Annotated in this window: 45 protein-coding genes, 1 tRNA gene, 1 rRNA gene and 1 pseudogene (1 of these 48 running past the window's edge); 34 read left to right on the top strand and 14 right to left on the bottom strand. The window is 60.1% G+C overall.

Annotation, left to right across the window (positions count from 1 at the left end; translation table 11 throughout):
- The 5 genes from MRBLMR1_RS00240 to MRBLMR1_RS00220 all read left to right on the top strand — a co-directional run.
- Positions 1–586: the 3' portion of a carbohydrate ABC transporter permease gene (locus MRBLMR1_RS00240; protein ID WP_183685292.1), read on the top strand. The gene continues 320 nt to the left of window position 1, outside the view; only the last 586 of its 906 coding nucleotides appear in the window; the start codon falls outside the window, past its left edge; it ends in the stop codon at positions 584–586.
- 1 nt (position 587) lies between these two features.
- On the top strand, positions 588–1,703 hold the full coding sequence (locus MRBLMR1_RS00235) for a sn-glycerol-3-phosphate ABC transporter ATP-binding protein UgpC (protein WP_148145214.1): 1,116 nt from the start codon (positions 588–590) through the stop codon (positions 1,701–1,703).
- A 29-nt stretch (positions 1,704–1,732) separates the two neighbouring features.
- A complete protein-coding gene (locus MRBLMR1_RS00230; RefSeq protein ID WP_148145215.1) occupies positions 1,733–3,001 on the top strand; it encodes an ABC transporter substrate-binding protein in 1,269 nt (422 codons plus the stop codon).
- Positions 3,002–3,067: 66 nt separating this feature from the next.
- Positions 3,068–4,633 carry a polygalacturonase PglA gene (pglA, locus tag MRBLMR1_RS00225; protein WP_148145216.1) on the top strand — a complete coding sequence of 522 codons (1,566 nt, stop codon included), beginning with the start codon at positions 3,068–3,070 and terminating at the stop codon, positions 4,631–4,633.
- Entirely contained in the window at positions 4,630–5,736 is a 1,107-nt protein-coding gene (locus MRBLMR1_RS00220; RefSeq protein ID WP_148145217.1) for a glycoside hydrolase family 88 protein, read from the top strand. The genes pglA and MRBLMR1_RS00220 overlap by 4 nt, the downstream gene beginning before the upstream one ends.
- Before the next feature lie 53 nt (positions 5,737–5,789).
- Here MRBLMR1_RS00220 and MRBLMR1_RS00215 read toward each other — a convergent pair whose 3' ends face one another.
- Entirely contained in the window at positions 5,790–6,827 is a 1,038-nt protein-coding gene (locus MRBLMR1_RS00215; protein ID WP_148145218.1) for a dipeptidase, read from the bottom strand.
- Between the two features lie 208 nt (positions 6,828–7,035).
- Between MRBLMR1_RS00215 and MRBLMR1_RS00210 the strand changes: the two genes are divergently transcribed.
- The 7 genes from MRBLMR1_RS00210 to MRBLMR1_RS00180 all read left to right on the top strand — a co-directional run bounded on the left by MRBLMR1_RS00210 (position 7,036) and on the right by MRBLMR1_RS00180 (position 14,749).
- Positions 7,036–8,634 (top strand): ABC transporter substrate-binding protein, encoded by a 1,599-nt coding sequence (locus MRBLMR1_RS00210; RefSeq protein WP_148145219.1) that lies wholly within the window; start codon positions 7,036–7,038, stop codon positions 8,632–8,634.
- Entirely contained in the window at positions 8,631–9,644 is a 1,014-nt protein-coding gene (locus MRBLMR1_RS00205; protein WP_148145220.1) for an ABC transporter permease, read from the top strand. The genes MRBLMR1_RS00210 and MRBLMR1_RS00205 overlap by 4 nt, the downstream gene beginning before the upstream one ends.
- Positions 9,641–10,543: an ABC transporter permease gene (locus MRBLMR1_RS00200; protein WP_148145261.1), complete on the top strand. Its 903-nt coding sequence runs from the start codon at positions 9,641–9,643 to the stop codon at positions 10,541–10,543. The genes MRBLMR1_RS00205 and MRBLMR1_RS00200 overlap by 4 nt, the downstream gene beginning before the upstream one ends.
- 3 nt (positions 10,544–10,546) lie before the next feature.
- Positions 10,547–11,374 (top strand): ABC transporter ATP-binding protein, encoded by an 828-nt coding sequence (locus MRBLMR1_RS00195; RefSeq protein WP_148145221.1) that lies wholly within the window; start codon positions 10,547–10,549, stop codon positions 11,372–11,374.
- Positions 11,371–12,114, top strand: coding sequence for an ABC transporter ATP-binding protein (locus tag MRBLMR1_RS00190; RefSeq protein WP_148145222.1), 744 nt, complete (start codon positions 11,371–11,373; stop codon positions 12,112–12,114). Before MRBLMR1_RS00195 ends, MRBLMR1_RS00190 begins: the two co-directional genes overlap by 4 nt.
- Positions 12,115–12,250: 136 nt before the next feature.
- Complete coding sequence (locus MRBLMR1_RS00185) at positions 12,251–13,756, top strand: serine hydrolase domain-containing protein (protein WP_148145223.1); 1,506 nt, start codon at positions 12,251–12,253, stop codon at positions 13,754–13,756.
- Positions 13,757–13,864: 108 nt separating this feature from the next.
- The gene (locus MRBLMR1_RS00180) at positions 13,865–14,749 is read left to right on the top strand and encodes a LysR substrate-binding domain-containing protein (protein ID WP_148145224.1); all 885 of its coding nucleotides are present in this window, start codon (positions 13,865–13,867) and stop codon (positions 14,747–14,749) included.
- A gap of 48 nt (positions 14,750–14,797) precedes the next feature.
- On the opposite strand, the gene MRBLMR1_RS00175 is transcribed toward MRBLMR1_RS00180, so the two are convergent.
- Both MRBLMR1_RS00175 and MRBLMR1_RS00170 read right to left on the bottom strand, forming a co-directional pair.
- Positions 14,798–15,664, bottom strand: coding sequence for a D-amino-acid transaminase (locus MRBLMR1_RS00175; RefSeq protein ID WP_148145225.1), 867 nt, complete (start codon positions 15,662–15,664; stop codon positions 14,798–14,800).
- Positions 15,665–15,694: 30 nt separating this feature from the next.
- Positions 15,695–16,744 (bottom strand): P1 family peptidase, encoded by a 1,050-nt coding sequence (locus tag MRBLMR1_RS00170; RefSeq protein WP_148145226.1) that lies wholly within the window; start codon positions 16,742–16,744, stop codon positions 15,695–15,697.
- 402 nt (positions 16,745–17,146) lie between these two features.
- On the opposite strand from MRBLMR1_RS00170, the gene MRBLMR1_RS00165 reads away from it, so the two are divergent.
- The 7 genes and pseudogenes from MRBLMR1_RS00165 to MRBLMR1_RS00135 all read left to right on the top strand — a co-directional run bounded on the left by MRBLMR1_RS00165 (position 17,147) and on the right by MRBLMR1_RS00135 (position 24,390).
- On the top strand, positions 17,147–18,502 hold the full coding sequence (locus MRBLMR1_RS00165; RefSeq protein ID WP_148145227.1) for an extracellular solute-binding protein: 1,356 nt from the start codon (positions 17,147–17,149) through the stop codon (positions 18,500–18,502).
- A 62-nt stretch (positions 18,503–18,564) separates the two neighbouring features.
- Positions 18,565–19,887, top strand: a complete 1,323-nt coding sequence (locus tag MRBLMR1_RS00160; RefSeq protein WP_148145228.1) for a carbohydrate ABC transporter permease — start codon at positions 18,565–18,567, stop codon at positions 19,885–19,887.
- A 12-nt stretch (positions 19,888–19,899) separates the two neighbouring features.
- A complete protein-coding gene (locus MRBLMR1_RS00155) occupies positions 19,900–20,724 on the top strand; it encodes a carbohydrate ABC transporter permease (RefSeq protein WP_148145229.1) in 825 nt (274 codons plus the stop codon).
- Positions 20,724–21,779, top strand: coding sequence for an ABC transporter ATP-binding protein (locus MRBLMR1_RS00150; protein ID WP_148145230.1), 1,056 nt, complete (start codon positions 20,724–20,726; stop codon positions 21,777–21,779). Before MRBLMR1_RS00155 ends, MRBLMR1_RS00150 begins: the two co-directional genes overlap by 1 nt.
- Positions 21,780–21,793: 14 nt before the next feature.
- Positions 21,794–22,555 (top strand): annotated as a pseudogene (locus MRBLMR1_RS00145) (glycerophosphodiester phosphodiesterase); the annotation flags it as partial.
- Positions 22,547–23,560: a LacI family DNA-binding transcriptional regulator gene (locus MRBLMR1_RS00140; protein ID WP_148145262.1), complete on the top strand. Its 1,014-nt coding sequence runs from the start codon at positions 22,547–22,549 to the stop codon at positions 23,558–23,560. The pseudogene MRBLMR1_RS00145 and the gene MRBLMR1_RS00140, both read left to right, overlap by 9 nt.
- Positions 23,560–24,390 (top strand): inositol monophosphatase family protein, encoded by an 831-nt coding sequence (locus MRBLMR1_RS00135; RefSeq protein WP_148145231.1) that lies wholly within the window; start codon positions 23,560–23,562, stop codon positions 24,388–24,390. The genes MRBLMR1_RS00140 and MRBLMR1_RS00135 overlap by 1 nt, the downstream gene beginning before the upstream one ends.
- A 52-nt stretch (positions 24,391–24,442) precedes the next feature.
- On the opposite strand, the gene MRBLMR1_RS00130 is transcribed toward MRBLMR1_RS00135, so the two are convergent.
- Together MRBLMR1_RS00130 and MRBLMR1_RS00125 are read right to left on the bottom strand one after the other, a co-directional pair.
- Complete coding sequence (locus MRBLMR1_RS00130; RefSeq protein ID WP_148145232.1) at positions 24,443–26,722, bottom strand: molybdopterin guanine dinucleotide-containing S/N-oxide reductase; 2,280 nt, start codon at positions 26,720–26,722, stop codon at positions 24,443–24,445.
- 21 nt (positions 26,723–26,743) lie between these two features.
- On the bottom strand, positions 26,744–27,415 hold the full coding sequence (locus MRBLMR1_RS00125) for an FCD domain-containing protein (protein WP_148145263.1): 672 nt from the start codon (positions 27,413–27,415) through the stop codon (positions 26,744–26,746).
- Between the two features lie 187 nt (positions 27,416–27,602).
- Between MRBLMR1_RS00125 and MRBLMR1_RS00120 the strand changes: the two genes are divergently transcribed.
- From MRBLMR1_RS00120 to MRBLMR1_RS00095, 6 genes are read left to right on the top strand one after another with little or no spacing between them, the layout of a single operon-like run.
- Positions 27,603–29,090, top strand: a complete 1,488-nt coding sequence (locus MRBLMR1_RS00120; RefSeq protein WP_500063373.1) for an ABC transporter substrate-binding protein — start codon at positions 27,603–27,605, stop codon at positions 29,088–29,090.
- Positions 29,091–29,096: 6 nt separating this feature from the next.
- Entirely contained in the window at positions 29,097–29,936 is an 840-nt protein-coding gene (locus MRBLMR1_RS00115; protein ID WP_148145234.1) for an ABC transporter permease, read from the top strand.
- A gap of 3 nt (positions 29,937–29,939) precedes the next feature.
- Positions 29,940–30,860 (top strand): ABC transporter permease, encoded by a 921-nt coding sequence (locus MRBLMR1_RS00110; RefSeq protein ID WP_148145235.1) that lies wholly within the window; start codon positions 29,940–29,942, stop codon positions 30,858–30,860.
- On the top strand, positions 30,857–32,206 hold the full coding sequence (locus MRBLMR1_RS00105) for a M20/M25/M40 family metallo-hydrolase (RefSeq protein ID WP_148145236.1): 1,350 nt from the start codon (positions 30,857–30,859) through the stop codon (positions 32,204–32,206). The genes MRBLMR1_RS00110 and MRBLMR1_RS00105 overlap by 4 nt, the downstream gene beginning before the upstream one ends.
- The gene (locus MRBLMR1_RS00100) at positions 32,203–33,186 is read left to right on the top strand and encodes a Rossmann-fold NAD(P)-binding domain-containing protein (RefSeq protein ID WP_148145237.1); all 984 of its coding nucleotides are present in this window, start codon (positions 32,203–32,205) and stop codon (positions 33,184–33,186) included. The genes MRBLMR1_RS00105 and MRBLMR1_RS00100 overlap by 4 nt, the downstream gene beginning before the upstream one ends.
- Positions 33,187–33,211: 25 nt before the next feature.
- Positions 33,212–34,033, top strand: coding sequence for a rhodanese-like domain-containing protein (locus MRBLMR1_RS00095; RefSeq protein WP_148145238.1), 822 nt, complete (start codon positions 33,212–33,214; stop codon positions 34,031–34,033).
- Positions 34,034–34,082: 49 nt separating this feature from the next.
- Here the strand turns inward: MRBLMR1_RS00095 and MRBLMR1_RS00090 are convergent, their stop codons facing one another.
- Both MRBLMR1_RS00090 and MRBLMR1_RS00085 read right to left on the bottom strand, forming a co-directional pair.
- Positions 34,083–34,784, bottom strand: coding sequence for an SDR family NAD(P)-dependent oxidoreductase (locus tag MRBLMR1_RS00090; RefSeq protein WP_148145239.1), 702 nt, complete (start codon positions 34,782–34,784; stop codon positions 34,083–34,085).
- Between the two features lie 24 nt (positions 34,785–34,808).
- On the bottom strand, positions 34,809–36,653 hold the full coding sequence (locus tag MRBLMR1_RS00085) for an ABC transporter ATP-binding protein (RefSeq protein ID WP_148145240.1): 1,845 nt from the start codon (positions 36,651–36,653) through the stop codon (positions 34,809–34,811).
- A gap of 173 nt (positions 36,654–36,826) precedes the next feature.
- Between MRBLMR1_RS00085 and MRBLMR1_RS00080 the strand changes: the two genes are divergently transcribed.
- Positions 36,827–37,831, top strand: a complete 1,005-nt coding sequence (locus MRBLMR1_RS00080; RefSeq protein WP_148145241.1) for a D-cysteine desulfhydrase family protein — start codon at positions 36,827–36,829, stop codon at positions 37,829–37,831.
- Between the two features lie 120 nt (positions 37,832–37,951).
- Here MRBLMR1_RS00080 and MRBLMR1_RS00075 read toward each other — a convergent pair whose 3' ends face one another.
- The 5 genes from MRBLMR1_RS00075 to MRBLMR1_RS00055 form a co-directional block, all read right to left on the bottom strand.
- Positions 37,952–39,274 (bottom strand): NAD(P)/FAD-dependent oxidoreductase, encoded by a 1,323-nt coding sequence (locus tag MRBLMR1_RS00075; protein WP_148145242.1) that lies wholly within the window; start codon positions 39,272–39,274, stop codon positions 37,952–37,954.
- Positions 39,275–39,304: 30 nt separating this feature from the next.
- A complete protein-coding gene (locus MRBLMR1_RS00070; RefSeq protein ID WP_183685293.1) occupies positions 39,305–41,137 on the bottom strand; it encodes an ABC transporter ATP-binding protein in 1,833 nt (610 codons plus the stop codon).
- On the bottom strand, positions 41,137–41,970 hold the full coding sequence (locus MRBLMR1_RS00065; RefSeq protein WP_183685294.1) for an ABC transporter permease: 834 nt from the start codon (positions 41,968–41,970) through the stop codon (positions 41,137–41,139). Before MRBLMR1_RS00065 ends, MRBLMR1_RS00070 begins: the two co-directional genes overlap by 1 nt.
- Positions 41,967–42,914, bottom strand: a complete 948-nt coding sequence (locus tag MRBLMR1_RS00060) for an ABC transporter permease (protein WP_148145243.1) — start codon at positions 42,912–42,914, stop codon at positions 41,967–41,969. Before MRBLMR1_RS00060 ends, MRBLMR1_RS00065 begins: the two co-directional genes overlap by 4 nt.
- A gap of 117 nt (positions 42,915–43,031) precedes the next feature.
- The gene (locus tag MRBLMR1_RS00055) at positions 43,032–44,561 is read right to left on the bottom strand and encodes an ABC transporter substrate-binding protein (protein WP_148145244.1); all 1,530 of its coding nucleotides are present in this window, start codon (positions 44,559–44,561) and stop codon (positions 43,032–43,034) included.
- A 451-nt stretch (positions 44,562–45,012) separates the two neighbouring features.
- Here MRBLMR1_RS00055 and MRBLMR1_RS00050 point away from each other — a divergent pair, with 451 nt between their 5' ends.
- From MRBLMR1_RS00050 to MRBLMR1_RS00015, 8 genes are all read left to right on the top strand, one after another.
- Entirely contained in the window at positions 45,013–47,064 is a 2,052-nt protein-coding gene (locus MRBLMR1_RS00050; protein ID WP_148145245.1) for a hydantoinase/oxoprolinase family protein, read from the top strand.
- Positions 47,064–48,704 (top strand): hydantoinase B/oxoprolinase family protein, encoded by a 1,641-nt coding sequence (locus tag MRBLMR1_RS00045; RefSeq protein WP_148145246.1) that lies wholly within the window; start codon positions 47,064–47,066, stop codon positions 48,702–48,704. The genes MRBLMR1_RS00050 and MRBLMR1_RS00045 overlap by 1 nt, the downstream gene beginning before the upstream one ends.
- 125 nt (positions 48,705–48,829) lie before the next feature.
- The gene (locus MRBLMR1_RS00040) at positions 48,830–49,576 is read left to right on the top strand and encodes a helix-turn-helix domain-containing protein (RefSeq protein WP_148145247.1); all 747 of its coding nucleotides are present in this window, start codon (positions 48,830–48,832) and stop codon (positions 49,574–49,576) included.
- A gap of 552 nt (positions 49,577–50,128) precedes the next feature.
- Positions 50,129–51,640: a Wadjet anti-phage system protein JetA family protein gene (locus MRBLMR1_RS00035; protein ID WP_183685295.1), complete on the top strand. Its 1,512-nt coding sequence runs from the start codon at positions 50,129–50,131 to the stop codon at positions 51,638–51,640.
- A gap of 1 nt (position 51,641) precedes the next feature.
- Complete coding sequence (locus MRBLMR1_RS00030; RefSeq protein WP_148145249.1) at positions 51,642–52,283, top strand: DUF4194 domain-containing protein; 642 nt, start codon at positions 51,642–51,644, stop codon at positions 52,281–52,283.
- Positions 52,280–54,487 (top strand): ATP-binding protein, encoded by a 2,208-nt coding sequence (locus tag MRBLMR1_RS00025; RefSeq protein WP_500063365.1) that lies wholly within the window; start codon positions 52,280–52,282, stop codon positions 54,485–54,487. Before MRBLMR1_RS00030 ends, MRBLMR1_RS00025 begins: the two co-directional genes overlap by 4 nt.
- An 89-nt stretch (positions 54,488–54,576) precedes the next feature.
- Positions 54,577–55,743, top strand: a complete 1,167-nt coding sequence (locus tag MRBLMR1_RS00020; RefSeq protein ID WP_500063363.1) for an SbcC/MukB-like Walker B domain-containing protein — start codon at positions 54,577–54,579, stop codon at positions 55,741–55,743.
- Entirely contained in the window at positions 55,740–56,927 is a 1,188-nt protein-coding gene (locus tag MRBLMR1_RS00015; protein ID WP_500063361.1) for a Wadjet anti-phage system protein JetD domain-containing protein, read from the top strand. Before MRBLMR1_RS00020 ends, MRBLMR1_RS00015 begins: the two co-directional genes overlap by 4 nt.
- 265 nt (positions 56,928–57,192) lie before the next feature.
- Here the strand turns inward: MRBLMR1_RS00015 and MRBLMR1_RS00010 are convergent.
- Positions 57,193–57,269 (bottom strand) — tRNA-Met (locus MRBLMR1_RS00010).
- Between the two features lie 251 nt (positions 57,270–57,520).
- Positions 57,521–57,635 (bottom strand): 5S ribosomal RNA (gene rrf, locus MRBLMR1_RS00005).
- Between the last annotated feature and the right edge of the window lie 36 nt (positions 57,636–57,671).

Genomic DNA, 57,671 nt, shown 5'->3' with positions numbered 1-57,671 from the left:
CACGGCCATCTCCTGCACGATGGTGGCCTACGCCTTTGCCCGCTTCGAGTTCCCGCTGAAGAAGATCCTGTTCGGATCGGTCATCGCCGTCCTGCTTCTGCCGAACGTCGTCACCCGCATTCCGCAATACATCCTCTTCAGGGATCTCGGCTGGCTGGATAGCTTCCTGCCGCTCTGGGTACCGTCCGCACTCGCCGGTGATGCCTTCTTCGTCTTCATGCTGGTGCAGTTCCTGCGCTCGCTGCCGACGGACATGGAGGAAGCCGCCCGTGTCGATGGCGCAAACAGCCTGCAGACGCTGATCTTCATCGTCGTTCCCATGCTCGGGCCCGCGCTGGTCTCGGTCTGCCTGTTCCAGTTCATGTGGACGATGAACGACTTCCTCGGACCGCTGATCTACATCTCGTCCGTCGACAAATATCCGGTGAGCCTCGCGCTCAAACTCTCAATCGATACAACCGAAGCCTTCGAATGGAACCGCATCCTGGCGATGTCGGTACTCACCATCACCCCGGCGCTTGTCGTGTTCTTCGCGGCGCAACGGTACTTCATCGAAGGAATCTCTGCGGGAGGCAGAAAGGGCTGACATGGCACAGGTACAACTGAAAAACCTCGAGAAAGTCTACAACAAGACCAACAAGGTCGTTCACGGCATCGATCTCGATATCAAGGACGGCGAGTTCATGGTCCTGGTCGGCCCGTCAGGCTGCGCCAAATCGACGACACTGCGCATGGTCGCCGGCCTCGAAGACATTACTGCTGGTGACGTCATCATCGGCGGAGAGCGCGTCAATGATCTCTCGCCAAGCAAACGGCAGATCGCCATGGTGTTCCAGAACTATGCGCTCTATCCGCATATGAAGGTGCGCGGCAATCTCTCCTTCGGCCTGCGCATCGCCGGTCGTCCGAAGGCGGAAATCGCCGCCGCAGTCGATAAGGTCGCGGAAATCCTTGAAATCGAACCGTTGCTCGATCGCCTGCCGAAACAGCTTTCGGGCGGCCAGGCCCAGCGCGTCGCGCTCGGCCGCGCATTGATCAAGAACCCCGGCGTCTTCCTCTTCGACGAACCGTTGTCGAACCTCGACGCCAAGCTGCGCGCCTCTATGCGCGTCCGCATTACCGACCTGCACCGCCAACTGAAGGCGGAAGGCAGCTCGCCGACCGTCATCTACGTCACCCACGACCAGACGGAGGCAATGACCATGGGCGACCGCATCTGCGTCATGCAGGCCGGTCACATCATGCAGGTCGCCACCCCGAAGGAACTCTATAACGCTCCGGCCAATCTTTTCGTCGCAGGCTTCATCGGTACGCCGGAAATGAACCTCGTCGAAGGTGCGATGGAAGGCGGAGAGTTCATCATGGGCAGCCAGCGCCTGGCGCTCGGCAGCGATCTCGCAGGCCGGCTTTCCAGTCAGCCCGGCAACGCCGTTCTCGGCATCCGCCCGCAGCAGTTCTCACTGGTCTCGGAAGGACCGGCGCTGCAGGCAAAACTCGTGAATGCCGAGTTCATGGGCCACGAAGTCTACATGCATGCGGATTGCGAAGGCCGCAGGCTGGTGAGCGTGGTGGGTGCTGCAGAATTCGAGGCAAGGGGACAATCCGACGTGATCCGCCTGCGCCCCGACCCGAAGACATTGCACGTTTTCGACAAGTCAGATGGCCGCAACGTTTCGCTGCATGGAGGCAGCATTGCGGCGTAACAATTTAAAGCCAATTTGAGGAGGCACACATGAAAAGCATACTGAAATCATCCGTCTTTCTTGCAGGAGCAGCCCTTGCGGTCATCGCAATGGCACCTTCGGCGAGTGCTGCGGAACTGCGCATGTCGTGGTGGGGTGGTGAAAGCCGCCACGTCGCAACGCAGAAGGCGATTGCCGCCTGCGGCGCTAAATATGGACACACCGTGAAGGGCGAGTTCACCGGTTTCGACGGTTATCTGGAAAAGCTGACGACCCAGATGGCAGGCAAGACGGAAGCCGACATCATCCAGGTCAATTGGCCGTGGCTGCCGCTGTTCTCCAAGGACGGCAAGGGCTTTGCCGATCTGCGCACTCTGAAGGGTCTCGACCTTTCGAACTGGACCGAAGCCGATCTGGCGTCGGGTTCCACGAACGGTGTGCTGCAGGGCCTTTCGGTCTCCACCAGCGGCCGCGTCTTCTTCTTCAACACGACGACGCTCGAGAAAGCCGGCGTAGCCGTTCCGACCACCTGGGACGAATTCTTCGCCATGACCAAGACGGTCAAGGAAAAGCTCGGTCCGGATTACTACACCTTCAACGCGGTCAAGGAGACGGCGCATCTTCTGATGACACTGGCCGTAACCCAGGCCACCGGCAAGGGCATGGTTGATCCGAAGACCAACCGTGTAGCCTGGACACCTGAAGAACTGGCAGCCGGCATCGACTTCCTCGGCAAGCTGGTAGAAACCGGCGCGATCCGCTCGCAGAAGCAAGAAGCAGCCGATGGTAACGTCAACCTCTTCGAAAAGCCGGCTTGGTCGGAAGGCAAGATCGCAGGTTCCTACGAATGGGATTCGACCTATTCGAAATATGCCGATCCGCTGAAAGACGGCCAGGTCCTGAAGCCGGTACCGATGCTGAAGATGACCAATGGCAAGAGCGAAGGCGTCTTCCGCAAGCCGTCGATGGTCTTCTCCATCTCGAAGAACTCGAAGAACCCGGAAGCAGCAGCACAGATCACCAATTGCTTGCTGAATGAACCGGAAGGCATCGACATTCTCGGCACGTCGCGTGGCATTCCGGCCTCCAAGGCCGCCATGGCAAGACTGACCAATGCCGGCGAACCGGAAGTCCGCGCCGCCAACGCAATCGTCATGGCCTCCGAAGGCCCGACGATTTCGCCCTTCGACGAAAACCCGGTCATCCGCGGCATCATCATCGATACGCTCGAAGAATATGCCTACGAGCAAATCGACTCCAAGGACGCCGCCGAGCAGATCATCGATGGCGTGAACGACGCCCTGAAGAAGTTCGACTAAGCGCGAACGGAACTCTCCACCCGGCCTGATCGCAGGCCGGGTGGTGCATAAATCAAGAGAGAAACGATGAACAAAGCCATTTCAGTTGCGATCTCCGCACGGATCGCGGCCATAAGGCTGGCTGTGCCTGGCGCACGTCATGCCCTGCCGCAGCCGTTAGCCTGGCGCTTGTTGCGCAATGGGGAAAGCGACCCCGTACAGCAGGGAACGGCAACTACCGTGGTGACCCTCCTTGATGCCCTTTATCCCGCCACGGATTACCGTTTCGAGGCGGAAGGCTTCGAACCTCTTTCATTCCGGACCCGCGATTGCGCAGGCCTTGTCCGGGCAGCCGATTACGGGCTTGTTCAGAATACCGATCTGTCCGACCTTGCCGCAGCGCGCACCAATGCCGAAGCCCTCGCAAAGGCCTTAGCGGACACCCCCCTGGGCGGCACGCTCTATATTGCCCCCGGCACATGGACAGCCTTCCCCTTAAAGCTGCGAAGCGACCTGACCCTGCATCTCGCGGAAGGTGCGGTACTCCGCGCCCCGAGCGCCCGCGAAGGCTGGCCGATCCTCCCGGCACGCGCTGACGACGGCCGCATGCTGGGCAGCTGGGAAGGACTTCCCGATGCCTGCTTTGCAGCCCCGGTACATGCCATCGGTGCGGAACGTCTGACGATCGAAGGCAAAGGCGTCCTCGACGGCTCCGGCAACGCCGGCGACTGGTGGACATGGCCGAAGGAAACCCGCGACGGCGCACGCCGTCCGCGCGGCCTTCACCTGGTCGACTGCAAGCAAACCCTTCTTCTCGGCTTCACCATTCGCAATGCTCCCTCATGGACCGTCCACCCGCAGGGCTGTGACGGACTGGCGGCGGTCGCACTGCACATCCAGGCACCCCATGACAGCCCCAATACCGACGGTTTCGATCCCGAAGGCTGCCGCAATGTGACGGTCGAAGGCGTACGCTTTTCCGTCGGCGACGATTGCATCGCCATCAAGGCCGGCAAGCGCGGTAACAACGGCGAGGCGGACCACCTGAGCGAAACCCGCGGCGTCGAAATCCGTCATTGCCTGATGGAACGCGGCCATGGCGGCGTGGTCATCGGCTCGGAAATGTCCGGCGGCGTTCACGATGTAACCGTCGAGGATTGCGACATGGTCGGCACCGACCGCGGCCTGCGGATCAAGACCCGCCGCGGTCGTGGCGGCGGTATCAGCAATATCATCATGCGTCGGGTGAAGATGGACGGCGTGCTGGTGACGCTTTCGGCCAACGTTCATTATTTCTGCGATGCCGATGGCCATGACGACTGGGTTCAGTCACGTGAGCCCGCACCGGTCGTCGAAGGAACGCCCTATGTCGACGGCATTTTGGTCGAGGACGTCGATGTCTATGGCCTGGCGCTTGCCGCAGGCGTCTTCCTCGGACTGCCGGAAATGCCGGTCCGCAACATCCGCATCCGCGGCTTGCGCATCCATTCCACCGACCCGGCCGCAATAGCGGCACCTCCCATCATGGCCGATGGCGTGCGGGCCATGTGTCACGAACAGATCCTCTGCGAACACGCCGAAATCGACATCGATGACGCGAGCCTGCTCTCCCCCGACCCGATCTCCCTCCCGAACCTACTGGCACCCCGATGAAACCCACCGACTATTTCGACCAATTCTGCACCCGCTACCAGGCCTACAAGAACGGCAACTGGTGCTATGAGGACGGCTGCATCTATCGCGGCCTTGAACTGCTCTTTGAGGCGACCGGCGAGCAACGCTGGCTCGACCATATCCTGCGGCTGATCGATCCCCAGGTCGGCCCGGACGGAAGCCTTGCCGGCTATACTCAGGAAGAGTTCAATATCGACAACGTCCTGCCGGGACGGGCGCTGATCTTCCTCGACCGGCAAACCGGCGATCCCCGCTACATGGCGGCAGCACGCCGCCTGATCGCACAGCTGGATGCGCATCCGCGCATTCCAGCCGGCAACTACTGGCACAAGAAGCGCTATCCCTCCCAGGTCTGGCTGGACGGGCTCTATATGGGCCTGCCCTTCCAGGTCGAATATGCGCTTAAAGTCGGTGAGACGCCGCGGATCACCGATGCCCTGCAGCAATTGGCAACCGCGCTTGCGCTGACCCAGGTCGGCAACGGACTTTATGTCCACGGCTATGACGACAGCCACGCCGAAAAATGGGCTGATCAACTCACCGGCAAATCCCCGGCTGTCTGGTCGCGCGCCGTCGGATGGCTGATCATGGCGCTGGTCGATATCCTCGCGGTTCTTCCCGCGGATCAGGCAACAGCAACGCTGAGAAAACAGACACGCGCGGTTCTTCTGGCACTTGCCGAAAGACAGCAGCCATCCGGCCTCTGGCCGCAGGTGCTGGATGCTCCGGATCTTGCCGGCAATTACGACGAGACCTCTGCCTCGGCCATGTTCGCCTATGCCCTGCTGCGGGCCGAGCGCCTGGATCTGACATCCCCGGAAGAAGCGTCGAAAATCCGCGCCTCCGGCCAGAAGGCGGCAGACGCTTTGGTCGACACGCGGCTTGTCGAAGAAAACGGCGAAGCCAGCCTTGTCGGCATCTGCCAGGTGGCAGGCCTTGGCCCGTTCAATGGCCGCTATCGCGACGGCTCCCCGGCCTATTATCTGGTCGAGGAAGTCGTGGCCGATGACGCCAAGGGGGTAGGCCCCTTCATGATGGCCTATGCGGAAGCCACTCTGGCGATCAGGGCAAAGGCTGCCTGACCATTAATCGGAACAACCTGGCGGCATGCTCGTGCCGCCAGTTCGCTTAGAGATCAAGCAGCCCAGCTGCGCTCCAGAACCGAAATCCAGTTCTCATGACCGATCTTCTTCAGCTCGGCATCGTTGAAACCATGCTTGCGCAGAGCCTCGACCAACAGGGGCAGCCCGGCCGCATCCTTCATTTCCGCCGGAATGGTCGTGCCGTCGAAATCAGAACCGAGCGCCACATGCTCGATGCCGATCCGCTCCGCGATATAGGCAACATGGCGCACCAGAAGATCAATGCTGGTATTCGGGTCCTTCACCCCGTCGTCACGCAGGAACAGCACACCGAAATTGATGCCGGCAAGCCCGCCCGTATCGCGGATTGCGTCGAGCTGGCGGTCGGTGAGATTGCGGCTGTGGTTGCAAAGCGCATGCACGTTGGAATGCGAGGCGACCAGCGGCGCCTTGGAAAGCTTGGCGATCTCCCAGAAACCTGCCTCGTTCATATGCGACAGGTCGATCATGATCTTCAGCTCGTTGCAGGCACGGATCAGGTCGCGACCGGCATCCGTCAGGCCCGGACCGATATCCGGCGATGACGGGTAGCGGAACGGCACACCGTAAGCAAAGACATTCGGCCGGCTCCAGACCGGGCCGAGCGTGCGCAGGCCCGCCTGATGCAGCACGTGAAGTGCATCCAGATCGGCGGCGACCGCTTCCGCTCCCTCGATATGAAAGACCGCGGCAAAACTGCCGGTTTCGATCGACCGGCGAATATCGTCGGCCGTGCGGCATACGGTCACTGCGCCCTGCGAGCGGGCTTCGATATCGAAAAGAAGCCGCGCCATCGCCAGCGTCTCATTCAGCGCATCGGGCTGCAAAGGTGTTGGATAATCCCCGTTCGCGTCCTTCGTCATGCTTGGCGAGGGCACGTAAATAGCGCATAGACCGCCGGCCAGGCCGCCGGCCCTGGCGCGAGGCAGGTCGATATGTCCTGTTTCTTCGCCTTCAATAAAACGCTTTACCGGGTCGTTGCCGCCACCACGTCGCAAGCGGAGAAGCACGTCGTTGTGGCCATCGAAAATCGGGAGAGGATTGTTCAACATTTTCAAAATCGTCCTGCCGGAACCTATCAGTTGTGGCTATCCGTAAGTAGGTGGGGCCGCGGTCGCAAATGCAAACCGCGCATAACCTATTCGAAAAATGGAATTGGTCGGCCCGTAAACGCACTGTTAAGACGCGCGACAAATTGCGGCAAAATCTTGCTGACCCTTCAAATTGTGGGGGTTCAGTTGTTCAATGGGGAATATAGCAATGGTATCCAGACGTAACTTCCTGATCGGCGGCGCAGCACTGCCCTTCCTGTCCTACATCAACCTGGCCGACACCGTTTTCGCGGCCACGCCGAAGGACATCTTGGTTGTTGCCCAGCAGCTCGACAACATGACCAGCCTTGACCCGCATGAGGGTTTTGAGGCCGTCGGTGGCGAGATGATCAGCAACATGTACGAAAAGCTGGTTCGCGCCAACAGCGACAACCCCAATGAAGTCCTCCCGGTCATCGCCGCTTCCTGGGAAGCCGATGCCGACAACAAGGTCTTCACCTTCAAGCTCGGCAACTCCACCTTCGCCTCAGGCGCAGCCGTTACCGCGGACGACGTTGCGTTCTCGCTGCAGCGCGCCATCAAGATGAACAAGAGCCCGGCCTTCATCATCAACCAGTTCGGCTTCACGGCAGAAAATGTCGAAGCCATGATCGTTGCCAAGGACGAAAAGACCGTCACGCTGACGACCGAAAAGCCGACCGCAATCTCCTTCCTGCTGTTCTGCCTCTCGGCAAACATCGGCGCCATCGTCGAGAAGAAGACGGTTCTCGAAAACGAAGTGAACGGCGACCTCGGCAATGCCTGGCTGCAGAAGAACAGCGCCGGCTCCGGTTCGTTCAAGCTTCAGTCCTGGAAGGCTTCCGAAAGCATCGCGCTGACGCTCAACGAGCATGGCCCCTACAAGGGCAACCTCAAGCGCGTCATCATCCGCCACGTCGTCGATCCGTCCTCGCAGATGCTCATGCTGCAGAAGGGTGACGTCGATATCGCACGCGACCTGACCTCCGAGCAGCTGAAGGTTCTGCAGTCCGACGAGAACGTCGTTCTGGTGCGCAAGCAGATCGCATCCCTGATGCTGATCTCGATGAACCAGACAAACCCGAACCTTGCCAAGCCGCAGGTCTGGGAAGCCGTCAAGTGGGCGCTCGACTACGAAGGCATCCAGAAGAACATCATCCCGCTGACGCACGCCGTTCACCAGAGCATGGAACCGGCAGGCTTCCCGGGCACGGTCATGGATACGCCGTTCCAGAAGGATGTCGCCAAGGCCAAGGCGCTGATGGCGGAAGCCGGTCTCGCAGACGGTTTCGACATCACCCTTGATCACTACTCGGCACAGCCGGCTCCGGATATCGCCCAGGCGATCCAGTCGAACCTTGCTGAAATCGGCATCCGCGTAAAACTGCAGTCGGCCGAAAACCGTCAGGTTCTCACCAAGATGCGCGCCCGCCAGCATGAAATGGCGCTGTCCGCATGGGGCACCGACTACTTCGACCCGAACTCCAATGCCGAAGTCTTCTGCATCAACAAGGACAATTCGGACGACGCCAAGAAGAAGCCTTTCGCATGGCGCTCCAGCTTCAAGAACGACGAACTGACCGCCAAGGCGGAAGCCGCTCGTGACGAGAAGGATCCGGCAAAGCGTCTGGAACTCTACGAAGCCCTGCAGCGCGAATTCATGCACAACAGCCCGTTCGCGGTCATGTTCCAGAACACCAAGACCGCAGCTTGCCGCAAGGGCGTTACCGGTTTCCAGATCGGCGTTCTGTCTGAAGGCAACTCCTACCTCGGGACCAACAAGGCGTGAACAGACGTTTTAAAAGCCTTGCAGCAACACTGAGCAGCGTCCTCCTGACGCTGTTCGGTTTGACTGTGCTGACTTTCCTCATCGGCCGGGTCATGCCGGTCGATCCGGTCATTGCCGCCGTTGGCGACAATGCGCCCGAGGATGTCATTCTTCGCGTACGCGCCGAAATGGGCCTTGATCAGCCCATTCCGGTGCAGTTCCTGCATTATCTCTACCAGCTGGCCCACGGCGATTTCGGCATGTCGGTTCTGACCAAGAACCCGGTCGCAACCGATATCGTCCGCTTCTTCCCGGCCACTTTCGAGCTTGCCACCGCAGCCCTGCTTCTCGCAGCGCTGATCGGCATTCCGCTCGGTGTCTGGGCCGCTGTGCGCCAGGGCACGTTCACCGACCAGGCGATCCGCGTCGTCTGCCTCGCCGGCCATTCTGTGCCTGTGTTCATGCTGTCGCTGATCTCGCTTCTGATCTTCTATTCCTGGCTCGACCTCGCCCCGGGTCCCGGCCGCCAGGACATCATTTTTGACGGCATGATCGATACGGTCACCGGCATCCTGACGATCGACACCCTGATCGCCGGCGATTTCGATGCGTTCAAGGATGCGCTTGCGCATATGGCCCAGCCGGTCATCATCCTCGCCTATTTCTCGATGGCCTATATCGCCCGCATGACGCGCGCCTTCATGATCGACGCATTGAAGGGCGAATACGTCATCACCGCCCGCGCAAAGGGCCTGTCGTTGACCAAGGTCATCTGGGGCCACGCCTTCCCGACGGTTGCAGTGCAGCTCGTCACCGTCATGGCGCTGACCTATGCCGGCCTTCTCGAAGGCGCCGTCGTCACCGAGACCGTGTTCTCGTGGCCGGGTATCGGCCAGTATCTGACCGTATCGCTTATGAATGCGGACATGAACCCGGTCGTCGGCACCACGCTGCTGATCGGCCTCATCTATGTCGGCCTCAACCTGATTGCGGACATCCTCTACCGCGTCCTCGATCCACGGGTACAATAATGAACGCCACCTTCCGAAACTGGGCGCTGGACGAAAATCCGTCCTCGCGCCGCCAGGCCGCCTGGGGCAACTGGTACCGTATCTGGCTGAACCTGCGCGGCAACGCGCTTGGCATGATAGGCTTGACCATCATCGCCATTTTCATCGGCATCGCCATCTTCGCGCCGCTGCTTGCCACCCACGATCCGGCAATGCAGGATCTCGGCAACCGCCTTGCGGCTCCGAGCGCGCTGCACTGGTTCGGCACCGATGAACTCGGCCGTGACATCTATTCGCGCCTTCTCTACGGCGGCCGCGTCACGCTGGGCATGGTCATTGCCGTTGTCGTGCTCGTCGCCCCGATCGGTCTCGCCATCGGCTGCATCGCCGGTTATTTCGGCGGTATCGTCGATACGATCCTGATGCGCATCACCGACATCTTCCTCGCCTTCCCGCGCCTCGTTCTGGCCCTCGCCTTCGTTGCCGCACTGAAGCCGGGTGTAGAAAGCGCCATTCTCGCCATCGCGCTGACCGCCTGGCCGCCCTATGCCCGCATGGCCCGCGCCGAAACGCTGACGGTTCGCGGCAGCGACTTCATCGCCGCTTATCGCCTGACCGGTGGCTCCTCCTGGCGCATTATCTTCCGCCACATCATGCCGCTTTGCGTGCCGACGCTGATCGTGCGCGTCACGCTCGACATGTCGTCGATCATCATCACCGCCGCCTCGCTCGGCTTCCTCGGCATGGGCGCACAGCCGCCGTCGCCCGAATGGGGAGCGATGATCGCGACAGCCAAGCGTTTCATCTTCGAACAGTGGTGGGTCGCCGCCATTCCCGGCATTGCCATCTTCTGCGTCTCGCTCGCCTTCAACTTCCTTGGTGATGCATTGCGCGACGTTCTGGATCCGAAGGGGAACTGACGGATGCTGGTCGATATTCAAAACCTCAAGATCGGCTTCAAGTCGCGCACCGGCTTCCATCAGGCAGTCAAGGGCGTGTCGCTGAAGCTCGGCACGGAAAAGCTCGGCATCGTCGGCGAAAGCGGTTCGGGCAAGAGCCTGACCGCCCGCGCCCTGATGAAGCTGCTTCCCACGCAGACCGTCATCGAGGCGGACAAGCTGGAATTCGACGGCATCGACATCCGCTCGGCGTCGGAAAAGCAGATGCGCACGATCCGCGGCAAGCGGGCCGGCTTCATCCTGCAGGACCCGAAATATTCGCTGAACCCGGTAAAGACCGTCGGCAGCCAGGTCGCCGAAGCATGGCGCACCCACAAGGGCGGCAGCAAGCGTGCCGCGCTGGAAGCCGCGATCAACCTTCTGGAAATGGTGAAAATCCGCGACCCGAAAAAGGTCGCGGCCTCCTACCCGCACGAAGTCTCGGGCGGTATGGGCCAGCGTGTCATGATCGCCATGATGCTCGCCCCCGATCCGGAACTCCTGATCGCCGACGAGCCGACCTCCGCACTTGATGCCACGGTACAGGCAGAAATCCTGCGCCTCATCGAGGAACTGGTCTCGGAACGCGGCATGGGCCTTCTGCTCATCAGCCACGACCTGCCGCTCGTTTCGCATTTCTGCGATCGCGTTGCCGTCATGTATGCCGGCCATGTGATGGAGGAACTGAAGGCGTCGGACCTGCTCTCCGCACAGCATCCCTATACGCGCGGCCTGCTCAACTGCATGCCCTCGCTGATGCATCCCAAGGAGCGCCTGCCCGTCCTTACCCGTGATCCGGAGTGGCTGAAATGACGATCGAGATCGACAATCTGCGTATCAGCTTCGTTGGCCGCGAAGTCGTCAAGGGCGTGTCCTTCAACGTTGCCAAGGGCGCAAGCTTCGGCATCGTCGGTGAAAGCGGTTCGGGCAAGTCCACCGTTCTGCGCGCCATGGCCGGCCTCAACAACGACTGGTCCGGTCGTATCGCCTTTTCCGGCGAAGATGCCCCGCTGTTTCGCCCGCCGGCCTTCTTCCGCAAGGTGCAGATGGTGTTCCAAGACCCCTACGGTTCGCTGCACCCGCGCCAGACGATTGACCGCATCCTGTCGGAACTGCCGCTCGTGCACGGCATGGACAATATCGACGACCGCATCGCCAAGGTGCTGTCGGCCGTTGCCCTGCCGCAGACCGCGCGATTCCGTTATCCGCACCAGCTTTCGGGCGGCCAGCGCCAGCGCGTCGCAATCGCTCGCGCCCTGATCGCAGAACCGGAAGTTTTGCTGCTCGATGAGCCGACTTCGGCGCTCGACGTCTCGGTTCAGGCAGAAATCCTCAACCTTCTGGCTGATCTTCGCGCAGAGCGGAACCTCACCTATGTGATGGTCAGCCACAATCTCAGCGTCATCGCGCATCTTTGTACTGAGGTCGGTGTGATGATCGATGGCCACATGGTTGAACAGGTAACTGCCGAGGACCTGAGACTCGGTAATGTCAATCACGCTCATACCCGCGAATTGCGCAGTCTGAGCGTGGAGCTCGAAGAACCGGCCTGACCTACGCATCGACCCGAGAACCGGTACGGTTTTCGGAAAGTACGATGCGTCACGAAAGTGCTACAGCGCCATTGCGGCGCTGTGGAGGGTTCTGGCGGACCCGGTCCGGTTCTAGAGCAGTAAGTGGAGAAGCGAGATGTCGATCACGGCCAACTGGGATAAAGCGCAACAAGCTGTCAGAAAATTCACTGACGGATGGGGTGCGGACCAGCCCGGTGGTGCAGTGATCGGCTTCGACGCTCATGGCATCCGTTTTGCCGAAGCCGGCGGCGTCGAAAGCCTCTCCACCATGGCGCCTTTCGGCGCCGATACGGTCGTGCGTTACGCCTCCGTCACCAAACACGCTTTCTGTGCGATGGTCCTATCACACCCGGAAGCAATCTCCCTCGACGACAAGCTTGGCCAGCATCTGCCCGAGCTTCAGGAGCCGATCGCAAGTGTCACGGTCGCCCGCGCACTGGACATGAGCGGCGGCCTGCCCGACACGCGCGAATGCCTCTCCCTTCTCGGCCTCTCGGTCTATACCGAAACCAAGGCCGGCCCGCTGATGGAGTTTCTCGCCCGCCAGACGCGCCTGAACTACGAAGCCGGAACCGAAGTTTCCTATTCCAATACCGGTTATCGCCTCGTCGAGACGGCCCTTGAACGCAAGGGCCTGTTCTTCCGAGATTTCATCCGTGATGCGGGCACAAAGGCCGGCGCCACGCTCGATGCCCCCGATGTCTGGAACGATCCCGTGGCCGGTCTCGTACCGGGCTACTGGCACGATGGCGAAAAATGGCAGCTCTCCGCCGCCGGCCTGCATATCTCCGCCTCCGGCAGTATGACCGGCAGCGCCACAAGCCTCGCCAACTGGCTGCGACTCCTGCTGTCCGGAAACGCGCCCTTCGCTGGCACGCTTGCCCGCCTTGCCGCCCCCCGCACCCTGAAAGATGGGGCCGAAAGCGGCTACGGCCTCGGCATCTGCCGCACTGTGCTGGATGGTCACGAATTCACCGGCCATGGTGGCTCGCATCCCGGCTACAAGACCTATTTCCTTCTCGATCAGGCAAACCAGACCGGTTTCGTCATCGTCTCCAACCGCGAGGACACCAATGGCAGCAAGATCGCGCAGGCAGCCATGGCCGCGCTGTTCGGCCTTGCCCTGCCCGTCCCCTCCTCTGCCTTAAAGGATGGTCTTTACGTCACCGAAACCGGTCCTTTCTGGATCGAGGTCAAGGGCTCCAGCGTCAACTGGCTAGACGCCGATACCGCAGCTTATGAGGACGAAGACGGTTATACCTCGTCCTTCTCCGCCACGTCTCCCATGCGCCTGAAGATGGATGGCACAGCGATCGTCGGCCAGATTGGCTACCCCGCCCGCCGCCTCCACCCGGCTGTCGATACGGGCGTCCCGGCATCGCTTTCCGGCCGCTGGTTTTCCGATGAAGGCGCGACGTTCGAGATCGACGGCGAAACCCTCGTCATGGGTGTCGGCCCGGTCCGTCACCGCATGCCGATGACCGCGCTCGGCAACGGCCGCTTCCTCTTCACCCTGAAGGATGGCCCCTGGACGAAGCGTGTCTGCCTGCATCTCCTATCCGAAAGCCGCCTCGAACTGGTTCTGTCACGCGCGAGAATGATCGAATATAACCGCGCCTGACGGCAGCGTACTGACACAGTCGCATTCCAAAAGCATGATCTGCTGATTGCATTTTGCCGTCATTCGGACCAATGGAAGACCGCAGCCGGTTTTGCATTGGAGTTCGCCGTGGAAGTCAAATGGCTTGAAGATTTTCTGGCGCTGGCGCAGACGCTGAACTTTTCCAAGGCTGCAGACGAGCGCAACGTCACCCAATCCGCATTCAGCCGCCGCATAAAGCAGCTCGAAGCCTGGGTCGGAACCAGCCTCATCGACCGCGCCACCTATCCTTCACGCCTGACCGAAGCCGGCAAGCGTTTCGTGCCGATCGCCGAGCAGACGCTGCAAAATCTCTATCAGGCCCGCCGCAATCTGCAGCATGAGGAAGGCAATGACGCCCGCACCGTGACGCTGACGGCGCTCCACACGCTGTCCTTCACCTTCTTTCCGGATTGGCTGACGGATCTTAGCGCCAAGCTCGGACCGATCGTTTCCCACATGCGGCCGGATTCCGGCAGCATGGAAGAAAACTTGAATTCCCTGATCGACGGCGATTCCGATTTTCTGCTGACCTACCAGAACCTGCATGTGCCGATGTTGCTCGATCCGCAATTCGAACATCATACGCTCGGGGCAGAAACGATCATCCCCGTCAGCGCCCCGGATAAGCAAGGCGCGCCGCTTCACCAGGTCGAGGCGGGCTTCGCACATGTAAGCTATCAAAAAACGTCGTTCTTCGGTCAGTTGATGGCCGGTGCCCTGGCAACACGCCTGCCGACGGACAATCGCGTCCATGTCGGCAGCCATTCCATCGGCCTGAAAAGCATGGTCCTGGCGGGCTGGGGCGTGGCATGGATGCCGGAAAGCCTCGCCAATGCGGAGCTGGCGGACGGAAGACTTGTCCGCGCAGCAGAAAATGACTGGGATATCGAGGTCGAAATCCGCCTCTATCGCTCGAAGGAAAACCGGCGGCCCATCGTCAAACGCATATGGGAGACATTGGCCGCCGGCTGATGTTCTTGGCAATTCCAATTTCCGAAATCGCCTGAAACAACGAAATGCTTAGACCGCCGTGCGGCGGGCATTGTCCATGTAGAGCTTGCGCAGACGCGTAAACATCGGGCCGGGCTTGCCGTCACCGACAGGCTTGCCGTCGATCGATGTGATCGGCACGATGAAGTTGGAAGCGCTGGTGAGGCAGGCTTCGCGCGCCGCCATGGCTTCCTCGACGGTGAACAGACGCTCCTCGACGGCCAGCCCCTGCTCGCGGGCAAGTTCGAGCACGGCCAGACGCGTGCAGCCCGGCAGGATGGCGTTGCCATTGCCACGCGTAACGATCTTGTCGTCATTGGTGATGATATAGGCGGTCGACGACGCACCTTCGGTAACGAAACCATCCTGAACCATCCAGGCCTCGTCGCAGCCTTCCGCCTTGGCGATACGCTTGGCGAGAACCTGCGGCAAAAGGCACACGGTCTTGATATCGCGGCGTTCCCAGCGCTGGTCCGGCACGACCTTGACCTTCAGGCCCTTCTCGACAGCGGCCACATGTTCCAGCGTCTTTGCCTGCGTGAACAGCAGAAGCGTCGGCTCGAGGTTTTCCGAATAGAGGAAATTCCGGTCTTCGGCGCCGCGCGTGTATTGCAGGTAGATGACACCCTCGGTCAGCTTGTTATCTTCGACCAGACGCTTTTCGATAGCAACGATCTCGTCGGTCGAGATCGGCAGATGACCTCCGATTTCGCGCACACTGCGCTCCAGGCGCGTCATATGCAGCGGGCTGTCGATCAACTTGCTGTCCAGCACGGCCGTGACTTCATAAATACCGTCACCGAAAAGAAAACCGCGATCGAAGATCGACACATGGGCTTCGTTCTCGGGCAGGAAAGCACCGTTCAGATAGACGATGCGGGGTGCGTTGGCGGACATGGAAACTCCGTTGGACTGTATGGAAAAAGATCAGCGACGCTTGAGAGCATCGAGAGAAATGGCATGAATGGTCGAAGGTTTGTTCGTCCCGGCATTGTAGCCATGGGTCGTTGTCGCCATCGTCATCGAATTGAGGATCGCTTCCTCGGCAGCCTCGATCACGGCTTCGAAGAGCGGCGAGACGACATCGTTGGAAAGAACCGGATAGTTGGCGACCGCCTTGCGGCGCGCGGGCGTGCGGCGCACCTCTTCGGCAGTGGAGAATGCCAGCGCATAATCGCCCGAGCCGTTGCTGAGTGCAGCGCCCGTGCGCGCCAGCCCGCCAAAGCAACGCTCGGCAAGCCGTTTCAGATTGCGCGAGCAGAGCGGCGCATCGGTCGCCACGATCATCACGATCGAGCCGTCCTTGTCATGCGCGCCTTCCGCCTCATAAGGCTTGCCGGCGACCGTAAGCTTGCCGCCGTAATTGGACTGAACCAGCACGCCGACCGTATAGTCGGCCCCACCCACTTTTACGACGCGCGAACTCGTGCCAATCCCGCCCTTGAGACCGAAGGCAACCGTACCGGTACCGGCGCCGATTGCCCCCTCTTCGACCGGACCTGTCTTCGCGTCAGCAAGCGCCGCCGCCATCTCGTCCACGGTGGGACGGGCAGCACGAATATCGTTCAGCCTTGAATCGTTGGTCTCGCCGACAACGGCATTCAGCGAGACGACACGCTCATTGCCCGCCTGTGCCAGCACATGCCGGTTGATCGCCTCGATGGCACGGCCGACACCGAGCGTATTGGTCAAGAGGATCGGCGTTTCGATCTCGCCAAGCTCGGCGATCTGCGTCGAACCCGCGAATTTGCCGAAACCGTTGAATACGGCGAGTGCTGCCGGCACCTTGTCCTGAAACAGATTGCCGGAATGCGGCAGGATGGCGGTCACACCCGTGCGCGTCCGCTCGCCTTCGACGCAGGTCACATGGCTAACGGCAATGCCCACGACATCGGTGATCGCGTTGAGCGTACCGGGCTCGTAATGGCCTATGGAAATCCCGAGATCACGCAGGCGCGCACGATGTTCAATGGTCATTGAATGTCTTCCGGTCTTCGATTTCACCGAAGACTACTTCAGCCCGATGCGAACCGGCACAACAAAAACGGAATAGTTTCAGACCGGCTTTGCAATAGAATATAGGGCCAAACATGCCACGCGGCTCGTTTGCCGAGACGGGTACGAGGAGGCGCTCTCCACATCTTCGGCACGTCAACCATCCCGACCTTGAGTGCTCCGGCATCAGGCCCGGCGCCGGTGATTGGGCCAACACCTGCGTCAAAAATAAAAAAATGTACACGTGTACAAACTTGTCATCTCAGTGTTGTAGAGTGCTCCTAATGTCCGCCCCGTTCAGGATCAACTCCTTGCTTTACCGGCCGGATAACGCTGCATTCGACCAGCCCCGGAGAAAGCAAGATCGCTTATCGGGGATAAGTCATGACCGTACTTCCACGTTTCACCTCCGCCGTCCTGGCGACGGTGCTGCTGGCTTCGACAGCAACCTTTGCCATGGCCAAGGATGTCACGATTTCCGTTTGGGCAGGCGGCACCGGCCCGACCAATGATTACCGCATCGAGGCCATCAAAATGGCTGTCGACGTCGTTTCGCGTCAGGCAAAGATCAGCGGCGAGGATCTCACCATCAAGATCGAATCCCAGACCTGGACCGGCTGGGACGATTTCAAACAGGCCGTGACGCTGGCCGCCGAATCCGGCAAGGCACCGAACATCATCGTTTCCGGTCATGAAGATATCGGCCCCTGGTCGCAGTCCGGCCTTCTGCGCCCGATCGAAGACTATGTGGATTTCGACGCCTGGCCGCTCAACCAGCTTTACCCGAACCTGATCGACGTCTCGTCCTATGACGGCCGAATCTGGGGCATTCCGCAGGATGCCGAGGCGCGTCCCTTCTTCTTCTCCAAGTCGCATCTGAAGGCGATCGGTTATTCGGATGCCGATATCGAAGCGCTGCCGGCCAAGGTCGAAAGCGGCGAATACACGCTTTACTCCATGCTCGACGACGCGAAAAAAATGCAGGATGCCAAGGTCGTCGAACCGGGCAAGGGCTTCATGCCGCGCCCGAACAACGGCACCGACTACTGGCAGTTCTACCAGAGCTTCGGCGGCGAGATGGTCGACGCGGAATCCGGCAAGCTGGTTCTCGACCGTCAGGCACTGACCGGCATGTACCAGTTCTTCGTCGATGCGGTTGAAAAGGGCGTCGTTCCGGCCACCTATCTCGGCACGACCTGGGATACCTGGCACCAGGCCGTCGCCGGCGACAAGGCCGGCATCTGGCACGGCGGCACCTGGCACAAGGCCGAATGGGAAGCCAAATGGGGCCTGAAGGACTTCTTCGGCCAGATGCAGTACAGCCTGATCCCGGCCGGCAACGAAAAGGGTCGCGCCAACACGATCACGCATCCGTTGGTCTACCTGCTTTCGACCGGTGGTTCGGACGAGGATGCAACGCTTGCAGCCGAGCTGATCACCACGGCCTCCGAGCCCTATATCAATGCCCTACATGCGGTAAAATCGGGCCACCTCGCCATCGGCTCCGCCGAAGCGACAATCCCCTTCTACGCCAATGACCGCTGGACGACAGTTGCCACCGAAGGCTTGCTGCCGAAGGCGAACGCCATTCCCAACAACAGTGATTTCGGCATCGTCTGGAAGGCCATGTACAAGGGGCTTGAAGCCTCCTGGACCAGGACCAATTCCGTCGCCGATGCCGTCAAGGCGGTCGAGACGGAAGTGCGCAACGCACTCGGCGACAAGATCGTCATCCGCTGATCCGCTCCCTCCACCGGGCGGCATAGCCGCCGCCCGGTCCCTCTGCATACCTTCAGGTTCCCATGCGCACCTCTTCGCCTCACAGGGCAAATCTTCTCGGCCTGGCTTTCATGACGCCGGCCATGGTTCTGCTGCTCGGCTTCTTCTTTCTGCCGGTCGTGCTGACCAGCGTCTTCGCTTTCACCAACATGAGCACGGCAACCGGCATTTCCGGCGGTTCGTATATCGTGACCGGCAATCTTCTGCGTTCGCTGACCGATGAGGGGCTGGACGCAAAAACGATCGAGGCACTCGGCCAGTCGAGCTACGTCATCGATCAGGCGGGGCTTGAAAAGGCCCGCGCAGCCGGCGTCGATGCGAAATTCATCACGGAAATCGGTGAACGGCTCAAGGATCGCTCCTTCACCAGCGCCTCCGCCTTCGAACGCGAACTGAAGACACTGCCGTCCCGCCCGACACGGGTGCGCGACCTGAAGATCGCCGCCGGCGCTTTCGAGCAATCGGTTCTCAACGTGCGTTACGCCAGCCGCGGCGAGATGGAAGCCGCACTTTTGCATATGCTCGAAAACCCGCCGCAAGGCGCGATCGAAAGGATCGCGACCGCAAGCTATACCGGCTGGACCTGGACGACGGAAAATTTCAAGAACCTCCTGGTCGCCCCCGATACCTGGCGCATCGTCGGCAATACCGTCTTCTACGTGGTACTGACCCTCGCCTTCAACGTTCTGGTCGGCCTGTTTCTGGCCATCACCACCTTCTATCTTCCTTCAGCCGGCTCCAGCTTCTTCAGCGTCTTGTGGCTGCTGCCGCGCATCACCCCGGTCGTGCTTTATGCGGTCATGTGGAAGTGGTTCACCTGGGAAGACGGTTTCGTTTTCAACATCGCCCAGGATCTCGGCCTTCCCGCTTTCAACTACATGAAGGGATCGGTCGCGAGCGCCTGGACGGTGGTCATCCTCGTCAACGGCTTTGTCGGCGCCTCCTTCGGCATGATCCTGTTTTCCGGCGCGCTGAAAGCCATTCCGGTGCAGCAGCTCTGGGCAAGCGACGTGGACGGCGCCTCGCGCTGGCAGCAGATCCGCTACATCATCCTGCCCCATATGCGCTGGCCGATCCTGTTCGTCACCAGCTACCAGACCCTCTCGCTCCTCTCCTCCTACGAGCAGATCTGGCTCACCACCAATGGCGGCCCCGGCAGCACGACGACGGTCTGGGCGCTCGAAGCCTTCAAGACCGCTCTCAACAATTACACCGGCAACCTGCAATACGGTCTGGGCGCAGCCATGGCCCTGATCCTCGTCGCCGTCGGTCTGGTCCTCTCCATCGTCTATCTCCGCCTTTTCCGCTTCGACGAGATGATGTCGAAGCCGAAGATCGAGTTTTAAGGGAGGACGATCATGACCCGCAATTTCGCCGCCTGGCCGATCATCCTGCTTTTGACCGTGCTCAGCCTGCCGCTCTTCATCATGTACCTGTTCCTGCTCGTCGACACGTTCAGCAACACCGCGCCCGGCTCGCTTCTGCCCAACGAGTTCACGCTCGAACACTGGCGTTTCCTCATCGACCCCACCATTACCGGCGACGTCTGGAAACCGACGCTGACGACAGTCATCTTCTCCGCAAGCCTGATGATCATCGTCGTCTCTGTCTCGGCCACCGCCGGTTATGCGCTGTCGCGTCTGGCACTGCCGTTCCGGCGTTTCGTCCTCTCCGGCATCATGGTCATGCATGCTTTTCCATCGGTCACGCTCATCATCGGCGTTTTCCTCGTGCTTCAGTTCGCCGGTCTCTACAATTCGCTGACCGGCGTCATTCTGGTGAAGGCCAGCCTCATGCTGCCCTTCGGCATCTGGATCATGAAGGGCTTTTACGACGCCGTTCCGTGGGAGATCGAGATGGCCGGTGTGCAGGATGGCGCAAGCCGCTTCACCGTCTGGCGGCGCATCATCCTACCGCAGGTAAAGCCAGGCCTTCTGTCGCTCGCCCTCTTCGCCTTCATCGATGGCTGGAGCGAATACATGCTGCCGCGGATTCTTGCGCCATCCAGCGATTTCGAAGTCCTCTCCATGTATCTCAACACGGTGTCTGACCCCAATTCCAGCACCTATAATTTCAACATCTTCAAGTCGGTCGGGCTGTTCTACACGCTGCCGGTGCTCGCACTTTTCGTGCTGTTCCAGAACCGTCTCATGAACATTTTCGGCGGGGGCACCAAAGGCTGATGCAGATCTCCATCAACAACTTCACCAAGACATTCGACGGCACTCCTGTCATCGACGATATGAACCTGACCATTCGCGACGGCGAAATGCTGGCGCTTCTCGGCCCTTCCGGCTGCGGCAAGTCGACGACGCTGTTCACCATCAGCGGCATCCACCGCATGGACAAGGGCCAGCTGATGTTCGGCGACCGCGACGTCAGCGGCCTGCCCAGCCAGAAGCGCAATGTCGGCGTCGTTTTCCAGAACTACGCGCTCTACCCGCATATGAACGTCTTCGAAAACATCGCCTTCCCGCTGACGGTCCGGAAGGACAACAAGGCCGATATCGACCGCGAAGTCCGCGCCATCGCGGCACTCACCCATATTTCCGAATTGCTCGAGCGCCGCCCCGGCCAGTTGTCGGGCGGCCAGCAGCAGCGTGTGGCGCTCGCCCGTGCCCTTGTGCGCAAGCCGGATGTGCTGCTGCTTGACGAACCGCTCGCCAATCTCGACGCGAAACTGCGGCTGGAGATGCGCTCGGAAATCCGCCGTATCCAGCTGGAAACCGGCATCACTGCCGTCCTGGTCACCCACGATCAGGTGGAAGCCATGTCGATGTGCGACCGCATCGCCATCATGAAAAAGGGCGAGATCGTCCAGATCGACACCCCCGCCGACATGTACAGCAATCCGCGCACGTCGTTTGTCGCCGGCTTCCTCGGCAATCCGCCGATCTCCTTCCTCAGCGGCATCGCGATGGAAAATTCCTTTTCCGTCGCGCCGATCAAACTGCGTGTTCCGCTCGGCGCTCACGAAGGCATCGCCGATGGCACGCAGTTGAAGCTCGGCGTGCGGCCGGAACATTTCGGTCCCGAAGGCGACATAGCGGTGGAAGGCAAAATCGCCTTTGCCGAAACGCAGGGCCGCGAAAATCTCTATGACGTCGCACTCGCCGATGGCTCCGTGCTGCGCTCGATCCAGCCTGCGGGCAGAAACTGGGCACTCGGCGATACGGTGCGCTGGTTTATCGACAGCAAATCGGCTTTCGTCTTCTCTGACGATGGTCGGAGACTTTGACGGGGGACATGGTCATGGCGTCTGCACCCACTTCTGCACTCACCCGGGATTTCTCGGCCTTCTTTTCCCGTTTCGGCTGGCCGGAACAGAGAGGACGCCTGCCCTTTTGCATCGGCCATCGCGGCGCAAGCGGTCACGAGACGGAAAATACGCTCGCCGCCTTCCGCCGCGCCGCCGAACTCGGTGCGGAAATGTGGGAGATCGACACGCAACTGACTGCCGATGGCATCGTGATGATCTCCCATGACGACCATCTCGAGCGCGTCTTCGGCAGGGATGTCCATATCTCGCAGCTCTCTTTTGCCGACCTGCGAGCCGCAGTCCCGGAAGTACCCAGCTTCGAGGAAGTGGCAGCCCTCGCACGCGAAACGGATTGCGGTCTCTACATCGAGCTGAAGCGAGCCGGCACCGGCCCGCTCTGCTGGCAACACCTGAAGGACATGGAGCAGCGTTTCGCCTGTTTCGGCTCCTTCGATCCGGCGCAGGTGCGGGAACTGCGCGGACTCGGCTGCGATTATCCGCTCGCCGTCCTGATCCGCGTCGACGCCGATCCCCATGCCATGGGCGACGAGGCATCAGCCGATGTCCTGCATCTGTGCTGGGAAAAGGCGAGCGACACACCACAGGAATTCGTCACCGATGAATTGATCGCCCGCGCCTTCGCCGAAGGCCGCGAAATCGTCCTGTGGCACGAGGAACGGCCGGAAGTCCTCGCCGATATCATGTCTCTGCCGGTGCTCGGCATCTGCACCAACCTGCCGGACCTGATGCGCCCGCGCGAAAACCACGGCAACGATCGCCCGGCAAAACGCGTCACCTCGCACGATGTGGCGCGTGCCGCCGGCGTCTCCCGCGCCGCCGTCTCCCGCGCTTTCACACCGGATGCCAGCGTTTCGGAAAAGACCCGTGAAAAGGTCTATCAGGCCGCCAAGGATCTCGGCTACCGCGTCAATTATCTCGCCCGCAGCCTCACCAACAAGCGCTCCGATCTCGTAGGTTTGGTTGCCGCCGGCCTCGACAACCCTTTCCGGACGCAGCAGGTGGAGCATCTGGCGCGCGCGCTGATCGCCCGCAACTACCGCCCCATCCTGCTTCCCACCTCGCAGGAAGCCGACAGCGCCACGGTCATCGGCCAGTTGCTGCATTATGCGGTATCGGGCGTGATCGTCACCTCGGATGCGCCTCCCTCGCATATCTGCGAGGAATGTGCGGCGGAAGGCGTCCCGATCGTGCTGATCAACAAGGGCGAGGATTATCCGCTTGTCGACCGAGTCCTCTCCGATGACCACAATGCCGGTCATCTCGCAGTCGACCACTTCCTGCAGGCGGGCGCAACACGGCTTGCCGTCATCGCCGGCACAATCATCTCCTATTCCTCCCGCCGCCGCACTGAGGCTTTTCTGGCACGCGCAAAAACGCTTGGCGTGGAAGTCTCCCACATCTCCGTTGCCCAGAACGATTACCGCAACGGCCGTGATATCGTATCCGCTTTGCTGGATAACGGCATCAACGGCATCTTTGCCGTCAACGACTACATGGCCTGCGGTGTCCTCGATGGTCTGGGCGATGCCGGGCGAAACGACGGCTCCATCAAGGTCATCGGCCATGACGACATCCCCCAGGCCAGCTGGGGTGCCTATGACCTGACCACCTTTCTACAGCCCTGCGATATCCAGGCGGAACAGGTGATCGATCTCCTCTCCAGCCGTATCCTGGACCCCGATGCCGTTGCCCGCGTGGAATTCACGCCAGTCACATTGATCAAGAGAAGAAGTGCCTGATGCCATCCCCATTCGACCTAACCGAGCTGCGCAAACGCGCCGAGGCTGCCATCGCCGTTGCCCGTCATGTCGGCACCGAAACGGCTAAATTCCGCGCCGATATCCAGCCGGAAACGCTTGCAGTCGAGAACAAAGGCCTGCAGGATTTCGTTACGGTGGCCGACAAGCGCGCCGAACAGATGATCCGAAAAACTCTTCTCGAACAGTTTCCCCATGACGCGTTTCTGGGCGAAGAAGGCGGCGCAAGCCGCAGTGGTTCATCCAGCGGCACATGGGTCGTCGATCCAATCGACGGCACCACCAATTTCATCCGCGGCTTTCGCCACTGGGGCGTCTCGATCGCCTTCGTCAGCGGTGACGAAATCCTTGTCGGCGTCATTTACGATGCCACCCAGAACGCCATATTCAGTGCCATAAGTGGTGAAGGCGCTCTGCGCGAAGGAAAGCCGATCGCCGCAGCGAAAACGACCGACCCCTCACGTGGCATCGCCATTCTCGGCCATTCCCGCCGGACCGATTTCGAAGACTATCTGTCCCTCTCGCGGCAGATCTACGAGACCGGCATGGACTACCGGCGCATGGGCGCGGCCGCAATCGGCCTGATCCGTGTCGCGGAAGGCGTGGCCGACCTCTATTACGAACGTCACTTGTCCGCCTGGGACATGCTGGCCGGAGCGTTGATTGCTCGTGAAGCAGGTGCCGTCGTGGCTCTTCCTCCACTGGCGCAACTTCTTGAGCACGGCGGCCCCGTTGTCGCCTGCGCACCCGGTGTCGCAAAGGATCTGTCTTTCCTGATGAAACTGGAAACCCAATCTTTCGCAGCCGCCTGATCTCAGGCGGCTGCGCGTCAGCCGCACAAGTTCCATATAGTTTGCGCGCGTCCTAGGTCGCAAATTCCGGGTGCTCAAAGGCCTGTACGCTGGCCGCATAATCTTCGTCGACCTTGCGAACCCGGACCAGACATGTCTGAGCGCTACATCCTTGCGACAGCGACGACGAAGGCACATCCAGTGTCAGGGCGTTGGGATTGCCGTGACGTTCCAGATTGCGCTCGTAATCCATATCGAACCACGCACCCGTCGAAAGCCTGACAACACCCGGCATGATCGCATCAGAAATCACCACGGCCGAAATCAGACGTCCTCGCTCGTTATGGATTTCGACAAGATCTCCCTCGCTGAGATCGCAACGCTGTGCATCCGTGGGGCTGACGAGAACCGGCTCGCGCCCCTTCACCTTGCCCGCCTTGCTGTGAGGGCTTGCATCCAGCTGGCTATGCAGACGCCGCACAGGCTGGTCGGAAATCAGATGGAACTGATCCTCGCTCTCCCGGTTGCCCAGCCATTCCGGCGGCTCGAACCAGCTCGGATGACCAGAGCAATCATCAAGGCCGAAACTGTCGACCGTCTCGGAAAAGATCTCGATCCTGCCGGAAGGGGTCGGAACCGGATTTGCCTTCGGCTCTTCGCGGAACTCCTTTAGCATTACCACCGGCAGCGCCTCTGGCTTGAGATCGAAAAGACCATCCTGCCAGAACTGGTCGAAATTCGGCATCTCGACGCCCTTTTCGCGGGCATTGGCAGCAGTCACGCCATAGAGACGCCGCAGCCAGCCTTCCTCATCGAGGTTTTCGGAAAAATTGACGCCCATGCGCAGCGCCAGTCCGCAGAAGATGTCGAAATCGTTTCGTGCCTGCGCATACGGTTCCGACACCTTGCGCATCGCCACGATCAGATCCTCGCCGCCGGAGGACGCAATATCGTTGCGTTCCAGAGGCGTGGTCACCGGCAGGACGATATCCGCAAGCTTGGCGGTCGGCGTCCAGTATGGCTCGTTGACGATGATCGTCTCTGGCTTCTGCCAGGCCTTCAGCAATCGGTTGAGATCCTGGTGATGATGGAACGGGTTGCCGCCTGCCCAATAGACCAGCCGGATATCCGTATAGCGATGCTCCTTGCCGTTATAGGTGAAGGCCTCGCCCGGATTGAGCAGCATGTCGGTGATCCGTGCCACCGGAATGAACGCCTTGACCGGATTTTCCCCTTGCGGAAACGCCCCCGACTTGAAGCGGACATTGTCATGGCCGACCGAATTGAGCGCGCCATAACCGACCCCAAAGCCACCGCCTGGCAATCCGATCTGCCCCAGCATTGCCGCCAGCGTCACCAGCATCCAGAAGGGCTGCTCGCCGTGAACGGCACGCTGCAGCGACCATGAGATATTCAGCATCGTTCGGCTGGACGCCATCTCGCGGGCGAGCGACACGATCCGGTCGGCATCGACGCCGCAGAGTGGAGCAGCCCATTCCGGCGTCTTGGCGATCCCGTCGGTCTCGCCGGCCAGATAGGCCGAAAAACGGTCATATCCGACACAATGGCTATTAAGGAAATCCAGCTGCGCCAGTTCTTCGGTGTGAAGCACATAAGCCAGCGCCAGCATCATCGCCACATCGGTATTCGGCCGGGCGGCGATCCATTCGCTGTCGACCGGCATATTGTCCGAGACCGGGCCGATATTGATGAAGCGCGTGCCGTTCTTTTCCATCTCCAGCATACCGGCCACCACGCGGTGCCGCCCTGCACCGCCGGCTGACATCTGGGCATTCTTGACCGGCACGCCGCCGAAGGTGACGAAAAGCTCGGTATGCTGGGCCATCACGTCGAAGGATGTATGCCGATCCAGCAGGAATTCGGTCGAGCCGATCGCATGTGGCAGGATTACCCGTCCGGCAGCAAGGCTGTAATTATCGACAGACGAGACATAACCGCCGATCAGGTTGAGAAACCGGTGAACCTGGCTCTGCGCATGATGAAACCGTCCTGCGCTCGCCCAGCCATACGAGCCACCGAAGATGGATTCATTGCCGTGCTCGCGCCGCACCCGGTCGAGTTCGGCGGCCAGAAGATCGAGCGCCGTATCCCAATCGACCTCGACGAACGGCTCGCGCCCGCGTAAATGCGGATCGGCACCCGGTCCTTTGTCGAGCCAGCTCTTGCGGATCGATGGCCTGCGGATCCTCACATCGGTCAGATCCTTGGCCGCCATATGCAGCCCGATCGGCGACGGATCCGGATCCTGGGCGAACCCCTCAAGCCTCAGGCCGGCCTCGTCGGCTTTCACTTCATAGACGCCCCAATGGGCCGCAGTGAATGTCTTACCCATTGGTGAAGTCCGCCTTCTCTCCTACTTCGCCGGAACCGGCTGTGTCTGCCGCCGCTGCAAAGCCTCGATAACGATCCGCGCGCCATCCTCGATCGCATGTTCGATCGCCTCGCGAGCCGCAACCGGTTGTCGCTCATGCAGGGCAACCAGCAGGTCGTCGTAATTGTGGTGTTCTCCTGTTCCCGACTGGACTTCCGGATAAAGGTAGTTGAACCCGGGACCGGCCCTTAGCCACAACAATTCGATCACCCCGAGAAGCGTCGGCATCCGGGCCGCCGCATACAGCACGAAACGGAATTTCTTGTTCAGTGTCAGGGCCAGATGCTGGTCCTTTTCGGCCTTTGCCGCGAGATAACGTGTGAGCAGCGCCTTCATCGTGGCGATCTCGTCGGGCGTGATCTGCGACGCTGCATTGAATGCCGCAAGGCCTTCGACCGATTTGCGGATTTCGGAAATCTCCGAATATTGCTCCACCGTCATCGTCGGCACCCTGAAGGATTGCGCCGGTTCTGCCGTCAGAACCCCGGAGGCGGCAAAACGCACCAGCGCCTCGCGCACAGGCGTGATGCTCATTCCGAGCGAATCCGCCAGCTCCTTCGTAACGAGCCGGGTACCCGGCTCAAGCCTCCCTTCTATCAGGGCCGCGCGGATTTCATCTTCCACATGGGTGACCAGGCTCCTTCGAGGAGCCATATTGAACAAAGCTGTACTCACTTAGACCTCACCCTTAGAAAAATTGCCCGTTTTTTGGCACTCAATCAAAAATGCCCATATCTTGCCCACACAGAATATATCATATATCTTAGCAGATAATAATAGCCCCCTGACGAATACATCGTCAGGATATCAGATACCAACTCCAGAGGAAGTGAAGGCCCCCATGAAAAGACTTGCTGCCATTGCGCTCGCTGCATCCATGCTGCTGCCAATCTCCACGGCTATCGCTTCGGCTGCCGATATCGTCGTTGGTCGCGGCGCGTCGACCACCGCGATGGATCCCGGCTTCCTCAAGGAGAGCGCCACGATCGTCGACAACATCTTCGACACTCTTGTCATGCGCGACAAGGAGATGAAGCTGGTCCCGGGCCTTGCCACCTCGTGGAAGGCGATCGACGACACGACCTGGGAATTCAAGCTGCGCGACGGCGTGAAATTCCACAACGGTGAGGCGATGGATGCCGAAGCGGTCAAGTTCACCATCGACCGCGTCATCGATCCCGCCGCCAAGTCCCCGACCGTTTCCTACATCCGCACGGTCGAAAGCGTCGAAGTCGTCGATCCGCTGACCGTCCGCATCAAGACCAAGGGCGCTGATCCACTTCTGCCCACCCGCATGAGCCGTTACCCCGCCTATATCGTGCCGCCGAAATACGTGAAGGAAGTCGGCAACGACGTCTTCGCCCGCAAGCCGGTCGGCACCGGCCCTTACAAATTCGTCGAATTCGTTCCCGACCAGCACGTCATTCTCGAAGCCAACAAGGATTACTGGCGCGGCGCGCCGTCGATCGACAAGGTGACCTGGCGTGCGATCCCGGATGGCACGGCGCGTATCACAGCGCTCCTGACCGGCGAGGTCGACCTGATCGAAAACGTCCCCGTCGATATCGCCCCGATGGTCAAGGACAGCCCGGATACCGATCTCGTTCAGGTCAAGAACGGTGGTCTCACCATCTATCTCGGCCTCGTGATGAGCGAAAAGCCGCTGGATAACATCAAGGTCCGCCAGGCACTCAACATAGCGATCGATCGCCAGTCGATCGTCACCAACATCCTGCAGGGCATGGCATCGCCGCGTGGCACACAGGTCGGCGCAGCCGACTTCGGCTACAAGGATTTGGCCGTCACGGCTTACGACCCGGCAAAGGCAAAGGCCTTGCTGGCCGAAGCCGGCCTGCCGAACGGCTTCTCGATCAAGATGCAGTCCACCCATCGTTACATGAAGGATAGCGAAGTCGCCCAGGCGATTGCCCAACAGTTCGGCGATATAGGCGTCAAGATCGATCAGGAAGTGCTCGACTGGTCCGTCTACACCCAGCAGGTTCCGCGCAAGGGCCCGATCTTCATGCTCGGCTGGGGCTCCACCCAGACGCTCGATGCAGATGCCGCTGTCTACGCTATCTTCAAGACCGGCGAACCCTATTCGACGGCCTCCATTCCGGAACTCGACAAGTTGCTAGATGAAAGCCGCTCGATCGTCGACCCGGCAAAGCGCGAAGCGGTTCTTGCTCAGATCCAGGATCTCGCCGCCGAACAGGTGCCCGTCATCCCACTCTATCAGGAAGATGCCCTTTACGGTAAGGCTAAGTCGGTCACCTTCGAAGGACGCCCGGACGCCCGTATCCCGATCTTCGACATCAAGAAGCAGTAATCGCGCATGACACGGTTCTGGAATGTCAGGGACAACGCGGATGCGATATTTGCAACGTTCCTTCTGATCGCGGTTCTGGCGCTTTGCGTCCTCGTGCCCCTTCTCTGGCCGATCGACCCTGTGCGCGGAACCCTGACCGCGACATTCAAGCCACCGCTCTCCGTCATCGGCGGAGAGCTTCATCCTCTGGGAACAGACCAGCTCGGGCGGGACCTTCTCTCCCGTCTCGGGCTTGGAACGGCGATCTCGCTGTCGATCGTGCTTGCTGCCTCGGTCATCTCGGTCGTGCTCGGCACGACGCTCGGCATGATCGCCGGTTATTACCGCGGCTGGTTCGACATCATCATTATGCGCGCCGTAGATGTGCAGCTCGCCATCCCGTTCATTCTCCTGATCCTGCTCATCGTTGCCGTCATCGGCCCGAGCATGGGCAATCTCGTCGTCGTGCTCGGCGTTACCGGCTGGGCAGTCTTTGCCCGCGTCGCCCGCGCCAAGACACTCGAAATCCGCGAGCTGGAATATATCGACGCATCGCGCTCCATCGGCCTTTCCAACATGGTCATCATCTTCCGCCATGTCCTGCCCAACATTGTCGGGCCGATCACGGTGCTGATGACGCTCGATCTGCCGCGCCTCATCATCCTTGAAGCCTCTGTCGGCTTCCTCGGCCTTGGCGTGCAGCCGCCGACTCCGACGCTTGGCAACCTGATAGGCGAAGGCCGCTCCTTCATCCTGCTTGCCAACTGGCTGGTGCTCTATCCGGGTCTTGTCATCGGTGCGCTGGTAATCGGCTGCAATCTGATCGGTGACTGGCTCGTAAGACGTGCCGACAGCAGGAATGCGTAAAATATGAAGACCTTGAGCTTTATCACCGGTCGCGCGCTTCAGGGCCTTGTCGTCATGTTCGGCGTCTCGGCCATCGTGTTTTTCGCGCTCTTCCTGACCGGCGACCCGGCAGCCCTGATGATGCCCCCCGAAGCCACTCGCGAGGAGATCGAGGCATTTCGTCAGGCCATGGGTTTCAACGATCCGATCTGGGTTCAGTATGGCCGCTTTCTCGCAAGCGCCGTAACCGGAGAACTGGGCATGTCCCTACGCTTCCAGCGCCCAGCGCTCGATCTTCTGATCGAGCGCCTGCCGGCAACGGCGCTTCTCGCCATGACCGCACTCGTCTGGAGTTCTCTCCTCGGCTTCCTGCTCGGCACGATCGCGGCGGTGCGCAAGAACAGCGCCATCGATTTCGCCATCCGGGTCATCTCGCTGCTCGGTCAGGCCATCCCGGTCTTCTGGCTGGCACTGCTGTTGATCATCTTCTTCTCGCTGAAAATGCGCTGGCTGCCATCGAGCGGCATCGGCTCGGCCTGGCACCTGATCATGCCGTCCATCGCGCTCGGCGCCTATTATCTCAGCGCCATCACACGACTGGTCAGAGCAAGCCTCATCGAGGTACTCGGCGAAAACTATATCCGCACCGCCCGCGCCAAGGGCATCTCGTCCTGGCGTATCATCGTCCATCACGCGCTGCGCAATGCGCTGATCCCGGTCATCACCGTGCAGGGCATGTATTTCGCCTCGCTTCTCGGCGGCGCGCTGGTGACGGAAATCATCTTCGCATGGCCGGGCATCGGGCGGCTGGCGGTCGAGGCGATCCAGAACCGCGACTTCCCGGTCGTTCAGGCCGTCGTTCTCTTCGCCGCGGCCGTCTTCGTCATCGTCAACTTCCTCGTTGATCTTGCCTATGTCTGGCTCAACCCGAGGATCAGGCTGTGACTTCGGACGCCACTTTCGACGCGGCTCTGGACCTTACCCGAGAGTGGTCCGAAATCCCGTCGGTCAAGGGCGATGAACGGCAGATCGCGCGACAGGCGGATGCGGTTGTCAGCTGGCTAAAGAGCGAACTCGGCGCAAGCATCGTCTCGGCTGAATCTTCGAACGGCCGCCCGCCGGTTATCCACGCCCGCATCGATGTTGGCGCGGAAAAGACCGTCATCCTCTACAATATGTATGACGTCATGCCAGCCTCGCCGGAAGGCTGGTCGGTCGATCCTTTCAAGGGCGGCATCGTCGATCTCGAAGGCATCGGCGAAAGCTTCGTTGCCCGCGGTGCGGAAAACAACAAGGGCCCGCTCGCCGGCATGCTTTTCGCCGTCAAGGCACTGGCGGATGCCGGAAAACTCCGCGTTAATGTCGACATCCTCATTGATGGCGAAGAGGAAAGCGGCAGCGGCGCGATGCGCGACTATCTTGCCGCCCCGGATTGCCCGGTACGCAAAAGCGCGTCCGCGATTTTCCCCTCTTTCTGCGAATATGGCGGCGGCGCACCGCGCGTCTATCTCGGCTTTTCCGGCATCGCCAAGGGCGAGGTGCGGGTCGAAGGCGGCGCATGGGGCGGCCCGAAAACAGCCATCCATTCCAGCAACGCCCCGTGGATCGCCAATCCCGCAAGCCGGCTGATCGAAGCCCTGTCCCTGATCGGCAAGCCGCCAACCGGCGAACTGGCAAGGGTCGCGATCGACGCGGAAGCGGCAGGAATAATATCGCTTCTGGCAAAAACCTTCGATCCGGCAGCCGAACTGCGCTTCCGCAAGACGGAAACCTTCTCGCTGCAAGGCGATGCGCAGGCGCTGCTCGAACACGTCCTCTCGACCGCATCCTTCAACATATCCAGCCTCGAAACCATGCCGCTTGGATCCGATGGCGTCATCCCGCATGGCGCGCGTGCCGCTTTCGAACTGCGCACACCGCCCTCGCTCGACCCGGCCGATTTCCTCGGCCAGTACCGGATGGCGCTCGAAAAGGCGCCGGGCGCGATCCTCAACGTTGCCGACAGCTATCCCGGCTTCCGTTTTGCCGCCAATGCACCCGGCGTCTCGGCCCTTCTGAAAAGCTACGAGACCAACGCCAACGCCCCGCCGCAGATCTGGCCCTGGGCAATCGGCGCCGCACCCGCCTATGCATTTGCTCGCCATGCAAACTCCTTCCTGCTCGCCGGCGCCGGTCGCGGCGGCAATGCACATGGCATTGATGAGTTCATGACGCTTGAAGGTTTTCGGCGCTTCATCCAGTCGATAACACTCTGGCTCGAACACGTCGCAGACGAACCGGAGGCCGTGTGAGCACCATCCGCCATCTCTCCCGCAAGGATGCGATAAAAGCCGGCGCGCTTGATTGGCCAGCAGCCGTCGAGGATATCCACGCCACGATCCGGCTTTTGCGCAGCGGCGAAGCCAGCATGGTCGCAGAAAGCGTCATGCCGCTGGGTAGCGATCCCCGCAACAAGGCCTATGGCCTGCCGGCTTTCGTCGGCGGCGCTTATGATGCCGCCGGTCTGAAATGGACCGTCCACCGCGCAGAGCCGATCGGAGACCTACCGAGCATCAGCAGCACGACAATCATCAACCGCCTATCGGACGGCGCACCGGTCGGCAGCGTCGAAAGCGCACTCCTGACCCGCATGCGCACCGCAGCCGTCTCCGCAGCAGCAATCAAGTCTCTGAAGCCGGCCGGCATAAGAACAGTTGCGCTGCTTGGTGCCGGCGCGCATGCGCAGACCCATCTGGACATGTTGCTCGCCCTGTTTCCCGGTCTCGAAGCGATCCACCTCTGGAACCGGACACGATCAAACCTCAATCCCCTGATCGAACAGGCCGGGCGTAGCTCCACCCGCATCCTCCCTCATGCCGATTGGCATGACGCGCTGGCCGATGCGGATGTCGTCATCTGCTGCACGTCTTCACCGCAGCCGTTTCTGGACAGGTCCGCAGTCAGGCCCGGCCGGCTGATCATGCAGATCGGCTTTCACGAAGTCATGTTCGAGACGATCGCGGCAACCGATCTCGTCACCGTCGATCTCTGGGGCGATTTCGCCGAGAAGAGCGCCAAAAGCCTGTTCCAGATGTATCGCGCCGGTGAATTTTCGCCCGAGCACGTGGCCGCCGACCTCCCTGCCCTGCTGCTCGACGGCTGGCGACCACCGGTAGGCGCATCGCTTTATTTCTCCAGCTTCGGCCTCAACGTCTTCGACATCGCCTTTGCCGCACGCGTGCTGGCCCGAGCGAACGACCTGAACATCGGCACTCTTCTGCCGTCCATCTGATACGCATTCCCGAAAGGATCCGGCCATGATCATCACCGCCGCCGAACTCATCAAGCTGCTGCCCGAAGGCCGCCTCGTGCCCGTCGACGTGCGTCCGGAAGCGGCATGGCGCGAAGCCACCATTCCCGGCGCAGTGAGCCTCAATGTCTATGATTACTTCATTCCCGAAAGTGACGAGGCGGGCATAACCGGCATGGCCGCCGGCGCTCGCGAAGCCTTCGACCGGCTGGGCCTCGGCGGCGATCGCATTCCCGTCTTTTTCGAGGAACAGACCGGCATGATTTCGCCACGCGGCCTCTGGTTCTATGAACTCGTGGGCCTCAAGGGCGGCCTCATCCTCGATGGCGGCATCCAGGCATGGAAGGCAGAAGGCGGCGAAACGACTTCAGGAATAGGGTTGCCGGACGTCATCGCGCAATCCGAGACAAAAGGCCTAAGCTTCCACCGCGAACTCGTCGCCTCGACCGAGGACGTGCTGAACCACGCGGATCACAACGCCGATATCTTCGATGTCCGCCGAAAGACGGAATTCGAAGGCACCTTCCACCACGCCTGCTGCGCCCGTCCGGGCCGCATCCCGCATTCGCATTTCGCCTTTTACGAGGATGTGCTGAAGGACGGTAAATACCGCCCGGCCGAAGAAATCCGCCGGATCGCCGAAGAAGCCGGCCTGTCGCCGGATCGCGAGATCATCACCTATTGCCACCGCGGCGCACGCGCGGCGACCGCACTTTACGGCCTGAAACTCGCAGGTTTCGACAAGCTGAAAATCTATGTCGGTTCATGGCATGAATGGGCTGGCAACGCCGCCCTGCCGATCGAAATCGGCCCGGCCGAAGAAGTCTGACCCGCGTCAAGCCGGGCTGACAACGCGGCCCGGCAAACGGCACCGGATCTCAGTAACAATCTTCGACGGTGTAATGGACCGGGATTTCGGCAATGCTCGCCGTCTTCGGCAGTTCGAGAACCATATGCACGATCGTGGCGATATCTTCCTGCTGGGTCAGCTCGGCACTATCCCGGCTTGCCAGCGCATTGCCCATGTCGGTCGCAACGAAACTCGGGCAGATAATCGTCGAACGAACACCATTTTCCTTGCCGCATTGGCGCAGGCCATGCCCGAGCGCCACGGCCGCGAATTTCGACATCGCATAAAGCCCGGAGCCCGCCGATTTTACCCGCTTGCCCGAAAGCGATGCCAGCGTCACGATCCGCCCGTTCGGTGCCTTTTCGAGATGCGGCCACGCCAATTGGCTCAGCCGCATCGGCGACTTGACGTTGATATTGAAGATCAGGTCAAAATCGTCGTCGCCGGCCTCAAGCACGGTCTTCGGCGTCATGATCCCGGCATTATGCACCAGACCGTCGAGGCGGCCGAAACGGGCGATCGTCTCTTCCATCCATGACCGTTCACTCTCGGGATCCAGCGCATCGAAACGGCAGACAAGCGCGTTCGCATTGTCCTTGAATGCGGAAGCCTCCGGGCTTCTCACCCCAAGGCTCACCGCCCAGCCTTCGGAAAGCAGCTTTTCAGCAATCGAGGCACCGATGCCGCGCGATGCGCCGCTGATCATTGCCACACGGTTCGACACTGTCATTCTTTCATCCCCTGCGGATTCACGTTACGCCGCAGCAGCGACATTGCCCCACTCGTCGCCCCAGGACTGCACGAAATGTCCCGGTGAGACCTCCACATAAACTCGCTTCGGCGGAACATAGGAGAGCGACCGGACAGGGCTCTTGATCTCCTCATTGCTCAAACCACGGCGAATGCCGCGACGGGCCGGGTCCGGAATGGGAACGGCAGCGAGAAGCCGCTTGGTATAGGGATGCTGCGGGTTTTCGAAGATCGCCTGTCGCGGACCGATCTCAACGATCTCGCCGAGGTACATCACGGCAACCCGATGGCTCATCCGCTCCACCACCGCCATGTCATGGGAGATGAACAGGTAGGAAAGCCCCATGCTTTCCTGCAGGTCGAGCATCAGGTTGATCACCTGCGCCTTGATCGACACGTCGAGCGCCGACACGGCCTCGTCCGCCACGATGATCTGCGGCGCCATGGCAAGCGCACGAGCAATGCACAGGCGCTGCCGCTGTCCGCCGGAAAACTCATGCGGAAAACGGCTGGCCATATCCGGCTGCAAGCCGACCTTCACCATCAAGTCCGCCACCCGATCACGGGCGTCGCCCTTGCCGGATGCAATCTTGTGCGCCAGCAGTGGTTCGGCCACCGCATCGCCGACCTGGATGCGTGGATTGAGGCTGGCGAACGGGTCCTGGAAAATCATCTGGATATGCCGGCGCATGGCGCGCATGTCCTCACCCGTCAGGCCGAGTATCTCCTTGCCGTCAAGCTTCACCGAACCGGACGTCGCATCCTGCAAACGGATGATCGTGCGGCCGGTCGTCGATTTGCCACAACCGGACTCGCCGACAAGCGCCAGAGTTTCTCCGGCTTTGAGATCGAAGGAGACGCTCTCGACGGCGTGGACACGCCCCGATGTGGAACCGAGAAACCCGCTGCCGATATCGAAACGCGTTACCAGATCGCGGACCTGCAGAAGCGGTATCGGCTCGGCGGACACGGTGTCCTTCACCTGTGGCATCGCAACCGGCACGCCCGTCTCGACATCCACGAGCGGAAAACGTGCGGGACCTGCCTCGCCCTGCATCGAGCCGAGCTTGGGCACGGCGGAGAGAAGTGCCTTGGTATATCCCCGCTGCGGCTCGGCAAAAATCTGCTCGGTCTCACCGCGCTCGATCGCTTCGCCCTTGTACATGACAAGCGTCCGGTTGGCGATTTCGGCAACCACGCCCATGTCATGGGTGATGAAGAGAACGGCCATGCCCTCTTCTTCCTGCAACAGCTTGATCAGTTCGAGGATCTGCGCCTGGATCGTCACGTCGAGCGCCGTCGTCGGCTCGTCGGCGATCAGCAGTTTCGGGCGGCAGGCAAGCGCCATGGCGATCATGATGCGCTGGCGCATGCCGCCGGACATCTGATGCGGATATTCTTCGAGGCGCTTGGCGGCGGAAGGAATCCGCACCTTTTCCAAGAGACCGCGCGTCTCCTTCATCGCGTCGGTCAGGGAGAGGCCGCGATGCGCAACCAGCACTTCGGAAATCTGGTCGCCGATCGTCAGCGACGGATTGAGGCTTGTCATCGGCTCCTGAAAAATCATCGCGATCCGATCGCCGCGAACGTCGCGCATCCTGCGCTCCGGCAGCGTCGTCAGTTCCTGACCCTCAAGCTTCACGGAACCTTCGATACGGCAGCTTTCGGGCGCATAGAGCCGCATGATCGACATGGCAGTTACACTCTTGCCGGAACCGGATTCGCCCACCAGCGCCAGTGTCTCGCCCGCATAGATATCGAAGGACACGTCGCGCACGACGGGAAGCCAGACACCCTTGCGGCGGAAGGAGGTTTTCAGGCCCGACACGGTCATCACAGGTGCGCTCATGGACGGGTCCTTTTTCTCTAAAACTGGGGTCCGTGGCAATAATTTGCCTCTTTATATTGCATGCCACAAATGAAAGCATCTTGCCAGCATCGATATAGGATATATTATATATCCATTGATCATTGCTGGTCGCATCCGACCTGCCGCATCCCGTGATTCAAGAGGAAATCTGCATGAAACTCGAAGCGATCCCCAGGCTCTCCCTTGGCTATCTGCCGACGCCGATCGAGAAGATGGAACGCCTGAGCGCCGAGCTTGGCATTTCGCTTTCGGTCAAGCGGGACGACTTCACCGGCTTCGGCGGCGGCGGCAACAAGGTGCGCAAGCTCGAATACCTGATGGCCGATGCCGTCGCCCAGGGTGTCAAGGTGCTCATCACCACCGGCGGCCACCAGTCCAACCACGCCCGCATGACGGCTGCTGCCGCTCGCAAATATGGCATGAAGCCTATTCTCGTTCTGCGCGGCAACCGCCCGGATCTTTATCAGGGCAATCTCCTGCTCGATCACCTCTTTGGCGCCGAGATCGATTTCCTCGATCCCGATGCTTATTTCACGCAGATCAACCCGCGCATGGAGCACCATGCCGCCGAGGCAGAGGCGCGTGGCGAGAAGGCCTATATCATCCCGCTTGGCGGTGCGAGCGCACTCGGCGCCATGGGTTACGTCAACGCGGTCAAGGAACTCTCCGAACAATATGCAGCCGCTGGCACGCCCGCCCCGCGTTATCTCGTTGCCCCGGTCGGTTCGGGTGGCACGCTTGCCGGCCTGCATATCGGCTGCTCGCTTTACTGGCCGGAAACGGAAGTCGTCGGCATCGCCGTCACCGGCAGCGCCGTTCCCTTCAGCGAACGTATCGCCGTCATGGCCAATGCCGGCGCGGAACTTCTCGACCTCGAAAAGCGCTGGATCGCCGACGATATCCGCATCGAGAACGACTATATCGGTCCCGGTTACTCCATTCCGTCGGATGCAGGCAATGCCGCGATCAAGCTCGCCGGCAATCGCGAAGGCATGCTTCTCGATCCCGTCTACACCGGCAAGGCCTTCGCCGGCATCATCGGTTGCGTCGAGAAGGGCAGCATCGAGAAGGGCAGCTCCGTTCTCTTCGTCCATTGCGGCGGCTCCCCTGCCCTCTTCCCCTATGCCGGCCTGCTGACCAGCGATCTCGCTGGCTGAAACAAAGCCAGCAGACCGGACCTAATGCCGGACACCCCTCCCCAACTAAACCTCCCATATTGCCCGAACGCATATGGGAGGTCTTTTTTGTAGTGACGGGAGAGACAGACCGTCCGTTCCTTAAGCGGCAATCGCCAGCTTCGGGCGAAGTCTTGAAATGTTGAACGGCGCAGGGTCGACCAGCGTATCGCCAGCCATGACGATATCGGCCATCAGATGGCCGGCACCCGGTCCGATGCCGAACCCGTGGCCGGAGAAGCCCGAGGCGATGAAAAAACCCGGCGTCGACGGCACATCGCTGATCACCGGAACGGCATCCGGCGTCACATCCATCATGCCAGCCCATTCGTTGACGACACGCGCCTTGGCAAAGGCCGGATAGGCGCGCGCTAGATTGGCGAGTGCCTTGCGATTGAAGGATTTCGTCGGCAGCGGATCGAGCGTACGGATCGTCTCGAAGGCCGTCTTTTCATCCAGCTGCCAGCGTCTAGGCATCACCAGCTCATCGACGAAGGATTTGCCGACACGCAATTTCAGCTCCCGCCATGTCTGCACGAAGGACGGCATGTATTCGAAGAACAGGCGAAAACTGTCCGGCACGATATTGGCGATATTGGCATTGCGCAGCGCGACCGAATAATCACCATCCAGACGCTTTCTGTAGGCGAAGTCACCGGCGCCGACCGGCATGTCGGAAATGCCCTCGATACCTGTCACGCGGGCGACCGTGCCCATCACCTTCAGCTGCGGAAAATCGATGCCCATATTGCCGGCAAACAGCCGCGACCAGACACCGCCCGCCAGCACCACCGACGAGCAGGTGATCCGGCCACGTTCCGTCACGACGGCGGAGATCCGGCCGGCCGAACGTTCGACGCCACGCGCAGCACATTGCGTCAGGATGTGAGCGCCGGCGCGTCTCGCCGCATTCGCCATGGCAACCGTCGCCAGTGCCGGTTCGGCCCGTCCATCGCTCGGCGTGTGCAGACCACCGATAAGACCGCCCGACGAACCCGGCAGCAGCGCCTCGGTCTGCGGGCCGGTCAGCATTTCGGAGTTCAGGCCGTAAGCCTTGCCCTTTTCATACCAGCCACCCCAGATTTCCATGTCGCGCTTGTTGTAGCAGAGATAGGTGATGCCGGTGCGCCGCCAGCCGGTTTCCTCGCCGGTGCGCTCGTTCATCTGCGACCACAATCGAAGGCTTGCCATTGTCAGCGGAATTTCCGCCGGATCGCGGCCCATCTGGCGTGTCCAGCCCCAGTTGCGGGCCGATTGCTCGCCACCGATCACGCCCTTTTCGACCACCGCTACGGAGACACCGCGCTCCGCCAGCGTCAGCGCTGTGTTGATGCCGATAATACCGCCGCCGATGACGACGACATCGGCATGCGCCGGCAATTCGGCATCGCCTTGAAAGGGGGAAACGGGAATGGAGAGTGACATGGCTTTTGCCTCAATGGTCTATTTGAAAACTCAGGCGGCCCATTCCGGGCCGACCTCCTGCACGAGGTGACCGGGCGACACTTCGCGATAGGTGCGCGTAGGCACTATATAGTCGCCGGCGCGCACCGGGCTGCGGATCTCGCTGTCGGCAATCTTGTGGCGATCACTCCGCCGCGACGGATCGGGAACCGGCACGGCCTCGATGAGACGACGCGTGTAAGGATGAACAGGATTGGAGAATATCGCCGCCCGTGGCCCGATCTCGACGATCTCACCCAGATACATCACCGCCACCCGGTGGCTGATCCGCTCGACCACGGCCATGTCATGGCTGATGAAGATGAAGCCAAGCTGCATTTCCTGCTGCAATTCCAGAAGCAGGTTGACCACCTGCGCCTTCACCGAAACGTCGAGAGCCGATACCGCCTCGTCGGCAATGATCACGCTCGGCTTCAGCGCCAGCGTGCGGGCGACGCAGATGCGCTGCCGCTGGCCGCCGGAAAACTCGTGCGGATAACGCTTGGCAATCTCCGGCGACAGGCCGACACGGGTGAGCAGCGAGGCGGCAATCTCGTCCTGCTCCTTCTCCGTTGCCAGTTTGTGGATGCGCAGCGGCTCGGTAATCGCCCGGCCGACTGTCAGGCGCGGGTTGAGGCTGGCGAAAGGATCCTGGAAAATCATCTGCACCGAGCGGCTAAGCGATTGCCGCGTGTCGCTGCGCATCGGCTTGCCGCAGATTTCCACCTTGCCCGCCGTCGGATGTAAGAGACCGGTGATCAGCTTGCCGGTCGTGGATTTTCCGCTTCCGGATTCACCGACGATCGCCAGCGTTTCCCCGCGCGCAAGCGTCAGGCTGACATTCTCGACCGCATGCACACGCGCGGTCACCTTGCCGAAAATCGTTTGCTGCACCGGAAAACGAACCGACAGGTCCTTCACATCGAGCAGAACTTCCGATGTATCGACGGTGGATTGCAACACCGAAGCCTCGGCAGCAAGGCCGGTATTGATATCGTAGATGGCAAAAGGCTGCGGATCGTTTGAACCGCTCATCGATCCCAGCTGCGGCACGGCGGAAAGCAGCGCCTTGGTATAGGGATGCCGGGCATTGGCAAAGATCTCGGTCGTCGTCCCCTCTTCCACCACGTCGCCGCGATACATCACCACCATGCGGTCGGCAACTTCGGCAACAACCCCCATGTCATGGGTGATGAAGAGAACGGCCATGCCTTCTTCTTCCTGCAATTCCTTGATCAGGTTCAATACCTGCGCCTGGATCGTCACATCGAGTGCCGTCGTCGGCTCGTCTGCGATCAGCAGCGCCGGTTTGCAGGCAAGCGCGATGGCGATCATCACGCGCTGGCGCATGCCGCCGGAAAACTGGTGCGGATATTCACCGTACCGGCGCGCGGCAGACGGGATATGCACCTTTTCCATCAGCCGGATCGCTTCCGCTCTGGCCTCCGCTTTCGAAATACCGCGATGGGCGATGATGGATTCGGCAATCTGCTCGCCGATGCACATGGTCGGGTTGAGCGAGGTCATCGGCTCCTGAAAGATCATGGCGATATCATTGCCGCGCAGCGCCTTCAGGTCTTTCGGCGAAAGGGAGAGAAGCTCCTTGTCTCCCAGCCGGATCGAGCCTTCGATCCGAGTCGACTGCTGCGGCAACAGGCCGAGCACGGACAGTGCAGTGACGCTCTTGCCCGAACCGGATTCACCGACGATCGCGACGGTCTCACCCGGTGCGATATCGAAGCCGAGATCGCGCACGACCGAGGTCCATCCGTCCTTGTTGCGAAAGGATATGTTTAGACCGGAAATCGACAGGCCGGGCTTTGTTGTGGTTTCGGCTATCGACATCACTGCCCCCTGATCTTGCTGAATTTCGGATCGAGCCTGTCACGCAGGTCGTCACAGAAGGCATTGAGAATGAGGATCATCGCCGTCAGTGCAGCACAGGGCCAGACCAGCAGCATCGGCGCCTGCGCCAGTGTCGCGCGCCCGGTGCCGATCATCAGCCCGAGCGACGGCGCCGGCGGCAAAACGCCAAGTCCGAGGAAGGACAGGCCGGATTCGAGAACCACGGTCACTGCGACCGTGAACGAAAACTGGACGATCAGAGGACCAGCGATATTCGGCAGGATGGTGGAAAACATAACCCGAGCGTTGCTCGCGCCCATGCTGCGCACGGCCTCGACATAATCCTGCGAACGGACGGACAGCACGCTGGCATGCGCGACGCGTGTAAAGCTCGGTACAAAGACGATCGCCAGCACCGGAATGAGCGTCACCGGCCCCGGCCCGTAAAGCGTCACAGCCAGCATGGCGAGCAGCAGCGGCGGAAAGCAGAGCACGATATCGATAATCCGCATCGCCAGCATTTCGGTCAGCCCGCGGGAATAACCGGCCAGAACACCGAGCGCCGTGCCGATGAAGCCCGCCAGAATGGCGGCGGCAAAGGCGACGATCAGCGAGTTTCTGAGCGCGAAGATAAGGCGGACGAGAATATCGCGCCCAAATTCATCCTGACCGAACAGATGTGCGGCCGAGGGACCGGCAAAGCGGGCCGCAGTATCCATCAGCAACGGGTCCTGCAGCGGCAGAACGGGAGCGAGAAGACTGACGACGAGCAACAGGGCCAGAAGATAGGCCGGGATCTGGCGTGGCGTGAATTTCAAGGAGGTTCCGGTCATTTGCGCACCCGCGGATCAGTCAGGCCGTAGAGAACGTCGACCAGGAAGTTGAGGCCGATGAAAAGCGCCGAGATCACCAGAATGACGCCAGTCACGGTCGGATAGTCACGGGCATTGACGCCGCTGACCAGCATTCCCGACAGCCCCGGCCAGTTGAACACATATTCGACAAGCACGGTGCCACCGAGCAGCGAGCCGATCTGCAGCGCGAAAATGGTGATGACGGGGATCAGCGCATTGCGAAGGATGTGGTGCAGTACGATACGGCGATCGCCCAACCCTTTTGCACGGGCGGTGCGCACATAATCGAGCGGCAGCACTTCCAGCGTCGAGGCACGGGTGATCCGGAAAACGATTGCAGCAAGACCGATCCCGATTGAAAGCGACGGCATCAGAAGCAGCAGCATGTGTTTGCCCGGCGCCTGCGAAAATGCCACGAAACCGCCTGCCGGCGTCAGCTTCAGCATCTGCGAGAAGACGAGAATGAGAAGCGTACCGAGCACGAAAACCGGAATGCCTTGGGCAAAGCCCGCCACATAGGATGCAGCCCGATCGAACGACTTGCCGGTGTGAAGTGCTGCATAGATACCGGCCGGAATTCCGATGACGAGGCTGATCAGCGCAGCAAGCCCGATCAGTTCCAGCGTACGCGGCAGCCGGCGCGCGATCTCCGCCGAAACGGAACTGTCGTCGACCATTGAACGCCCGAGATCGAAGGAGGCAAGGCCCTTCAGCTTCTCCACATACTGCTCGACGATCGGGCGGTTCAGCCCGAGATCCTCGCGGATCATCTGCACGGTTGCCGGATCGGCCGAACCGCCATCCTGCGACAGAAGCAGTTCGACGGGGTCACCGGGAACGAAGTGGATGGACATGAAGACCAAAGTCACGATCACCCATAACATGATCAGACTGGCAATCCCGCGTCTCAGAAACCAGAACATATAGCCCCTATTCTCTTTTCGTCACGGCAAAGGCCGCCGCAATCATGCGACCAGAGCCAATGCCATTACCGCTTCCACCTGCTTTTGACACAGGCGGAAGCGCTGGGGGAGATGGTGTCAGGCAAGCGCCAGCTTGTCGAACAGCGTTGCCGAGAACGGCGACATCTGGTCCGGCAGCAGTTCGAGATTGCCGACAGTCTTGTTGCGGGCAAAACCCGTCGCGCGATAAGCGAGGCCGCAGAAGCTGGTATTGTCGCAGACGAGCTTGTCGACTTCGGCATAAAGCGCGATACGCTTGGCCTCGTCGCCTTCCTGGCGACCGCGCTGCAAGAGGTCGGAAAGGCCCGGAACCTCGAAATTGCGGCTGCGAAGGAAGGTCTGGGTCAGCGACGGATCGATGACCGTTGCTGCCGCATCCGGATCGAGCGTGTCGATACCTATGCCCTGAACCGCAAAATCTCCGATGCCGCGATTGCCCATCGTTACACGGGTTGCCCAGTCCGGCATGGTCAGGTTCACCTTGATGCCGATTTCGGCCAGATGCGACTGGACCAGCACGGCAATGCCGGAATGCATCGTGTATTGCGAGGTGGCCAGAAGCGAGACCTCAAGACCGTTCTCGTGGCCGGCCTCCTTCAGCAGGGCCTTTGCCTTTGCCGGGTCGTAAGACCAGTAATTGGCCAGTTCCTTGTTGTAATAGGGCGAGACCGACGGGCGGGGAACGCCGGCAAGCGGAGCACCACGGCCATAGAAGACGGTGTTGACGATTTCCTCGCGGCGAATGCCGAAGGCAACAGCCTGGCGCAGCTTCGGATCCTTGAACACGCCTGAACCGTTGAAGCTCAGATACATGAACGCACCGGAGGCCATAGCGTCGAGCTTCAGATTGGAGTCCTTGTCGATCGTGTCCATCGCGCTCCACGGCACGTAATCGATCAGGTCGACATCGCCGGCAGTGAGTGCCGCAACGCGCAGGTTCTCGTCCGCGTAAGGGGTGATCTGCACATCCTTGAAGGAGGGCAGGCCTTCCTTGAAATAATGTTCCGAGGCGGTGAGCGAGATGCCTACGCCCTTTTCGGCGGAAACGATGGTGAAGGGTCCGGCACCGATGCCCTGTTCCTGGGCGTCGGTGGAACCGGCCGCAATGATGGCGAGGAAGGGATAGGCCATGACGGAGGGAATGGTCACGTCAGGCGCCTTGGTAACCAGCTTGAAGTTGCGGTCGTCGACAATCTCGATCGAGGCGATCTGGGTCACCGGATCGCGCATATAGGCGCCGGAGCCCTCGGCTGCGATCTTTTCCAGCGTCCACTTCACGTCGGCCGAGGTGACCGGCTGGCCGTTGGAGAATTTCACATCCTTGAGCACGAATGCCCAGGTCAGATCATTCTCCCGCGTCCAGCTTTCCGCCAGTTCGCCGACCAGTTGCCCTTTCGCATCATAGGTGACGAGATTGCGGTTGATCAGCGCCGAAACGAGCTGCCCCGCATAACCGACATTGATCCAAGGGCGGAAATGCGACGGATAGGTGGACAGACCGATCCGCAATGTCTTGGCTGCCGGAGCAGCAAGAAGCTGACTGGGAAGTGCTGCGGCGGCGCTGGATATGGCGAGATATTTCAGGAGATCTCGGCGATTAACAATCATAGCAGTTCCCTCTTTTATGATCTGTCTGTTTCTGGCTTCAAGGCACGCGCGCATGTCTTCATGCTTTCGCAGATGCCTTGCTATCAAGCATCAACCTGTCTTGCCGCGCTCCCTGCACCATCCATTCCACCCGATGACGAAGCTGCGGCATTGAGAAAATCCGAAAGGCTTGCGGCCAATGGTTTCTGTTGGCTCAAGCTAAGGACCAGAAATGAAAATCGTCAAGCGCAATTCCAATAAAAGGGCCAAATAATTATCAATGATCCGATTATAGGAATATAACGGACCAATTACAGCTGACACTCATCAAAAATATCCACTTTATTCCGTTAATCGGACCATAAAATATTTGATGGTCCATTTATTGGAATTTAGTTGACAGTTTTTTTCTTCGGTTCTTACATGAAGCCACCTCGGGGCAACACGGCCTCAAAACAAGAAGGGGAACTTCATGGTCTGGCGCATTGGCGTGGATTCCGGCGGTACGTTTACCGATGTATGTCTGTTTGAAGAGACCACCGGCGAGGTGAAGATCTGGAAAGTCTCGTCCACTCCGGACGATCCGTCCCGCGGTATCACGCAAGGGGTGGAAGAAGGTATCCGCGAGGTCGGAACCACCGCTGCCGATGTTGCCTTCCTCGGCCACGGCACGACCGTTGCCACCAACGCGCTCATTCAGGGCCGTGGCGTCGAGACCGGCCTGATTACCACCGACGGTTTCCGCGATCTTCTCGAAATCGGCCGCCAGAAGCGCCCCGACCTCTACGATATCCAGGCCGACAAGCCCGATACGCTGGTCAGCCGCGATCTGCGCATCGGCGTCAAGGAGCGCGTCCTGTCGAATGGCGAAACAGAAACCTCGCTCGACGAGGAAGAATTTCGCGCGGCCGTTCGCGAGCTGAAGAAGGCCGGCGTCAAGTCGGTCGCCGTCTGCTTCCTCTACAGCTTTTTGAATTCCGAACATGAGGCAATCGCCGGCCGCATCCTCGAGGAAGAGTTCCCGGAAGCCTTCTCCGCACTGTCGCACAGAATAGCCCCGGAATTCCGCGAGTTCGAGCGCCTGTCGACCACAGTCGTCAATGCCTATCTCGGCCCGGTGATGAAGGGTTATGTCAATGCACTCAGCGGCAAGCTGAAAGACCTCGGCATTTCCGTCGCCCCGCAGCTGACGCAGTCCAACGGCGGCGTCATCGGTTTTGATGCGGCAGCCGATCTGCCGGTCCGCACCGTGCTTTCCGGCCCGAGCACCGGCGTCGTCGCCGCACAGGCGATCGGCCGCATGACCGGTATCGAGAACCTGATCACCTTCGATATGGGCGGCACGTCGAGTGACGTGGCGCTTTTGGCCGGCGGCAAATGCCAGGTCGTCAACGAATCCGTCGTGCACGGTTATCCGATCAAGGCGCCGATGCTCGACATCCACACGGTCGGCGCCGGCGGCGGTTCGATCGCCTATGTCGACAATGGCGGCTTCCTCAAGGTCGGCCCTCGCAGCGCCGGTGCCAATCCCGGCCCCTCCTGCTACGGTCTCGGAAACCCGGAACCGACGGTGACGGACGCCAACGTGCTTCTGCAGACGCAGAACCCGAAATACCTGCTGAACGGCCGGATGAAGATCGATCAGGAACTTTCGCGCGCGGCCATTCAGACGCTGGCCGACAAGCTCGGCATGGGCGTTCTGGAAACGGCAAACGGCATTCTCGATATCGTCGCCGCCAACATGGCCAAGGCCATCCGCGTCATCAGCGTGCAGCGCGGCCACGATCCGCGCGAATACACCATGGTTGCCTTCGGTGGTGCCGGTCCGGTTCACGCCGCGCGTCTGGCAAAAGAACTCGGCATGAAGCGCATCCTCATTCCCCGCACGCCCGGCGTCCTTTGCGCCCTCGGCCTGCTGATGACCGACCTGCGCACGGACTTCTCCTCCACTCAGCTGACCCGTCTCGACGAGGCAAGCGCTGACGGCATCGGTGAAATCTACGCAGCCCTCGAGGCCAAAGCCTATGCCTGGTTTGAGAGCGAAGGCATTGCCCCGCTGGCGCAGCAGATCGCCCGCACGGTCGATGTCCGTTACGCCGGCCAGAACTACGAGATCTCCGTCCCGGTCCCGGCAGGTCCGGTCACCGCCGCAACCTTTGCTGCGATCGAGGAAGCCTTCCTCAACGCCCATCGCCAGCTCTACGGCTTCATCGCCGAAGGTGAGCCGGTGCAGATGGTGACCTTCCGCCTGGCCGCAAGCGGCCTTGTCGAAAAGGCACAGTTCCAGCCGGCAGAAATCGAAGGCCCGGATTCCTCTGCGGCGATCACCGGCTCGCGCGAGGTCTGGATGATGGAAGCCGGCGGTTTCGTCACCGCGACGCTTTATGACCGCGCCAGGCTGAAAGCCGGCAACGTCGTCCAAGGCCCCGCGATCATCGACCAGATGGATACCACCACCGTCGTGCTGATGGATACGACCGCGACCGTCGATGCCTATCTCAATCTCATGCTTGAGGCGAAGTGATGCTGAACGTCAATCAGGAACAAACCACGGCCATCAACCCGATTACCGTTGAAGTGATTGCCAGCGCTTTTGCTTCGACCGTCGAGGAAATGGGCGAAGCGCTCGTCCGCGCCAGCTATTCCACCAATATCAAGGAGCGGCGCGACTGCTCGACGGCGCTCTTCGATGCCAATGGCGCAATGTTGTGCCAGGCCGAGCACATCCCCATGCATCTCGGCAGCTTCATCGGCTTCATTCCCTATGTGATGAAGACGCCGGGTCTGGAAAACATCAAGCCCGGCGACATCTTCATCGGCAACGACGCCTATGAAGGCGGCGGCACCCACCTGCCCGATATCGTCATGGCGTCGCCGATTTTCGTCGAGAACCGGCTTGTCGCATGGGCCATCAACACCGCCCACCATTCCGACTTCGCCGATCGCGGCCACGCCCATATCTACCAGGAGGGGCTGCGCATTCCGCCGGTCCGACTCTACAGGGAAGGCGTGTTGCAGGAAGATATCCAGCGCCTCTTCCTGCTCAACTGCCAGGTTCCGCATGAGCGCGTTTCCGACCTTCGCGCCCAGATGGCGGCAAACCGCCTCGGCATCACCCGTCTCAACGAACTCTGCGAGAAATACGGTCTCGACACGGTTCTCGCCGCAGGTGCGGAGTTGATGAACTATGCAGAGCGCAAAATGCGCCTCGGCATTGCCTCCATCCCAGACGGCACCTATTCCTTCAAGGATCGTTTCGACAGCGAAGCGCTTGTGGGCGAGCTGGAATTCGGCGTGACGATCGAGGTCAGGGGCGATGAAATGCATCTCGATTTCGTCAGCCCGCCGCAGGTCCGCGCCGGCCTCAACGTCGTCTATACCGCGCTTCTGGCCACCGTCTATTACGCGGTAAAGTCGATCGTCGATCCGACCATCCTGCCGAATGCCGGCCTTGCCCGCCCGATCCATGTAACGGCGGAGGAAGGCAGCCTGCTGCGTTGCGGCCATCCGGCAGCCGTCGATGGCCGCATCACCGCCTGCCAGCGTGTCGTCGATCTGGTCCACGGCGCCTTCGCCCAGGTCATCCCGCACCGGGTCACCGCCGCCTCCAACGGCTCTGTCGGCGTCGCGAGCTTCAACGGCACAAGGCCCGACAAAAGCCTCTGGGTCTATCTCGAAACCATCGGCGGCGGTTCCGGCGCGCGCTGGAACAAGGATGGCCTGGATGGCGTGCATGTGCACATGACCAATACCTCCAACCTGCCCGTCGAAGCGCTGGAGAACGAATACCCGATCACGCTTCTGCGTTATGAACTGGTGGATGGTTCCGGTGGTGCCGGCACGTTCCGCGGCGGCATGGGCCTTCGCCGTGTCTATCGGGCTGAAGACGATTGCCGCGTGCAGGTCATGGGCTCCCGCCTGATCTCCGCCCCCTGGGGCATCGATGGCGGTCTCGAAGGCGCACGCGGCTACTTCTCGCTGAACGGCAACCGCGACGTCTTCGTCGATGGTTCTGTCGATCTCAAGGCCGGTGACCTCCTTGAAATCGTCACGCCCGGCGCCGGTGGCTACGGAGCCCCCGCCGGCCGCGGAAAGACCGAAGTCGAACGCGACGTGCGTGAGGGACGTCTGACCGTAGGCGAAGCCGCATCGCTTTACAGCTGACCTCGCCTCGGTTGCGTTTCACCCGGAATTGACAAGCCGGGTGGAAACGTTTCACAGCTTGAACCCGTATCGGCCTGCACTGTCGAAGAATTGCAGGCCGATACATCGCCTTTGGAGGACGTTGATTGAGCGTTGAAAAGAAATCGTCGAGCAACGTCATGCGCGCAGCCGAAATCCTCATGGCGCTTGGCGATGCAAATCCTCCAGGGCTGACCCTATCCGACCTCGCGACGCAGCTGGACGATGCCAAATCCGCCGTTCACCGGGCGCTTGTCGCACTCGGTCAGTTCGGCCTTGTCGAGCAATCCGGGCGACGCGGCGCCTACCGCCTTGGTCCCGGCATCTATGCGCTGGCCAACAAGTCGCACAGCATCAACGACATGGTGAACTTTTATCGCCCTGCGCTGATCAGCATCAGCGCCGAAACCGGGCTGTCGAGCTACCTCATGGTGCGCTCGGGGCTGGATTCCGTCTGTCTTGATTTTGCCCTCGGCACCCTTCCCATGCAGGCGCTCTTCGAGGGTGTCGGAGGCCGCCTGCCGCTCGGCGTCGGCCTGGGTGGCGTCTGCGTCCTGGCGCAGATGGACGAAGCCGCCCGCGACCGGATCATCGAGATCAATGCCGAACGTTACGGGCCGTGGGGTGTGGACGTCGATACCGTGATGCAGGAAATCACCATGCTGAAGACTGAAGGCTATGTCTTCGGCACGCGCAAACATGGCGGCGGCGGCGAGATCAAGACGATCGCCTTCCCTGCCGAAAAGGCAAACACCTTCAACAGCCAGGCCGCGATCTCGCTTCTTTTGCCGAATGACACAGGTATTGCCGATCTTAAAGCGCTGATGAGAAGCCTGCAAAGACATCTGGACTAACCGGCCCGCGGGAAAACCAGCTGCCGATAAGCCTCCAGCGGACACATTACGCCGTCGAGCCTTCAACCACGAGCGAATTGACCCAGGCACTCCGAGAGTTGCTTTATCTGCGTGATTTTCCGCCCACAACCCACTCGACGTCTGGCTGCTCCACGCGAATTTTACAACAGTGCATAAGATTACTCCGATAACGGGTATTCCGGTGTCAGGAAGCATTTTACAGGCGTTTCAAGCGCCGTTGCGCGCATCAGAACATCAGCGAATTGCGTCCATCCTCTGCCCGGATCAAGGGAAGCGGTTGCCTTGACGGTCTCAGATAAAAGCCGATCCGTATTGGTGGCATAGCTACCACACCACACGCCCGCGATGACCAGGCAAAATTAATCAACCATAAATTGATTTTCCGCATGTTTACGCGTCAATATTTCTGGCACTCAGTTGGACGCTGATCGAGGAGTGTCGTGTGTCACGATCTGCATCCAAGCGGCTCGACGACCGGATACGCGCGCCTGCGAAATGGCAGTAGATCGACCATAGGCGAAAGAAGTGCCGATGCTGTTTGGAAAATTGCACGCCGACATATTCACGGTGTTCTCAGGCTCCAACAGACATATCTATGAGAACGTCATCGCCAAAATTTACGAGCGTTTTTATCAGGCCGACCTGTATTTTCCCAGTCAGAACGACTTGCTCACGCTGATCTACGATCAATTGGCGGAACAGCCTCACCTGTGGAGAGATGACGAAAGACCTATCGTGCTGGATCAGCTTGCAACGGGAAGAGGCCGCCGGATCCGGCGGCGCCGCAACGAGAAAGCCGATTCGATCGCCAGCAGCGACGCTATGATGCGAGCTCGGCATATCTATTACCGCCTTATAGCAACCGGCTGGCTTGAGCCGATCCACTATGGTTTGAAGATCACCGTCGACATGCCACCCGGTGCAATGCGCCTTGCGGAATTCCTGAGTGGCTTGACTGCCGGCGTTTCGGAACAGCTCGGCGGCCTGGTGGTGCAGGTAAAAACCAACCTCGACCATCTGCAACTGAACGCCCGTGAAAATGCGCTGGGTCTGCACAAGGCCGCACGCGATGCCGCCTCTTTCGGACGATACATGCGCAGCGTCCTGTCGGCCCTGCGCGAAATCGACAAACAGGTCGTTGCCAGCGAAAACATCAGCGACCGCCTCAAGCACTATTTCGAAGATTTCGTCGAGCGGGTTCTGCTGCAGGACTATGCCGCAATAACGACAACCTCTCATCCATACCGCTATCGTTACAGAATTATCGAGGCACTCAACACGCTTGAGGATAACATCGCGGATATCGGAGCGATCGCGGATGCCTATCTGGAAGCGCGTCTTTCAACCGAGATTGCCAGTGCCCGCGAACTGGTTCACGACGACCTGCAGCGTATCCGCAACGTCTTCGACCAGATAGAAGATGCTTTCGAAGCCATTCAGCAGCATCGGGCAAGACTTGAGACCCGATTGCGCAATACCGTGCGATATGCCGGACGCCGCAGCGGCGGCTTTCTTCTTCGCAGCAGCTCGGTCCTGCTCCGGCTCGACAAACTGATTGCCGCAGGCAGGGCAGAGGCCACGATACCGGGCATGATCGAGCCTCGCCTGCCGCCTCTCTCGCCTTTTCTTCTCGCCCGCCCGCGCAATGCGCGCCAGCCGATTGTCAGCGACGTACTGGCGCTTCCGCCGGTCGATCCAGTCTGGGAACTGAGAAAACATCTCGAACGTATTTATATGCAAAGGCTGGCCGTCAGACCCGAACAGGTCATGCATTTCCTCGAAAGTCGAGTATCCGCGATTGGTGAAACCCGGGCCAGCCGCTTCCGGATCGACACGATCGACGATTTCCTGGCTTTCGAGGCACTACGTTTGATCGCCCATTCGAATGCGCCGGAAAAGCCGAGCGACAATCCATTGGCCAATCTCCTTGCTACCCGGTTCATTCTCACACCGGTGGCCGATGCAATCGTCGACAATGACTGGCTGCAATGCGCGGACTTCAGCGTTGCCCGCACCCGCTCCAACACATACCGGGAAAACTGAGATGCTCATCGAATTCCGTAATCTGGGTGAACGCGACCCGAAACGTCTGGAGCGCGTCACCCATGTGATCAATCACTTGCTGCGCCATCAGTTCTTTCATCTCGACGACCGCGGCGCGCCCGGCATGATGGAGACGCTCCTGCGGCCGGACATTGAAAAACTCGTGGCAAGCTATTTCGAAGTCGCGGGTTATCGCCTCGTGGTGCGCGACATAGAAGGCTGGGCCGGCATTCTTCCCGATACGGAAGTCATCACCGGCCCGCGGATGCGAATTGACGAGACGCTGGTTCTTCTCCTCATGCGCCGGCTTTGGGGCGAAGGCGATCTCGGAAAATACGGAAACATGCTGACAACGCTCAACGAGGCTTACGACGCCTATCAGGACATGGTGGGCGGCAGCCGCAGGCCTGCGCTGGGAATAACCGAATTCAGAAATCTCGTACAATCCCTCGAAAGACGGGCGATCGTCAGGCTTGGCGAATATGATGACGAAGCGCATGACATGCCCCTCACTATCCGGGCTCTCGTCGACACGGTGAGTGGCACGCAGCACCTGACTGGCGTCGAACAACTCCTGTCTGGTCCGGATTTTCAGGACAATGACGAAGAACTTTCCGAGGAAGACAAGGATGCCGCCGAATGATGCAGCTCAGCCGTATCTCGCTGGTGCAATGGCACCTCTTCCACAGAGAAGACCTCGACATTTCCGGCAATAGTGCAATTCTCGGCCAGAACACGTCGGGAAAATCGACGCTGATCGACCTTATCCAGGCCGTCATGGCCGGGGGCTCCACTCGCTACTATCGTTTCAACCGCTCTGCGGGCGAAACCGGCAGCAGCCGATCGGAACGGACCTTGCGCGGTTACTGCCTGGGACAGCTGAATGAACACCACGTCCTTCGCGAGCAATCCGTCACCCATATAGCGCTCGTCTTCGATGATCCCGATGGCCTGCGCAAACCCGTCAGCATAGGGCTTTGCATAGAGGCATCGGCCACCGAGGATGCCCAGGTCGTCGGCCGTTATGTCGCCCAGGGAGTCCGTGTTCACACCGATATGCTGATCGAGGATTTGCCCGACGGGCAACAAAGATCGGCATCTTGGCCACTTGTCCGCTCAAGGCTTGAACAGGCCTGCGCGGAACAGGGAACCACGCTTCTCAGACCGGACGTCGCGCGCAATTTCATCCGCGAATATATGCGCCTTCTTTTTACCGGCCGCCGGCACGGCGATCCGGAACGTTTCATCCGCGCTTTCATAACCGCCCTGTCTTTCGAAGAGATGCGGTCGGTTGAGGATTTCGTGCGACGTTTCCTACTGGAAAAGGATGACATCGACATCGGTGAATTGCGGGAATCGATCCAGCGATACCGCGATATCCAGAAGGACATCCACGAACTGGAGCGACGCCTTGAAGCGTTGCGCATCATGCAGAAGCTGGTTGGCGAATATGTGGTCCTGCTCGAACAGGAAGATATTGCCCGTGGTGTCGAAAGGCTGGCGGGACTCATCGAATCCGGTGCGGCATTTGTTGCAAAACTTCGCACACTCCGCCGGATGACTGTCGAGCTTGAACACGTGGGGTCGGAAATCACCCGCCTTGATGACGAACACAAACTGCTTGTCGAAGACGAGGAAATCCTTCAGGCGCAAATCGCCGCACAGGACGTGACCTCGCAGAAATCCTTGCTGACCGCAGGACTCAGGTTGAAGGAACAGGCCCGCTCTGCCACGGCGACCCGGCTGCAACAACGGTTTGTGGATACGATACGCGCGGTATCCCTTCTCGATTATCGCGAAAAGCTGGCGCCCCTGAAACTCGGGCGGTTATTCGAGACACTCGACACCATTCGCCTGAAAACCGGAGATCACAGCCCACCCGCATGGCCCCGTAACCCGACAGAAATGGAGCATCTGATCGAAGCCGCCAGAGCGCAGGCGGGTTCGAGCCAGACCAAGTTGCTGGAGCGGCGCGACGAGGCAATCACCTGGCGCAAGAACCTCGAGACAGAGCTGAAAGGGTTACAGGACCGATTGCAGGACGCACGCTCGGGCCAGGTGCCGCTGGAGGCGGCGACGGCGAGACTTATCAGCGCCTTGCAAAGAGAGGGCATGCGTCCACGCGCCCTGTGCCAAGTCACCGAAATCATCGACGAAAACTGGCGTTATGCCGCGGAGGCATTGCTTGCCCGCGACCGCGAAGCCATCATCGTCGATCCGGAACATGCCGCGCGCGCTGTCGAAATCCTGCGGGCCGACAGAAACGGTTTCCGCGGCTGCCGCGTCATCAACACGCGACGTCTTGCAACAAGGACACTGGAAGCACAACCCGGCTCGCTTGCAGGCGTCATGAAGAGCGACGATCCGCTTGCAGCCGCCTTCATCGATTTCCGTATTGGAAAAGTGCGCCTTGCCCATACCCAGTCAGAGCTCATGGACGGCGGCCGTGCCATCATGAAGGACGGCACCTATAACAATGATATAGTCGTGGAAGTCCTGCATGCTCAGGGCGGCCTGAAGATCGGCCGTGCTGCAGCGCCGCTGATGCAGGAGGATCTTGCAAGACAGGTCCAGGAGCAGCGCGGGCTGATCGACAATCATGTTCAGAACGAGAAGTTCTATGACGACCTGGCAAGGCGGCTGGAGGCCTTGATGCAACCGGTCGAGGCTGCCGACCAATTGGAAAGCCTCGCTTCTGAAATCAACCAGCTTGATGAAAAACGTGCAGATCTGCAGCAACAGATCGATCGGGTCGTGTCGAGCATAGATCCGGCTCTCAGGGCTGCTCTTGAACAGATAAGCAGAGATTGCGAAACGTCCGGGACGACAGAAGTGAATGCCTGGTAAAACGCGGCCAGCTCACGGCCGGTCTGACAGAAATACGCCTTACGCTCGGTGGTGTTGGAAACCAGCTTGGATCACGGGCCCATTTTTCAATGCGCCGCGACCTCTTTCGCCAGAGAATTCGAAATCGCGCCCAACTCGCCGCACTTCGGGAAACATATCTTGCCCAGCGCCCCAAAATCCTTGCCAACGTCATAACGGATATGAGGAAACGCGCGGAAGACACAAAGGACGAAGCTCGCGCCTGCGAAGGAGAGCTGCGCGATGCTCTTACACATTATCGGCTGAACTTCGATAACACCGCGCCGTTGATCGGACCTGCGACCATCTCGACCGAGATCAGGGCCTGGATCGAAACCAATACCGCAATGCTGGAGGCAAACGAGCTGATCCGCTACAGGCAGCAGGCGGATGAAGCAGCAAGCCAGATCAGCCGCCTTCTGCGAACAGCTTTCGTGCAAGAACTCAACAACCGCTTCAACAAGCTGGCCGGCGAACTCGACACGCTTGCCCGGGCGCTGAAATCCCGCCCCTTCAATCACGAGATCTATACGCTGAATGCCCGTCCGAAGCCTGAACTATCGGGCCTTTATCAGCTGGCACAGGCAAGTCAAGATGACGAGAGCGTCTTCGAATCCCTGTTCAGCCATGAAGCGCCGCGCGACCAGCAACATGCACAAGCCCTGGCAGAGGTCGAAAGGCTGTTGAACGACGAGACTCTGGATTTCACCGTCTACCAGGATTACCGGAACTATTATTCGTTCGACCTGACGACACGCAACATCGAGACGGGTCTGCAAACCAGCTACGAACGCCGCAAGGGTACGGCAAGCGGCGCAGAGCGCCAGGTGCCCTATTACGTCATCATTGGTGCGGCACTGGCAAGTATCTACCATAGCGCAGGTCGACACACCGAACGGGCGGATTTCGGGCTTGGACTTGCCGTTTTTGATGAAGCATTCAGCAAGATGGATGGTCCAAACCAGCGCACCCTGCTCGGCTTCTACAGCGATATCGGCCTGCAGGTCGTGATTGCGGCGCCGTCGGAAAAACGTGCCGTCGTTTACGAAAACATGGACAGTATCGCCGACGTCTTTCGTCACGGCAATGCGGCAACGACCGAGTTCATCCGGATCAAAACCTATGCGCAGGACCTTATGCGTGCCGGCAATCCACAATACATGACCGACGCCCAGCTGGCTGACCGAATAAAGGCCAGCAGCTCGGAACTTCCTGCCGGCCTGGATACGGGCACATGAAACACATAAGCTTCGGGGATGCCGGCAAGCTTCTCGCAAACCTGCTCGACCGGTATGAGGCAAAACCGGGTGTGGCAGCTCTCTTCGGTTATGCAAACGAAGCAGCCTTTTCGAGCGTGGAGGCGCGTGATCGTTTCATCGAGACACTCCGCAAGGCCGAGAAGCTGGGGGCGGTGAAACTGGAGAATGCAAGAGCTTCCGCCGACATGGCCCTGCGGATCAGGCTTGTCGATGTAGACGTCCTCTATCGTCATCTTGGCCGGGTGCCTTCCCACCATCAGGTCCATACCCTGCTGACCGATTTCTACGAGCTTCCGAACCTGCCCGAAACGGCGCGGGAGGTGCTCGACGAAATCGGCGCGGCCTGGTCACGTAATGTCCGGAAATTCGGGATCATGCCGAATGATACGGCGAACCTGAAGGATGTGTTGCTGCTTGCTCGCGGTTTACAGGAACGGGCAAGCGACCCGGCCGCTGTCGCAATCGATTTCCGCAGCTTTTGCCGTTCCGTCAATACCGGCAGCAAGGCGCTCGACCATCTGGCCGCAAGCGTGGTCGCCATCCATTCTCGCCTCTATCCCGGTCAGCGAACACCCGAAAGCCTCGACACGAACGAGGCTCTGGCCACATTCGGCGTTTCGCGAATGCCGCAGCCGCTTCAGCTCAGCGGACCGATCGCAATCGATGGAGTAATACTGCCGCCGCTGTCCTATTACGGTTTTCCTCCCGATCAGGCCGCGACGATCGGGCTTTCCCATGCTGTCGACTATGTCCTGACGATCGAAAACTACACATCCTTCATTCGCCATGCCCGTGAATGCAACGGTAGCCAGAAAGGCCTTGTCCTCTACACCGCCGGCTTCCCCGCCCGTAGCCATCTCCGGCAAATCATTCGCCTTTGTCACGAAGCCGGTACCGCCTGCTACCACTGGGGCGATCTCGATGCAGGCGGGGTGCGGATCTTCAGGCATATCGAAAAAGCATTGCAGGCGCAGGGCGTGCAATTGCAGCCGCATCTGATGGACGCTGCTATTCTTACACAATATGGTGTCGCTGCGGTGGGCAGGTCCCCCCTCCCTCCGCAAGGTGCCTCCGGCAGTGCAATTGAACATCTATGGTGCGCGCTGAGGGAAACCGGGCTGGTTCGCGAGCAGGAAAGCCTATCACCTCGTTTGCCGGGATAAGGGGGCGTTTGACACATTGCCGCTAACTTCGCGGTCTATTTCGGCAACAGGATATTCTCATCAACATAGAAAGCCTTGATGCAGAACCCTAAGCCGAAGCGGAGGCTGACTGGAAGATGCTACAAGTTTGTTTTTGTTGCTGTGGCAGGGCGTTGAGGTTTTTTGTCCCCGATCCTCGGTGACTGTCGTGTTATTCTTGTCGTCGGCGGAGTACAGTGACCGTTTACCAAAACAAAAAAGCCGCCTTGAGGGCGGCATTTTTGTTTGGTTGCGGGGGCAGGATTTGAACCTGCGGCCTTCAGGTTATGAGCCTGACGAGCTACCGGGCTGCTCCACCCCGCGCCAAGCGTAAATCCCTTTGGGATTTATCGCGACTACGCCAACGATTAATCGTTGGCGGACTGTGCCGGAGCAAAACCGTTATGTTTTGTCTCCTGTAAGGGGCGCACCGGCTTGCGCCTGTGAGCGATCCTTCATTGGTTTTGTCCTGCAAAGACCTTTAAACGACAAAGGGCCGCTTAGGCGGCCCAATTGGATGTTCGGCTTGGGCCGAGGAGTGTCGAGAAGATTGATTGTTACATTGCCTTTAGAAGACCTGGCAGCGACCTACTCTCCCACGTCTTGAGACGGAGTACCATTGGCGCAGGGGCGTTTCACGGCCGTGTTCGGAATGGGAACGGGTGCGGCCGCCCCGCCATGACCACCAGGTCATCTAAGGGCAATGTGAAGAGAAGCTGGTTCACT

The organism is Neorhizobium sp. LMR1-1-1.1 (genome assembly GCF_040675795.1).
Classification (GTDB): Bacteria; Pseudomonadota; Alphaproteobacteria; order Rhizobiales; family Rhizobiaceae; genus Neorhizobium; species Neorhizobium cellulosilyticum.
The sequence above is the reverse complement of the archived record's forward strand: the minus strand, read 5'-3'. Positions and strand labels throughout refer to the sequence as shown.

Bases quoted from the DNA above. Each gene is read 5' to 3' on its own strand.
- MRBLMR1_RS00235 (WP_148145214.1), top strand. From the start codon at position 588: ATGGCACAGGTACAACTGAAAAACCTCGAGAAAGTCTACAACAAGACC.
- MRBLMR1_RS00230 (WP_148145215.1), top strand. From the start codon at position 1,733: ATGAAAAGCATACTGAAATCATCCGTCTTTCTTGCAGGAGCAGCCCTT.
- pglA (WP_148145216.1), top strand. From the start codon at position 3,068: ATGAACAAAGCCATTTCAGTTGCGATCTCCGCACGGATCGCGGCCATA.
- MRBLMR1_RS00220 (WP_148145217.1), top strand. From the start codon at position 4,630: ATGAAACCCACCGACTATTTCGACCAATTCTGCACCCGCTACCAGGCC.
- MRBLMR1_RS00215 (WP_148145218.1), bottom strand. From the start codon at position 6,827: ATGTTGAACAATCCTCTCCCGATTTTCGATGGCCACAACGACGTGCTT.
- MRBLMR1_RS00210 (WP_148145219.1), top strand. From the start codon at position 7,036: ATGGTATCCAGACGTAACTTCCTGATCGGCGGCGCAGCACTGCCCTTC.
- MRBLMR1_RS00195 (WP_148145221.1), top strand. From the start codon at position 10,547: ATGCTGGTCGATATTCAAAACCTCAAGATCGGCTTCAAGTCGCGCACC.
- MRBLMR1_RS00190 (WP_148145222.1), top strand. From the start codon at position 11,371: ATGACGATCGAGATCGACAATCTGCGTATCAGCTTCGTTGGCCGCGAA.
- MRBLMR1_RS00185 (WP_148145223.1), top strand. From the start codon at position 12,251: ATGTCGATCACGGCCAACTGGGATAAAGCGCAACAAGCTGTCAGAAAA.
- MRBLMR1_RS00175 (WP_148145225.1), bottom strand. From the start codon at position 15,664: ATGTCCGCCAACGCACCCCGCATCGTCTATCTGAACGGTGCTTTCCTG.
- MRBLMR1_RS00170 (WP_148145226.1), bottom strand. From the start codon at position 16,744: ATGACCATTGAACATCGTGCGCGCCTGCGTGATCTCGGGATTTCCATA.
- MRBLMR1_RS00165 (WP_148145227.1), top strand. From the start codon at position 17,147: ATGACCGTACTTCCACGTTTCACCTCCGCCGTCCTGGCGACGGTGCTG.
- MRBLMR1_RS00160 (WP_148145228.1), top strand. From the start codon at position 18,565: ATGCGCACCTCTTCGCCTCACAGGGCAAATCTTCTCGGCCTGGCTTTC.
- MRBLMR1_RS00155 (WP_148145229.1), top strand. From the start codon at position 19,900: ATGACCCGCAATTTCGCCGCCTGGCCGATCATCCTGCTTTTGACCGTG.
- MRBLMR1_RS00150 (WP_148145230.1), top strand. From the start codon at position 20,724: ATGCAGATCTCCATCAACAACTTCACCAAGACATTCGACGGCACTCCT.
- MRBLMR1_RS00140 (WP_148145262.1), top strand. From the start codon at position 22,547: ATGCGCCCGCGCGAAAACCACGGCAACGATCGCCCGGCAAAACGCGTC.
- MRBLMR1_RS00135 (WP_148145231.1), top strand. From the start codon at position 23,560: ATGCCATCCCCATTCGACCTAACCGAGCTGCGCAAACGCGCCGAGGCT.
- MRBLMR1_RS00130 (WP_148145232.1), bottom strand. From the start codon at position 26,722: ATGGGTAAGACATTCACTGCGGCCCATTGGGGCGTCTATGAAGTGAAA.
- MRBLMR1_RS00125 (WP_148145263.1), bottom strand. From the start codon at position 27,415: ATGGCTCCTCGAAGGAGCCTGGTCACCCATGTGGAAGATGAAATCCGC.
- MRBLMR1_RS00120 (WP_500063373.1), top strand. From the start codon at position 27,603: ATGAAAAGACTTGCTGCCATTGCGCTCGCTGCATCCATGCTGCTGCCA.
- MRBLMR1_RS00115 (WP_148145234.1), top strand. From the start codon at position 29,097: ATGACACGGTTCTGGAATGTCAGGGACAACGCGGATGCGATATTTGCA.
- MRBLMR1_RS00110 (WP_148145235.1), top strand. From the start codon at position 29,940: ATGAAGACCTTGAGCTTTATCACCGGTCGCGCGCTTCAGGGCCTTGTC.
- MRBLMR1_RS00095 (WP_148145238.1), top strand. From the start codon at position 33,212: ATGATCATCACCGCCGCCGAACTCATCAAGCTGCTGCCCGAAGGCCGC.
- MRBLMR1_RS00090 (WP_148145239.1), bottom strand. From the start codon at position 34,784: ATGACAGTGTCGAACCGTGTGGCAATGATCAGCGGCGCATCGCGCGGC.
- MRBLMR1_RS00085 (WP_148145240.1), bottom strand. From the start codon at position 36,653: ATGAGCGCACCTGTGATGACCGTGTCGGGCCTGAAAACCTCCTTCCGC.
- MRBLMR1_RS00080 (WP_148145241.1), top strand. From the start codon at position 36,827: ATGAAACTCGAAGCGATCCCCAGGCTCTCCCTTGGCTATCTGCCGACG.
- MRBLMR1_RS00075 (WP_148145242.1), bottom strand. From the start codon at position 39,274: ATGTCACTCTCCATTCCCGTTTCCCCCTTTCAAGGCGATGCCGAATTG.
- MRBLMR1_RS00070 (WP_183685293.1), bottom strand. From the start codon at position 41,137: ATGTCGATAGCCGAAACCACAACAAAGCCCGGCCTGTCGATTTCCGGT.
- MRBLMR1_RS00065 (WP_183685294.1), bottom strand. From the start codon at position 41,970: ATGACCGGAACCTCCTTGAAATTCACGCCACGCCAGATCCCGGCCTAT.
- MRBLMR1_RS00060 (WP_148145243.1), bottom strand. From the start codon at position 42,914: ATGTTCTGGTTTCTGAGACGCGGGATTGCCAGTCTGATCATGTTATGG.
- MRBLMR1_RS00055 (WP_148145244.1), bottom strand. From the start codon at position 44,561: ATGATTGTTAATCGCCGAGATCTCCTGAAATATCTCGCCATATCCAGC.
- MRBLMR1_RS00050 (WP_148145245.1), top strand. From the start codon at position 45,013: ATGGTCTGGCGCATTGGCGTGGATTCCGGCGGTACGTTTACCGATGTA.
- MRBLMR1_RS00045 (WP_148145246.1), top strand. From the start codon at position 47,064: ATGCTGAACGTCAATCAGGAACAAACCACGGCCATCAACCCGATTACC.
- MRBLMR1_RS00035 (WP_183685295.1), top strand. From the start codon at position 50,129: ATGCTGTTTGGAAAATTGCACGCCGACATATTCACGGTGTTCTCAGGC.
- MRBLMR1_RS00030 (WP_148145249.1), top strand. From the start codon at position 51,642: ATGCTCATCGAATTCCGTAATCTGGGTGAACGCGACCCGAAACGTCTG.
- MRBLMR1_RS00025 (WP_500063365.1), top strand. From the start codon at position 52,280: ATGATGCAGCTCAGCCGTATCTCGCTGGTGCAATGGCACCTCTTCCAC.
- MRBLMR1_RS00020 (WP_500063363.1), top strand. From the start codon at position 54,577: ATGCGCCGCGACCTCTTTCGCCAGAGAATTCGAAATCGCGCCCAACTC.
- MRBLMR1_RS00015 (WP_500063361.1), top strand. From the start codon at position 55,740: ATGAAACACATAAGCTTCGGGGATGCCGGCAAGCTTCTCGCAAACCTG.